Raw genomic sequence first — 57,134 nt, 5'->3', positions numbered from 1 at the left:
TGGCCAACCCCAGCAATTGCGCTGCCTTGGGGATCATTGTCCCATCATCTCCAGCCATTTTTCACGGAACGCGTCGTATTTTTCCTGGGTGATGGACATGTTCAGTGCGCGTTCCAGCACTTTTTTCCACTTGCCCGAAGCAAACGTGTCCGGCTTCAGACAGCTTTCCTGACGGCACACGTACGCCCCGCGCCCGGCTGCTTTGCCGGTCGGATCGATGATGATCTCTTCGTCCGGGGTCCGCACGACGCGCACCAGTTCTTTTTTGGGAAACATTTCCTGACACACGATGCATTTCCGCAAAGGAATTTTCTTTTGCTTCATGGCTATTCGATGTCAGCCCCCTCATCGCCCGCTTTCGGATAGGCGATGCCTTCCTGTTCAGCCTGCGTCTCGCTCTTGATGTCGATCTTCCAGCCGGTCAGCTTGGCCGCGAGACGGGCGTTTTGCCCGCGCTTGCCGATCGCCAGCGACAACTGGTAATCCGGCACGATGACGCGGGTCACTTTTTCCGGCGCGTTTACCTCCACGTGCAGCACCTTGGCCGGGCTGAGCGCGTTGGCCACGTATTCCGCGGGATCTTCCGACCAGCGCACAATGTCGATCTTTTCGCCCTTCAGCTCGTTGACGATGGTCTGCACGCGCATTCCCTTCGGCCCGACACAGGCGCCCACCGGGTCGACGTCGGGATTGATCGAATGGACGGCGATCTTGGAGCGGTCTCCGGCTTCGCGGGCGACGGATTTGATCTCCACCACGCCGTCGTAGATTTCCGGCACTTCCAGTTCAAACAGCCGTTTCAACAGGCCGGGATGCGTACGGGACACGACGATTTGCGGCCCTTTGGTCGTCTTTTCCACCTTGATGATGTAGGCTTTCACCCGATCCTGGGGCTTGAAGTCGTCGGTCGGCATCTTCTCCGTGATCGGCATGACCGCTTCCGCCTTGCCCAGGTCGATGTAGTAGTTGCGGGCATCCATCCGCTGGACCACGCCGGTGATGATGTCGTCCTCCCGCTCGATGAACTCGCTGTAGATGAGTCCGCGCTCCGCTTCGCGAATGCGCTGGGTCACCACCTGCTTCGCCGTCTGGGCGGCGATGCGGCCAAAGTCGCGGGGCGTCACTTCGATCTCGACGATGTCATCCAGCCGGAAATTGGGATCGATCTCCTGCGCCCCTTCCAGGGAAATCTCCAGACGCGGGTCGAGCACTTCTTCCACGACCGTCTTGCGGGCAAACACACGCACCTGGCCGGTGTGGCGATTCACGTCTACGCGGACGTTCTGCGCCGAATTGAAATTCCGTTTGTATCCGGAAATGAGGGCCGCTTCGATGGCCTCGATCAACACGTCTTTGGAGATTCCTTTTTCTCTCTCAATGGCTTCCAATGCCTCGATAAAATCGGCGTTCATGATTTTCGTTGCCTCCTCCTTTACAAGCACACCCCGCGGAATTAAAAGACGATGGCCATCCGGGCCGCGTCGATTTGGTCCAGGGAAATGACGTACGTTTTTTTCGCTTCCTTCACTGTCAGCCTGCCGTCCTCAAAGGATACCAGTTCGCCTTCGAACACGGTAGATCCTTCCAGCGGCTCCTTGGTCACGATATGTACGTGCCTGCCGACAGCCTTGCGAAAATCGCTTTCTTTGCGCAGCGGACGCTCCGCTCCCGGTGACGACACCTCCAGGAAGTACGCGGTGGGAATCGGGTCCACCTCGTCCAGCCGCTGGCTCAGCCGCTCGCTGACAAGGCCGCAGTCATCGATGTCGATGTTCCCGGTTTCATTGTCGATGAACACGCGGAGAAACCAGTTGCTGCCTTCTTTCTTGTACTCGATGTCAACCAGTTCCAGACCCAGTTCGTCGAGAATGGGCGTAACCAGGTCGGTGACAATGTCTGTTACCTTGCTCAAGCAAGTACCTCCTTGTCGTTTCAAGCATGGGGTTCGGCCAGAAAGAAAGAGTGGGTTTCCCCACTCTCGCTCTGCGTGCGTATAACCAGTATTTCCAAAAAAATTATAGCATAACAGCCTGTCGTTGACAACCGGATGTTGCCCGGAAACCCGACAGGCCGTCTCTGGTCCGCTCCTCGTCCGCCGTCGTCAGAACAGCGAGAGCTGATTGGATTCCGGCAGCCCCTGAAGGGCTCCCTGCTCCTCCAGGTATTCCAAGATGCTCTTGGAAATCCGGGCGCGGGTCAAGAGGTCTTCCTTGGAGAGGAACTCTCCTTCCTCCCGCGCCTTGACGATGCTGATCGCCGCGTTGGTTCCCAGACCGGGCAGGGCGTTGAACGGAGCGATCAGGCTGTTGCCGTCGATCAGGAATTTGGTCGCGTCCGAGCGGTAGAGGTCGACGTTGGCGAAGCGGAAGCCGCGCTCCACCATCTCCAGCGCCATTTCCAGCACGGTCAAAAGGGCCTTCTCCTTAGGCTGCGCCTCGTGTCCCTTTTCTTCGATCTCCTCGATTTTTTGCCGGATCGCCGACGAGCCCTTGACCATCAGCGGAATGTCGAAGTCGTCCGCCCGCACCGTGAAGTAGGTGGCGTAAAACTCCAGCGGATAATGCACCTTGAAGTAGGCGATCCGCACGGCCATCATCACGTAGGCGGTGGCGTGCGCCTTCGGGAACATGTACTTGATCTTCTGGCAGGACTCGATGTACCATTCCGGCACGTTGTTTCGGCGCATCTCCTCCTGGTCTTCCTCGGGAACGCCTTTTCCTTTCCGCACCGACTCCATGATCTTGAAGGCGCGGGACGGTTCCAGCCCCTTGTAGATCAGGTACACCATGATGTCGTCGCGGCACCCGATGACCTCGGACAGCTTGCACGTGCCGCTGCGGATCAAGTCCTGCGCGTTGTTCAGCCAGACGTCCGTTCCGTGGGAGAGACCGGAGATCTGCACCAGCTCGGCAAACGTGGTCGGCTTGGTGTCCTCCAGCATCTGCCGCACGAATTTGGTGCCGAACTCGGGAATGCCCAGCGTCCCCAGATTGGTGCGAATCTGCTCCGGCGTGACGCCCAGCGCCTCGGTCGAGCTGAAGATGGACATCGTCGCCTTGTCGTCCAGCGGGATCGTCTTCGGGTCGATGCCGGTCAAATCCTGCAGCATGCGGATCACGGTCGGGTCGTCGTGGCCGAGAATGTCCAGCTTCAACAGGTTGTCGTGGATGGAGTGGAAGTCGAAATGCGTGGTCCGCCACTCCGATTCGCTGTCGTCCGCCGGGTACTGGATCGGACAAAAATCCTCGATCTCCATGTAGTCAGGCACCACGATGATCCCGCCCGGGTGTTGGCCGGTGGTCCGCTTGACGCCCGTGCAGCCGTTTACCAGCCGGGCGATTTCCGCGTTTCGCAGCGTCAGGCCGCGCTCGTCCGCGTATTTGCGCACGTAGCCGTAGGCCGTCTTTTCCGCCACCGTGCCGATCGTCCCCGCGCGGTAGACGTTGTCCACGCCGAACAGCTCCTGGGTGTACTTGTGGGCGCGCGGCTGGTACTCGCCCGAGAAGTTCAGGTCGATATCGGGGACCTTGTCCCCTTTGAAGCCGAGGAACGTCTCGAAAGGAATGTCCTGCCCGTCTTTTGCCAGCTTGTGCCCGCAGACGGGGCAGTCCTTGTCCGGCAGGTCGAAACCGGAACCGATCGAGCCGTCCGTGATGAACTCGCTGTGCTTGCAGTTCGGACAGCGGTAGTGCGGCGGCAGCGGATTGACCTCGGTGATCTCGGCCATGGTGGCCACGAACGAGGACCCGACGGAACCGCGGGAGCCTACGAGATAGCCGTCCGCCAGCGACTTGGTCACCAGCCGCTGGGAGATCAGGTAAATCACGCCGAACCCGTGCGTGATGATGCTGTTCAGCTCTTTTTCCAGGCGCTTCTCCACGATCTCCGGCAGCGGATCGCCGTACAGCTTCTTCGCCTTGTCGTAGCACATCTGGCGCAGCTCGTCATCCGCCCCCTCGATGATCGGCGTGTACAGCCGGTCCGGAATCGGGCTGACGTCCTCGATCATGTCGGCGATCGCGTTGGGCGCGGTCACCACCACTTCGCGGGCGGTCTCTTCGCCGAGGTGGGCAAACGCCTCCAGCATCTCGTCCGTGGTGCGCAGATAGAGCGGCGGCTGGTTGCCCGCGTCGGGGGAGCCTTGCGACAGCAAAAAGACGTCGCGGAAGATGTCGTCCTGCGGGTTGAGAAAGTGGACGTCCCCCGTCGCCACCACCGGCTTGCCCAGTTCCTTTCCGATTTCGACGATCAACTGGTGGTAGCCCTTCATCGTCTCCAGCGAGGGAATCTCCTCGTTGCGCAGCAGCGGCGTGTAGTGATCCAGCGGCTGCAGTTCGAGAAAATCGTAGAAGGCGGCCACTTCTTTCAGCTCGTCCCGCGACTTCCCGCGCAGGATCGCCTGCATCAGCTCGCCCTCCTTGCAGGCCGTGCCGATCAAAAGCCCGTCGCGGTACTTGACGAGCTGGCTACGCTGGATGCGGGGGACGCGGAAAAACGTCTCCACGTGGGAGCGGCTGACCAGTTTGTACAGGTTTTTCAGTCCGGCCTTGGTCTTGACCAACAGCGTGGCGTGGAACGGGCGGCCGCTCTTGTAATCGGCCTCCGCGTTGCTCCGCTCGTTCAGATCCGCCAGGGTTTTGATCTCCGCCTCCCGGATGTCTTTCAGCATGTACTGGAAGACGTGGGCCAGCGCCACGGTGTCATCCAGCGCGCGGTGGGCGTTGATCAGCTCCACGTTGAACTTCTTCGCCAGCGTTCCCAGGCGGTAGTTGCGCATGCCCTTGTAGAGCAGGCGGGCCAGCGGCAGCGTGTCCAGGATGGGGTTGTTCCACGGCTCCATGCCGATCCGCTTGGCGCAGGCGTTGATGAACGCCTTGTCAAACTCTGCGTTGTGCGCCACGAGCACGGCGTCGCCGGTAAACTCCTTGAACCGGCGCAGGACCACGTCCAGCGTATCCTTGCCGCGCAGCATTTCGTTGGTAATCCCGGTAATTTCGGTCGTCTTGGGGCCGATCTCGATCTGTGGATCGATCAGCTCTGTCCACTTGTCGACGATCTCCGTGCCGCGCATCTTCACCGCCGCGATTTCGATAATCGTGTGCTCCGCCGCGTTGAGACCGGTCGTCTCCGTGTCGAATACGACGTACTCGGTGTTTTCGTCGATCGGCAGGTTGTTCTCCGTCGTCAGGTTGTAGACGATGTCCACGCCGTCTTCCACCACGTACGCCTCCATGCCGAGGATGCACTTGATGTTGTTCTTTTTAGCGACGCTGTACGCTTCCGGGAACGCCTGAACGACGCCGTGGTCAGTGATGGCAATTGCCTTGTGCCCCCACTTGGCCGCCGTGGTGATGAGCGACTTGACGGAGGCGACGGCATCGAGCGCGCTCATCGGCGTATGGCAGTGCAGCTCCACCCGCTTCTCCTCGGCCGTGTCTTTCCTCACGACCTGTTCGATCTGGTTGATGTCGTTTGCCACCATTACCAGTTCCCGCAGGAAGGTGTCATGCTGGACGCTGCCGCGCACTTTTACCCACATGCCGTCCTTTACGGCCTCCAGCATTTTGACGTCTTCCTTGTCGCGGGAGAAAATCTTGACCGTCAGCGAGTCGGTGTAGTCGGTGATGTTGAACGTCAACAAATGGCGGCCGCTGCGCAGTTCCTTCAGCTCCGCGCCGAACACCGTGCCCTGGATGGTGACGCGCCGCTCTTCGTCCTGGATCTCGCGGATCGGCAGCGGCTCATCCTTGATCTCGTACCCGATCATCAGCGTGGTCACCGCTTCTGTCTTGTCGCTCTCCTTGCTGTCCTTCTCCTGCTGGACCGCGCTCATGACCACTTCGATCAGCGCCCGCTCCTCTTCTTCTCGCTGTTCCATGAACGCCTTGTACGCCTCGTCGCTCTCTTCGGCCAAAAACGTAAAGCGCGGCACGCAGGCCGTCACTTTTTCAAATGCGGCCGCCAGTTCGCTGTCCGCTTTCTTCCGCTTGGCCATCTCGACCGCCATCTCCGTCGGCAGGTACACGGTTACGTTCTGCGCCTCCACCTGCCGCTTCGCCTGGCGCAGCGTGACCGCCAGCGAGTTGATCTTTTGCTCCAGATTCTCCAACAGCACGTCCCAGTACTGGTTGACGGCCTGCTCCACGCTCGGCTGTTCGCGGTAGCGGAATCGGGCGTCCACTGTCGCCAGATGGGAAAAGCTCTGGGTCAGCCGGTGCATAAAGGCCTGATACATCTCTGCCGGCAGCAGCCGGGGCAGCGTGAAGGTAAACACCCACTCCTTGTTCTGCCGGTAGAGTTCCAATTTATCGATGTGTCCATCAAGAAAAAATCGCTCCACCCACTCTGCCGGCAGATCCAACTGCTTCACCAACAGCGAGAAGCGATGTTTTTGCTCTTCCAACCGATTCACGGTTCTCCACCTCAATCATGCCATCAGTACAAACATGTCCGGAAAAAACAGGGGGTACTCCCACGGTTCAACGGGAGTACCCCGATTTGATTCGACAAAATCAGCCGAATCCCTGCTTTCTATTTACGTTTGGAACAGCTCCGCACCCGTCCGGTCGACGCGGGTCAGCAGATCTTTCACGAAGGCGACCAGTTCGTCGCGTTTGACCTCGTGCGTTTCTCCGGTACGGCGGACGCGCACTTCGACGACGCCCTCCTGCGCGGCCCGGTCGGAAACGGTGATGCGCAGCGGCAGGCCGATCAGGTCGGCGTCCTTGAACTTCACGCCGGCGCGCTCCGGCCGATCGTCGTACAGCACTTCGATGCCGGCTGCCATCAGCGCTTCCGTGATCTGTTCACTCGCTTGACGCTGCTCGTCCACTTTGGTGTTGACCGGAATGACGTGGACGTGGAACGGTGCCACCGACACAGGCCAGATGATGCCGTTTTCGTCGTTGTTTTGCTCAATTACGGCGGCCAGGGTACGGGAGATGCCGATGCCGTAGCAGCCCATGATCATCGGCTGGCTGCGCCCGTTCTCATCGAGGAAGGTGGCGCCCATCGCCTGCGAATACTTGGTGCCCAGTTTGAACACGTGGCCCACTTCCACGCCACGGGCAAACTTGATGACTCCGCCGCCGCGCGGGCACTCGTCTCCCTCCATGATGTTGCGCAGGTCGGCGTAACAGGAGACGGTAAAGTCCCGGCCCGGCTGCACATGGATGAGATGGTAGTCGGCTTCGTTGGCGCCCACGATTCCGTCGTAGACATCCTGCACGAAGTTGTCGGCGACGATTTCCGTTTTTTCGGCATCGAGGCCGACCGGCCCGACAAAGCCTGCCGGCGCGCCGCTGACGGCCAGCACCTCTTCTGCGGATGCAAGGCGGACCTGCGTCGCGTCGAACAGGTTTTTCAGCTTGACCTCGTTCAGCTCGTGGTCGCCGCGAACGAGCACCATCACCAGCTTGTCGTCGATCCGGTAGATCAGGCTCTTGATGATCCGGCTCGCGTCCACGCCGAGCGTTTCGGTCAGTTGGTCAATGGTTTTTACGCCGGGCGTGTGGATTTTCTCCATCGCGGGTGTTTCGCCGGTCGGTTTGGGGGCCGGCTTGTACACCACTTCCGCCTTTTCCAAATTGGCGGCGTAATCGCCCTCTTCCGAATAGGCGATCGTGTCTTCGCCGATGTCGCACAGCGCCATGAATTCGTAGGTGCCTTTTCCGCCAATCGCCCCCGCGTCCGCTTCCACGGCGCGGAAGTTCAGACCGACGCGGGTGAAAATGCGGGTGTAGGCGTCAAACATCGCCTGGAAGTTTTTGTCCAGACCTTCCGGCGTGGTGTCAAACGAGTAGGCGTCCTTCATGATGAACTCACGGCAGCGGATCAGACCGAAGCGCGGTCTGACCTCGTCGCGGAACTTCGTCTGAATCTGGTACAGGTTGATCGGCAGTTTCTTGTAGGAGTTGATTTCGTCCCGCACCAGACTGGTAATCACTTCTTCATGCGTCGGACCAAGCGCAAACGAACGTTCGTGGCGGTCCTGCAGGCGCACCAGCTCTGGGCCGTACACGTCCCAGCGGCCCGTCTGATGCCACAACTCCGCCGGCTGCATCGCCGGCATCAGCAGTTCCTGGGCCCCGGCGCGGTTCATCTCTTCGCGCACGATGGCCTGGATTTTCTGCAGGCTGCGGAGCGCCAGCGGCAGGTAGGTGTAAATCCCGGACGCCAACTGCCGGGCCATACCGGCCCGAAGCAGCAGTTTGTGGCTGGCAATCTCCGCATCCGCAGGCACTTCCCGCAGGGTGGGAATCAACATCTGACTTTGCTTCAACACACGCTTGTCCTCCTTCTTGCATGGCACGACTACGTCGACAATCTTTTTTCGGCAAACCAAACCCACGTGCCTGGGGAACCTCGCAGCGGGGGTGCTTCCTCCTCCCTCTTCGCGAGGAGCCGCCGCCATGCACGTGGGTTTGTCACCGGTTGCGGCTTGCTCTTATCCAACCGTGGTAGATTTCCGCTCTTCCACCAATTCGTGAATCTCTTTCATCAGCTCTTCGAACAGTTCCGTTTCCTTCACTTTCCGCACAATCTCCCCATTGCGGAAAATGAGCCCCTCGCCGTTACCGCCGGCGACGCCCACATCCGCTTCGCGCGCCTCGCCGGGACCGTTGACGGCGCATCCCATAACGGCGATTTTGAGCGGAACCTTCAGCGTGGAGACGGCATTCTCCACCTTCGTGGCCAGCCCGATCAGGTCAATCGCGCAGCGTCCACACGACGGGCAGGCAATGACCACCGGGTCGTTGTTGACAATGTCCAGGCTGCGGAGAATCTGCTTCGCCACCTTGATCTCCTCGACCGGGTCAGCCGTCAGCGAGACGCGAATCGTATCTCCGATGCCCATCGCCAGCACGGTGCCGATGCCGACCGCCGACTTGATGCTGCCGGAGAACTGGGTCCCCGCTTCCGTCACGCCGACGTGAAGCGGGTAGTTGCGCTTCTCGGCCATCAGCGAATAGGTCTGGATCATCGTCGGCACGTCGGACGACTTCAGGGAGATGACGATGTTGTCGTAGTTCAGGTCTTCCAGAATGTGGACGTGGTCCATGGCGCTCTCCACGATCGCTTCCGGCGACGGATACCCGTACTTCTCCAACAGCCGTTTTTCCACGGAACCGGAGTTGACGCCGATGCGAATCGGAACGTTGCGCTCCCGGCACGCCTCGACGACCGCTTTCGTTTTTTCCTTGGAGCCGATGTTGCCGGGGTTGATGCGGATCTTGTCGATGCCGCTTTCCAATGCGATCAGCGCCAGGCGGTAGTCAAAATGGATGTCGGCGACGAGCGGAAGCGGGGAGCGTTCCTTGATCGCCTTGATGGCGCGCGCCGCGTCTTCGTTGATCACCGCCAGGCGGACGATTTGGCAGCCGGCTTCATACAGCCGCTGGATCTGTGCCAGCGTGGCTTCCACGTCGCGGGTGTCCGCCGTCGTCATCGACTGGATTACGACGCTTTTTTGTCCGCCGATCTGTACGCCTCCCACAAAAACCGGTTTCGTCTCCTCGCGCTTGTACATAGAGCACCATCCTTTTGTTTGTGTCGGTGATTACGCGTCACTGCAAAAAAAAGCGTTGCAAATCGTTCCAGGTCACGACCAGGATCAACAGCATCAGGAAGGCGAAGCCGAGGAAATGCACCATGCCTTCCTTGTGCGGGTCGACCGGCCGGCCGCGCAGTGCTTCCACCAGCAAAAACGCCAGCCGTCCTCCGTCCAGAGCCGGCAGCGGCAGCAGGTTAAACAAGCCCAGGTTGATGGAGAGCACCGCCGCCCACTTCAACAGGACCGCCAATCCCTGCTGGGCGAATTCGCCCGTCATCTTGAAGATCCCCACCGGTCCGCTCAGATCGTTCAACCCGACGGCGCCGGTAAACAGCATGCCCAGGCTTTTCAGGATCATCGCGGTAAACTCGTACGTGGAGAGGGCTCCGTACTTCAGCACCTCGCCAGGCGCGTACGTCAGCGTCTGCGTAACCATGATCTTGCCGACATTGTTGTCGTTGAAAATCCGGACTTTCGCGCTTTTGCGCTGTCCGTTCCGCTCGATTTCAAAGACCAGTTCCTTGCCGGGAGACTGGCTGACGATCTGCACGATCTCCTTCCACGAAGAGACCGGCTGCCCCTGAATGGCGATCACCCTGTCCCCTTCCATCAGGCCGGCCTGGGCGGCGGGGCCGCCGGGCCTCACTTCGCCGAGGTACGGCACATTGCTGGGGACCCCGTAGGACAGTCCGATCACGACAAACAGGACGAAGGCGAGCAAAAAGTTGGCCGCCGGACCGGCAAAGATGGCCCAGAAGCGCTGCATGACCGTCTTTCCCTTGAACTGCCGGTTGTAGGGCGCAATCTGCACCTCCTGGCCGTCCTTGACCAGGTGGGCCTGCGGGTGTACGGAGAACGTCCGCTCCTCCCCGTCCACGTCCAGGGTGAGCGTCAGTTGGTGTTCCAGATCAAAGCGGACGATCGTTCCGGTCACGCTTCCTCTGCCACCGCTGTCCGTTCTGTCCAGCAGAATGCGCGTCACTTTTCCCACTGCATCGCGTTCCACGCTCACTTCCATGTGCGGCTTGAGGATATCCAGCTCCGGATCTTCACCGGCCATGCGCACCAATCCCCCGATCGGCAGCAAGCGCAGTGTGTATTCCGTTTCTCCCCGTTTTATGCTGAAGATTTTCGGCCCCATGCCCAACGCAAACTCCCGGCAGAGGATGCCGGCCCGCTTGGCCAGCAGGAAATGGCCCAATTCATGCACAAACACGAGTACGCCAAACACGATGATGATCGCGAGAATCGATTCGACTGAATCCAGGTTGGGAAAAGGCAAGGGAGAAGCCACCTTTCATTGCGTTATCGTCAAGCTCCATTATCGCGCAGACAGGGCTAGCGCCTGATTGCGTGCCCACTCGTCGGCAGCCATGATCTCCTCCAGGGACGGCTGGCTGATTCCTTGGTGGATTTCGCAGGTTTCCCGCACGATGCGTTCAATGTCCAGGAAGCCGATCTCGCCCTGGAGGAAGCGCGCAACGGCTACCTCGTTGGCCGCGTTCAGGACGGCGGGATGGGTACCGCCTTGTTTTCCGCATTCATATGCCAATTGTAACAGAGGATAACGGTCAAAATCCATCGGCGCAAAATGCAGGGTTCCGCACTTCACCAGATCAAGCGGCTCCGTCATCAGCGGCATGCGCTTCGGGTAGCTGAGCGCGTACTGAATCGGAACACGCATGTCCGGGGTGCCCAGTTGAGCCATGACAGCCCGGTCCTTATATTCTACCATAGAGTGAATGATGCTTTCATAGTGCAGGATGCAGTCGATCTGTTCGTACGGCATGTCGAACAGCCAATGGGCTTCGATCACTTCGAATCCTTTGTTCATCATGCTGGCGGAATCAATGGTGATCTTGGCGCCCATGCTCCAGTTGGGGTGGTTCAGTGCTTCGGCGACGGTCACGTGAGCCAGTTCCTCCCGGCTCAAGTGGCGGAACGAGCCGCCGGAAGCCGTCAGGATAATCCGGGCCACGTCCTCCCGGCGCTCCCCTTGGAGCGATTGAAACACGGCGGAGTGCTCGCTGTCCACCGGGATGATCGGCACTCCCCGTTCGCGCGCGGCTTTCATGACGAGGTGACCGGCGCTTACGAGCGTCTCCTTGTTGGCCAGTGCGATCGCTTTCCCCGCCTCGATGGCGGCCAGCGTAGGCGCGACTCCCACACTCCCGACCACCGCCGTCACGACGAAATCGGCGTTCGGATGGCGGGCGGCCAGCTCCAATCCGGCCGTTCCGCAGACGATCTCCGGACGATGGGCGCTGCCGAGGCGCTCCCGCAGTTCGCCCGCCGCTTTTTCACTGCCGACGGATACCAGCTCGGGCCGGAATTGCTTCACCTGCTCCGCAAGCCGTTCCATATTGTTCCCTGCCGCCAGGGCCACTATCGAAAACTCCTCCGGATGCTGGGCCACCACGTCCAACGTACTCATGCCGATCGACCCGGTAGAGCCCAAGAGCGATATGCGTTTCAATCGTTTCACCCTCTATATCTCTTTCTATATGGCGTTCGCATTTAGACGATACCCAGCAGATACAAGACGGGAAAGACCATGATCCAACTGTCGCAGCGGTCGAGGACTCCGCCGTGGCCGGGCAGGATGCGGCCGGAGTCCTTGACGCCAAAGTGGCGTTTGATCGCCGATTCCACCAGATCGCCCAACTGTCCGGCCACTGCCGCCACCAAGGCAATCGCCACAGCCTGTCCGAGGGGGAGATGCCCAAAAGCGGCGTTGACGCCCAGCACGACCGCCACCGCAGCGAGCAGTCCGCCAAACGATCCCTCTACGGTTTTATTTGGACTGATGGCCGGCCAGAGCTTTCGCCTGCCCACGGCCTTGCCGATGAAATAGGCACCGGAATCAGACGCCCAGATGCCCAGGATGACCAGCACCGTCAGCATCAAGCCGTCCGGGAGGTTGCGCACGGCCGCCATGTATGTAAAACCGTAGCCTATGTATAACGCCCCTATCAGCGTAAGGGCGGCGTGTTCAATGTGAAACTGATTTTTCCGCAGTACGGAATAAACCAGCAGCAGCAGCGTGACAGGCAGCACCAAATCCGGCATTACAACGCCGGTCCCGGCCGAAAAGGAGAGAGCCGGCCAGACGATGCTGACCATCAACGCGTAAGCGAGCACACCCGCCGCGCTGAACGGCCGCAGTCCCGCCATCCGCAAAAATTCAAAAAGGCCCATGACGGCCAAAAACAACACCAGTAATGAATACCACACGTTCCCCAGATAGACGAGGAACAGGAAGGTTGCCCCACCAATGAGGCCCGTGATTATCCGCTGCTTCAACTGATTCCACCTCTCGGCTTAAACCGCCCCGTAGCGTCGAGCTCGGCCCTGGTATTCCACAATCGCCTGATAAAAATGTTCCCGGGTAAAATCAGGCCACAGCACATCGGTAAACCACAATTCCGTGTAGGCCAACTGCCACAGCATGAAGTTGCTCAAGCGAATTTCTCCGCTGGTGCGTATCAACAGATCCGGGTCCGGGATTCCGCTCGTGTAGAGATGCCGGGAAATGACATCTTCATTCAATTGCTCCAGGTCGATTTCACCCGCCTGCAGACGGGCCGCAATGTCCTTTACCGCTTCGACGATTTCCTTGCGCGCTCCGTAGTTGAGCGCGAAGTTCAACTGGAGACCGGTGTTGTTGCGCGTCCTCTGCTCCGCCGTTTCCAGCGCCTGAATCGTATAGGACGGCAGCTGCTCCCGGCTGCCGACCATCCGGACCCGCACGTTCCGTTCGACCAATTCTTCCAATTCAGTCGACAAAAACTCCTGGGGAAGTTTCATGAGAAAATCCACTTCGTCCCGCGGCCGTTTCCAGTTCTCGGTGGAGAACGCGTACATCGTCAAATACTGCACGCCGATCTCGTCGGCTGCCTTGACGACTTCCTTTACCGTTTTCATCCCTGCCCGATGGCCGGCCATCCGGGGCAGATTGCGCTTCTTGGCCCACCGGCCGTTGCCGTCCATGATCACCGCCACGTGATGCGGAATCTGGCCGGACGGGTCCAGTTCAGCAGTCGTTGCCTGTTGTTCCTTGCGCGACCATTTGCGCGCCAGATGTTCTAACATAAAGTGTTCCCCCGCAATGAGAGATATAGACATACATCCCCCTCATCAGAGGGGGATTTCCTGGCTTACACTTCGAGAATGTCCTTCTCTTTTTCCTTGATGATCTTGTCCACTTCCGCGATAAACTTGTCCGTGGTTTTTTGCACGGTTTCCTGATGGCGGCGGGACTCGTCTTCGGAAATGGTGCCGCTCTTCTCCAGCTTCTTGATTTCTTCGTTGGCATCGCGGCGGATATTGCGGATGGCTACTTTCGCTTCCTCACCGCTCTTGTTTGCCACTTTCACCAGCTCTTTGCGGCGCTCTTCCGTCAGCGGCGGGATGACGATCCGGATGATGCTGCCGTCGTTGGAAGGCGTCAGCCCCAGATCAGACTGCTGAATCGCGCGATCGATCTCTTTCAGGGCCGATTTGTCCCACGGCTGGATCGTCAGCATGCGCGGCTCCGGTACGCTGATGTTGGCCAGTTGGCTGATCGGCGTCGGCGTGCCGTAGTAATCCACGGTGATTTTGTCCAGCATCGCCGGATTGGCACGGCCGGCACGCAGGCTGGCAAGGTCTTTTTTCAGTGTGGCAATCGCTTTGTTCATGCGTTCTTCCATGTCCTTCAGCACGGTTTGCGGCATTATGATTCCCCCTTAACCAGTGTACCGATCTTTTCGCCCATTACGGCACGGCGAATGTTGCCTTCTTCGGAAATGTTGAAGACAATCAACGGAATGTTGTTGTCCATGCACAGGCTGGACGCCGTCGAATCCATGACGCCCAATCCCTTGTTCAGCACGTCGAGGAATGTCAGCTTGTCATACTTGACCGCAGCAGGATCGACGCTGGGGTCGGCGGAGTAGACGCCGTCCACCTTGTTTTTCGCCATCAGGATCACTTCGGCCTCGATTTCCGCCGCACGCAGGGCTGCCGTTGTATCCGTGGAGAAATACGGATTGCCCGTGCCTGCCGCGAAAATCACGACCCGGTTTTTCTCCAGATGGCGGATCGCCCGGCGGCGTATGTACGGTTCCGCCACCTGTCTCATTTCGATCGACGTTTGTACACGAGTCGGGACGTTCACTTTTTCCAATCCATCCTGCAGGGCGAGCGAGTTCATGACCGTCGCCAGCATGCCCATGTAATCGGCAGTGGCCCGATCCATGCCTTTGGAGCTGCCGGAAAGTCCGCGCCAGATATTGCCTCCACCGACAACGACTGCGACTTGTACGCCCAATTCTACAATTTCCTTGATCTGAGTAGCGATGGAGAAAATCACTTTCGGGTCGATTCCGTACCCTAATTCCCCCGCCAGAGCTTCCCCACTCAACTTTAACACAACCCGTTTATAGGCAGGAAGTGGCATGTGAAACGGCCTCCATTCATGAATCATTCTCTGTCCGGAACCGGAATCCTTCCGGCACCCGCCGGCGGCTTGTTCTTTTTACGCGGATGAGAGTTTCACACAGGGATCGTGTGAAACTCTCTTTCGACAAGCCTCTTACAAAATAGGGAACACACAGGTGTTCCCCATTTCGGTTTTTATTGTTTATTCACTTGCGCCATTACTTCCGCAGCGAAGTCTTCCTGTTTTTTCTCGATGCCTTCGCCAACTTGGAAGCGGACAAATGCCTTCAGCGTAGCGCCTGCCTCTTTCAAGAGAGCGGACACTTTCTTGTCCGGATCTTTCACGAATGGTTGTTCGACCATGACGAACTCTTCGAAGAACTTGGAGAGGCGGCCTTCCACCATTTTCTCCACAATGTTGGCCGGTTTGCCTTCAGCCAGCGCCTGGTTCTTGAGTACCTCGCGCTCGCGTTCGATCTCTTCCTGGGATACTTCTTCACGGTTGGCATAACGCGGGTTGGACGCAGCCGCGTGCATGCCCAGATCTTTTGCCAGCACTTCGTCCTTGGTGCCTTCCAGCGCTACCAGAACACCGATTTTACCGCCCATGTGCAGGTAAGCGCCGAACACGCCGTTGTCGGATTTCTCCAGAACGGAGAAGCGGCGGAAGGAGATGTTTTCTCCGATGGTGGCGATTTTCTCGCTGATCACTTGGGAGAGAGGAGCGCCTTCGCCTTTGAACGGCTGTTCCAGAGCAGCTTCCAGGGTAGCCGGACGTTGTTTTACCACGTGCTCGGCAATGTCTTTCACCAGCGTTTGGAACTCGGGGTTTTTCGCCACGAAGTCGGTCTCGCAGTTCACTTCCACGATGGCTGCCACGTTGCCCTCGATCGCGTAGGAGGTGAGCCCTTCCGCAGCGATGCGGCCCGCTTTTTTCGCCGCTTTGGCGATGCCGCGCTCACGCAGCAGGTCAATCGCCTTTTCCATGTCGCCGTTGGTTTCTTCCAGGGCGCGTTTGCAGTCCATCATGCCTGCGCCGGTGCGTTCGCGCAGTTCTTTCACCGCTTGTGCACTGATTGCCATGAGTTGAACCTCCTTGAAAAATGACGAGCTGGGTATATAGTGGTGAATAAAGGGTGGACGGGGTTCTGAAACCCTCAGTCCACCCTCTTAACACTTGCTTACGCAGTTGTTGTGGTTTGTTGTTCTCCGCCTTGGCTGCCTTCCAGCAGGGCGTCAGCCATTTTGGAGGTGAGCAGTTTCACGGCGCGGATCGCGTCGTCGTTGCCCGGGATTACGTAGTCGATCTCGTCCGGATCGCAGTTGGTATCGACAATCGCCACGATCGGGATGCCCAGCTTGCGGGCTTCCGCTACAGCGATGCGCTCTTTGCGCGGGTCGATGACGAACAGGGCGTCCGGCAGTTCTTCCATGTTCGCGATACCGCCGAGGAATTTCTCCAGGCGCTCTTTTTCCTTGCGCAGCACGATTACTTCTTTCTTCGGCAGAACGTCGAAGGTGCCGTCTTCTTCCATGCGGTTCAGCTCAGCCAGGCGAGCCGTACGCTTTTTGATGGTTGCGAAGTTGGTCAGCGTGCCGCCCAGCCAACGTTGGTTGATGTAGTAGTGACCGGTGCGTTCCGCTTCTTCTTTCACGGATTCCTGCGCTTGCTTCTTCGTGCCCACGAAGAGCATTTTACCGCCGTTTGCAGCGAGTTCACGCACGAAGTTGTACGCTTCCTCTACTTTTTTTACGGTTTTTTGCAGGTCGATAATGTAGATACCATTGCGTTCGGTGAAGATATAGCGAGCCATTTTCGGGTTCCAGCGACGAGTTTGGTGACCGAAGTGAACACCAGCCTCGAGGAGCTGTTTCATCGAAATAACTGCCATATTTCACACCTCCTTCAGATTGGTTTTTAGTGATGCCTACCTCCGCCTCACCGCATCTTCCGGACAAGACTGCCGACGGGCAGCACCGTTGTCGGAATTGGTGGACGTGCGAATTCAACACCGTTAATGAATATATCACATGGCACATTCAAATGCAACAAACGATTCCATTGTTTTTTGCAAAATCGTTCCTCCCCTGTCCGAGGCGTCATCCGCCCGCCGGATGCCGGCCCGGACCGTGCGCGAACGGGATGGCGGACAGCGGCCTGCCCAAAAAAACACCGCCTTACTTCGCAGGCGGTGTGGTGATGATCCGGACGATCTCCGCTTCGCTCGCTCCTGCCGGGATCTGATAGGTCCCGACCCGGATCCGGTTCAGTTTATTCTGCGCGCGCAGCGTTTCCACCAGTGTGTTGTCGGCGTCGAGAACCCCTGCTTCCACCATCTTGCGGGCGACACCTTCGGCGGTCGCCTTGTACGGAACCTGAACCGTGACGGTCGCTGCCGGCGGTTTCGGTGCCGTTGGGGCGGAAATGCGGGTGTTCCCGTCCGGTTTGGACGGCTCGCCGGCAGCGGCAGGGACGGCTGCGGACGGAGGCTGCGGCGCGCGGTTGCCCTCGGGCGGTCGGGGCGTCTGCGTTTGGGGCTGCGTCGGCGCCGTGACAGCGGGTGCCTGCGGCTGCTTTGGCGGAGTCGGAGCAGGCGGAAGCGAGACGTTCTGCTCCTGGCGCAGGCGGTCGTACTCGGCTTTGGACAGGAGCACCATCTGCATAGCCTCGGCCGCCTGTTTCACCTGTTCCTTGGTCAGCGAGGCGGAAGAGGCCGGAGCGGCTTGATGCACCGCGCCCAGAACGGCCGCCGCCACCATCAGGCCGGCGCCGAATCCAACCAACAATTCACGCTTGCCCATCAGCCTTCCCTCTCTCTCCGGAACCGGCCAGCGAGAGGATCAATTCGATCTCGCCCTGCCCGGCTCCCAGCCTCTTGGCGATTTCATCGGGGGACAATCCCTCCTGCCGCAGTTCAAAGACGCGCCGATAGCGCTCCCGGAGGGCGAACGCGTCGGCCAATTCCTCTTCGCTCGCGCGCGGAGCCCCTGAAACCGCCGCTTGTCCTGCGGCTCGCCATGCGGCCCATTCGCTTTCCACACGGGCCATGCGCTGCTTCAGTTCCGCCACCTCTTCCGCAAGCGCCGCATTGGCTTGCGTCCATCTGACTTCCGCCGCCTTCTGTTCGTGTTTGATCTGGTTGAGGAACCGCTGCAGGCTTTTTTCCATGTCCGCCTTGTCCCATGGCCCTTGCGGCGTGGTTTCATCCGAACCGGCCGTCCGTTCCCGTTTGAACAGAAGCGCCGCCGTCATGATCAGCGCTCCCGCTCCGATCAGAATATAATAAGGAAGATCCATTGAAGTCACCTATGCTCCCATCTTGTCTCGGATGTTTACAAAGAGATGTCGATAAACCGCCCGCGCAGCGGATCGCGCATGGACACGCCGGCGGACGTCCTGCCTTCAGCCGACCCGTCCTTCGCTTCGTCCTGTTCCGCGCCGGAAGCGGTTTGTTTTTTTCGCTTTTGCGGATGTTCCCGTTCCCGAATCATGTTTTTCGCCGTCTCGTTGACGTTTGTGGGGCGCTGGCGCATCTGCAGATCCGCCAGTTTGCGGTCGTCCGTCTGCAACTGCTGCTCGTGCACGGCCCGCTGCTGATCATGTTCCTGGATGCGGCCGATCTCCGGGCTCCGCGGCAGGGACACCTGCCATTCAACCGCTTTCAAACTCATCCGGCCTCAACTCCTTCATCCCGTTTCCCACCAGGCCGCGTCAGATGAGGGTGGAGGTGGTGATTTCCCCCTCCAGCACGATAAACCGGGTGCGGGAGAACTCCTGTTTGATGAAGCGCACCAGCTTGCCAAACACCAGCTTGATGCCGGGGTACATCAGGTTGTACACTTCCACGGCAGCCGGCACATCCCCTTCCAATTCCTGTTCGATCTCTTTTTTTCGCGCCTCCAGTTTCTTTACCTCTTTCTCCAGCACGAGACGCGTATTGGTCAGCTTGATCTGCATCGTTCGTTTCTCCGGAGGCAGTTCGCCGGCGACCTGCAGCAGTTGGCTGAGCACGCCCAGCCCCTGATCCGTTTTGCGTAAATTTTCGTACACGTTTTGCAGTTCTTTGGTGATTGTCGACAATTCCTGCCTGAGTTCCGGCTTGACGCCCACTTCCAGCACGGTCGGGGTCGCGCTCGCATTGCCGATGACGCGGGCCGCGATCTTTTCCCCGGCCTGCAGCACGCCGCCGATGATGAACCCCTTGGCGCCGTTGCAGATGATCTGCTTCCCGGCCCGGACCTGGGAAAACATGATGCTCTGCGACACCAGCACCTGATTGCCGGCGGTGACGTTGGCGTTCTGGATATAGGATGTCTTTACATTGCAGCCGGCCACCACATGTCCCTTGTCCTGGGCGACGATGCCGCTTCGGATTTCGATCGAGCCCCCTGCCTCCAGTTCGGCTCCCTCCACGCTGCCGAGCACGCGGATGTCGCCGGACGCCTTGATCCTGAACCCGGTCGGGACGTTCCCGCGAATGACCACCGTTCCCACAAAGTCGATGTTGCCGACGCGAAAATCCACGTCTCCGTTCACTTCAAACACGGGGAAGACGTTCACCTTGTCGTTTTCCGTAAACGACACCTGGCCGTCGATGGCGGCGTAAAGCAGCGTGCGTTCCTGATTCATCACGACGTTTTTTCCCGGCTTGATCATGACTTCCCTGCCAGCCTTCGGAGCGATGGGCTCGCCCGTCACGGCCGTTCCCGGCGTCCCCGGTGTTGGCGGCGTCTTGGCGGCCAGAAGCTGCCCTTTGGCCACGTTGGGAATATTGGTGATGCTGTAATAATCCACCCGCCCGTCATCCAGCTCTTTGGGACGTTTGTCGTCATGCAGGAGCGTCAGAAACGGATACTCGATTTTTCCGTCGATCCCGGGAACCGGGGGTGTGCCGCAGGCGACGGTGACCGGAACGTTGGCGAATTTGGCCGGGTTGCCGACCAGTTCGCTGATGACGCTGTCCAAAATGCCGTGCGTCACGTTTTTCGCGCGCAGGGCATCACGCACGTCTTGTTCCGTAATGAGGATAGGGCCACCCCGCCCCTCGTCGGGGACGATCAGCGTGACCCTCGCTTCCAGCTTGTCCGGAGAGATGTTCACTTCCAGCCTGATGTTCCCTGTCTCTTCCATCTTTCTGCCCCCCTCAAAACCATGGATTGCTCTCGTTCTGCAATCACCGCTCCCGTCCGCTCCTACATCAACTGCGATTTCCAGCGCGACAGAGCGGAGCGCATGCGGAAAATCGCTTTGGAATGAAGCTGCGAGATGCGGGACGGAGAGAGATTCATCACCTCGGCAATTTCCGACAAGGACAGTTCTTCGAAGTAGAACAGCGAGACGACCAGCCGTTCTTTTTCCGGCAGCTTGTCGATGACGCTGACCAGCACTTCCTTCAAGCCGGCCGTTTCCGCCACGTATTCCGGACTGGGCGTCACGTCATCGACGATGTAGGAATGGCGCGCGGTCTTTTGTTCGTCTTCTTCGCCGACCGCTTCATCAATGGAGATCATCGATGCCAGGGAGGTCTCGTAGTGAACCTGCCGCAGTTCCTTCTCGGAGATGCCCAGATACTGGGACACTTCCCCTTCGGTGGGCGTGCGGAGCTTCTCTTGTTCCAGGTAGGAGTAGGCCTCTTCGATCTTCTTGGCCTTGTCGCGAATCGTCCGCGGGATCCAGTCGTTCTCCCGCAGTCCGTCAATCATCGCGCCGCGAATGCGCCACATCGCGTAGGTCTCGAACTGCAGCCCGCGGGTGTGGTCAAACTTGGCCAGCGCATCCAGCAGGCCAAAGCGGCCGTAACTGATCAGATCGTCCTTGTCCACGTTGGCCGGCAGGCTGCCAGCCAAGCGGCTGGCAACCTTGTCGACGAGGGGGAGGTACTGGGTCACCAGGTCCTCCTCCGCCTCGCGACTGCCTTCCTGCTTCCACATCACCCATTTATCGAACTGTCTTGCCTTCTCCTGATTGGTAAGCCGTGCCACGAATCAGTCACCAACCTTTACTCATCAGTTAACCGCCTGACAACATCCGCAACGACAGAGGGATCTTGAACCGGAGCAATTCGGTCGATTTGGTTTGTGTTCAGCGGCATAAACGGTTCATCGTCCGGAGCGGTCTGCTGCTCCCCGCTCTCCGGGGAGGCATCCGTTCCGTCCGCTGCTGCCTTGCCTGCGGCGGCCTCCGATGTATCCATGACCCTTGCCAGCAGCCAGCGCAGGGGAAACGCCGCGAGAAAAAAGAGAATGAAAGCCGTGAAGGCCCGCTCCAGAGAGACAAGCCAGATGTTTCCTGCCAAGGCCGTGGCCAGCGTCATGACGAAGCCGAGAAAGCCGATCCCTGTGTTCAGCCAAATGGTTCCCCACATACCTATACTTCCTTCACACCATGATTTACGGTCCGGATCTGGAGAATGCCCGTAGACGTGTCGAATTCGATCGTCCTTCCGCAATTGCCGCCGGTATCCTCAGCCACAATCCTGATCTGCGCGGATTGGAGCGCCTGCTTGCAGGCCTCCACGTTGCGCGGGCCAATCCGCATCGTATCGCTGTTGCCCAAAGACGCGAACATCTGCGCGCCGCCCGCCAGCTTGGCCACCATGTGGCGGATCGACGCGCCTGCCCGTTCCATCTCCTGAATCAATTGGGGAATCGCGGTGTCCGCGTATTTCCCCACCGTGAGCGGCCCGCCTTTTCCCAGGGACGATTCGGGCAGCATCACATGGGCCATCCCGCCCACCTTGTGCACGACGTCATACAAGACGACTCCGACGCACGACCCCAATCCGGTCGTGCGCAGCCGGTCCGGAGGTTTTGCCACGCCCAGGTCTGCCATGCCGATTTTAATGATCTCCATCGAACGGAACTCCTAATGAACCAAATAGTGTTTTCAACGAATCCGGGTCCGGGATCAGGAAAAAGTGGCCTTGCACCTGATCGTTTCCTTCAAAGAAGGCGGTGTCAATCGTCAGGGCGACGTCTCCCGAATGCCCGAGTTCGATCAGCCCGTGGCTGAGGATCGCTCCGGCCATGTCGATGGCCAGCGCCGGCACGGAAGGCTGCATGTTCAGATTGGTGAAATCCGCCAGCGACGACAGGTAAGACCCGGTCAAGATGTTGCCGATTTCGTGCAGGGCGGAATACTCGAAATCGGTCCATTCGTGCACGTCTTTGTCCGCCCCCGTCATCTGCCGCAGCAGGCTGCGGGCGGACTCCATGTCCAGGATGAAGAACATGTTGCCGGGGCAATCGCCTTCCACGCGAAGAAACACGGTCACGACGATCGCCTCGGAACCGCCGACGCAATCGGCCACCTGGTCAAACGGGATCACGCTGACCTTCGGCACATTCATGTCAATTTCTTTTTGAATGAGCTTGGAGAGTGCCGTAGCCGCATGGCCTGCGCCGATGTTGCCCACCTCGCGCAGCACGTCGAACTGGAAGTCTCCAAACTTGGCAAAGTACTCCATCGCACTTATCCCTCAAGCGCGTCCAATTGTTTGATTTCTTCGGTGCTCAGCACCTTGTCGAGGTTGAGCAGGATCAGGAGGCGTTTCTCCAGCTTGGCCACACCCCGCAGGTATGCCGCTTCCACTCCGCCGACCACTTCCGGCGGCGGCTCGATGGCGTCGACCGGAATATCGATGACGTCGTTGGCCGCGTCGACGATCAGCCCCACTTCCAGCTCGCCGACCCCCACGATGATGATCCGGGTCGATTCGCCGTAGGCCGTCTCTTCCAGGCCGAAACGGCTTCGCAGGTCAATGATCGGCGTTACCACACCGCGCAGGTTGATGACCCCTTTGACAAACTTGGGCGTGCGCGGAACGCGCGTGATATGCTCCAGCTTCTCAATCGACTTGACCTGGTTCACTTCCACGCCGTACTCTTCGTCTTTCAACCGAAAAACAATGACTTTCACTTCGCCTGTAATTTCTTTTTGCTCCAGCATGGGCTGCGCCTCCCTTTACTTGATCAGTGCGTTGCAATCGATAATCAGTGCGACCTGTCCGTCGCCAAGAATCGTCGCGCCGGAGATGGCAAAGACGTTCACCAGGTATTTGCCCAGTGATTTCAGAACGATTTCCTGCTGGCCGATGAAGGAATCGACCACCAGGCCGGCCATTTTCTCTCCCTTGCGGACGATCACGACGGCCACTTCGTCGTCACTGCCCACTCCGGCGTCAGGCACCTGGAAGATGTCCTGCAGCGAGACGAGGGGAACCACCCTGCCGCGGAAGTCGATCACCTGCTGCCGGTGCGCCATCATGATCTGATCTTTGCGGAAAACGGCTGTCTCGATGATCGAGCTGAGCGGCACGGCGTACTTCTCGTTCTGCACCTGCACCAGCATCGCCGAGATGATGGACAGGGTGAGCGGAAGCTGGATGAGGAACGTGGTACCCTGGCCGCGGACGGAGTCGACGCTGACGCTGCCGCCCAGGGACTCGATTTTGGACTTCACCACATCCAGGCCGACCCCCCGGCCGGAGATATCGGAGATGACCTCTGCCGTGCTCAGGCCGGATGCGAACAGCAGCTCGTAAATCTGCTTGTCCGTCATGCTGTCGGCATTGGCCGGATTGACGATTCCCCGTTCGATCGCTTTTTTCAGGACCTTCTCCTTGTTGATGCCGGCCCCGTCGTCCTTCACCTCAATAAAGACGTGGTTGCCGCTGTGGTACGCCCGAAGGAAGATGGTTCCCTCTTCCGGCTTGCCCGCCTTTTTCCGTTCCGCCGGAGATTCGATGCCGTGGTCCAGCGAGTTGCGCAGGAGGTGCACCAGCGGGTCTCCAATTTCGTCGATAACGGTGCGGTCCAGTTCGGTCTCGGCACCAAAAATCTCCAAATTTACTTTTTTGTTCAAGTCTTTTGCCAAATCGCGGATCATCCGCGGGAAGCGGTTGAACACCTGCTCGACCGGCACCATGCGCATGGTCAGAATGATGTTCTGCAGGTCGCCGCTGATCCGGCTCATGTGTTCGACGGTCTCCTGCAGCTCGCTCTTGCCGATCTCGCGCGCCAACTGCTCCAGCCGTCCCCTGTCAATCACCAGTTCGCTGAACAGGTTCATCAGCACATCCAGCCGCTCGATATCCACGCGGATCGTCTTGCCCGCGGTGGACACCTTTTTCAATCCGCCTGCCGGTGCCTCCGGCTTTTTCTCGACTGCCGGCGCTGCGCTGGCCGCCGCCTGTTCTTTCGCCTGCTTCACTTCCTGCTCTGCCTTGGCGGCCGGTTCCTTCAACTGCAGCGGCTCCAGCTCCACTTCCCTGATTTCCGAAATGTTGGCGATGGTCTGGCGGATCTTGTCGGCCGGCTGCATCGTGACGTACACCAGTTCAAACGATCGGTCAAACCGTTCGTTCTCGATCTCTTCCACCGCCGGTGTCGACTTGATCACGTCGCCCATCGACTCCAGCTGATCAAACACCATGTAGGCGCGGGCCGCCTTCAGCACGCATCCCTCGTCAAGCGTCACCTTGATCCAGAACAGATTGTGGCCCGCTTCCTTGGACTGTTTCAGAACGGTCAGGGCAAACTCATCCAGGTTGTGCTGCCGCTCCGATCCGGCGGCTTCCTTCCCGGCGGGTGCTTCCGCGGCTGCCTCGGCTGCCGCAGCGGTCTCCACGGCGGAAAAATCGCCCGCCACGATGGCGCGCAGCTTTTTCACCAGGGCGGAAACATCGGCGGAACCGTCGCCGCCTTCCACGATGTTCATCACCATGCCCTCGATCAAATCGACGCTCTGAAAGATGACGTCCATGATGTCGCCGGTAATCGTCAGCTTGTGGTTGCGGATCATGTCCAGCACGTTTTCCGTCTCGTGCGTGAGGCTTGCCATGTCCTCAAACCCCATGGTGGCCGACATCCCTTTCAGGGTATGGGCGGAACGGAAGATTTCGTTCACGATCTGGATGTTTTCCGGATCGTTCTCCAAGAGGAGCAGATTGGCGTTGATCGCCTGCAGGTGTTCCTTTGACTCTTCGATAAACATGTCCAGGTATTGATTCATGTCCACGGGTGATCCACCTCCCATAATCAATGCAACAGCTTACACAGCGTTTCGGCTATCCGGTCCAAAGGAACGACGTTGTCGGCAAGGCCCGCCTGAATGACAGCCCGCGGCATTCCGAAAACGACACATGTCGACTCGTCCTCGACAATGCTGGTCACGCGTCCCGTCTCTTTCATTCGTCCCAGGCCTTTTGCCCCATCATTTCCCATGCCTGTCATGATGATTGCCCATTTGTCTACATTTGTCAATCGGCTTGCCGACTCAAACAGGACGTCGACGGAAGGACGGTGTCCGCCCCTCGGTTCCTCTTGGTGCAGGCGTGTTTCCAGCCGCCCGCCGCTTGCCTGAACCACTTCCAGATGGAAGCCGCCCGGCGCGATATACGCCGTCCCCGGCTGGATCCATTCGCCGTCTTCCGCTTCCGTCACGCGGATGGCGCAAAGCGAATCCAGCCGCTGCGCGAGCGATTTGGTAAAACCGGCCGGCATGTGCTGGACGATGAGAATCGGCGCCGGAAAGTCGGCCGGGAGTGCGGTCAACACGGTTTGCAGCGCTTTCGGCCCCCCGGTGGACGTCCCCAGCACAACCAGTTTGGAGACGGCCGCCGTTCGCCGCGGGGCGGCAGCCGCCGGCGGGGTAACACCGGAATCAGCCGTCCCCGGTTGGATGGTGCCCGGAGCGGCACGATCCGGTGCACCCGTGCCCGGATGGGCCGGCTCCGGCTGCGTCCACACCGTCTTCCGCTTGAGCATGGCCGAAAGCCGGGCGACCGTCGTGCCGGGTCTGCCCGGCGGTTTTCGCAGACGGCCGCTCGCCTGTGCCGCCGCTTTGACCCGCTCGATCAGCCGTTCGGCCACTTTGTGAATATCGAGCGAGATGGGACCGGACGGCTTGGTCACGAAGTCTACCGCGCCCAGTTCCAGCGCGCGGATCGTCGCTTCCGCCCCTTCCCTGGTCAGGCTGCTGAGCATCACGACCGGAACGGGGTGCTCGGTCATCAGACGCTCCAGCGCATCCAGTCCGTTCATGACCGGCATTTCAATATCGAGCGTTACGACATCGGGATGGAGCTGCTTGACTTTTTCAAGACATTCGAGTCCGTTCTTGGCTCGGTCAACCACTTCGATGGCAGGATCGCTATGTAAGATGTCTGTGATGACTTTACGCATAAAGGCAGAGTCGTCGGTGACGAGAACTCGAATCTTGTTCATCCGCTGCCGCTCCTTCCTTCCTCCTGTTGCCTAACGAATGAAGCGTTTCAGCTTCTCCAGAAAACCTCCGAGCCCTGCCGGTGGAGACTGCCTTCCTCCCGCCTCGTTTCCCAGGTAGGCGGCCGCCAGATTCCGGATCCCTCTGGACGCCTGCGCCTGCGGATACGCGAGCAAAAAGGGCCGCTGCAGCTTCACCGCTTTGGAAACGTGAGGGTCGTCCAGCACAAATCCCAGCAGATGGACGTCCATGTTGAGAAACCGTTTGGCCACCATCGCCAGCTTTTCGGCGGTCATCGTCCCTTCACGGGCGGAGGTGACGCGATTGACCACCAGCCGGATCGTCGTCCGGGGATTGCGGGAGTGGAGCATCTTGATCACGGCATAGGCGTCGGTGATCGCCGGCGGCTCCGGGGTCGTGACGAGAATCACCTCGTCGGAAGACAGCATGAACCGCAGCGATTCGTTGGAGATGCCCGCACCGGTATCAAAGATGATCGTGTCCGCATAGCCCTGCAGCGGCTCCAGACGGGCAAACAGCAGGTCCAGCTTGGCGTCGTCCAACTGCAGCAGCTTGGTGAAGCCGGACCCGCCGGCGATAAATTCCAGCTCGCCCGGTCCCCTTTCCATGATGTCCCACACGGTCATGTCCGGCTCCAACAGATGCAGCAGATGCCGCTTGGGCGATATCCCCATCAGCACATCCAGGTTGGCCAGTCCCAGGTCGAGGTCGAACAGGATCGGCTTGTGCCCCTTTTCCTGCAGGCCCAGGGCAAAGTTGAGGCTGAAGTTGGACTTGCCGACGCCCCCTTTGCCGCTGGTGACCGTAATCAGCCGGGTCTGCCGGGAGACGTTGTTCTGTTGCATGCGTGCGCGCAGTCGTTCGGCTTGGTCTTGCATGTGCTTCAATCTCCCATGATCATGTTGGCTACCAGCGCAGGCGTGGCCGTCACGATGTCGTCCGGCACGTTTTGTCCTGTGGTGATGTACGAAAAGGGAAGGCCGGTCTCATATGCCACGTTCAGCATCGCCCCGTACGCTTCCGTCTCATCCGCCTTCGTAAAGATCACCCGGGAAACGGGCACATCGCCAAAGTTGCGGATGATCGCCTTCATGTCGCTGTACTTGGCGGTCAGGCTGAGCACCAGGAAATTGAGGCAGTCCGCATCGTCCCGCAGCAGGTCGCGAATCCCCTGCACGTATTCGTCGTTGCGGAAATTGCGCCCGGCCGTATCGACAAAGATCAGGTCGCATCCGCTCAACCGCTCCATCGCCTGGACGATCTCTTTCGGCGAAAAGATCACTTCCAGCGGCACGTTCAAGATGTTGGCGTACGTCTTCAACTGCTCGACGGCGGCGATCCGGTACGTGTCCGCCGTGATGAATCCGATCCGCCGCTTGTCTTTCAGCATGCTGTCTGCCGCCAGTTTGGCAATGGTGGTGGTTTTTCCCACCCCGGTCGGCCCAAAAAAGAAAGCGTACTTGATGCCGGGCTCGATCCGGGACGGCATGGGCGATGCCTTTTCCACCAGTTCGGCGATGATCCGCGCGGCGGCCTGCCTCGCTTCTTCCTCCGTCCACTGGGAGGACGGCTCGCCGTGCAGGAGCAGCTTGCGGATGATGTCCGCCGTCACCTCTTCCGCGACCTCCTGCTTTGCGAGATGCGCCTGAACCGCCTGGATGGCAGGCGGCAGTTGGCTGTTGAGACCGTTGATCAACAGCTTTTCAAAGATCTGCCGCATATCCCGCACTTCGTCCGCCAACTGCTTGCCGTCAGCGTCAAGTGCCGCGGCGACCGCCGCTGGCGCGGAAGGGGCTCTCTTTGCCGGCGGTCGATCGGGACGAGAATCCGCCTGGGGAGCGGCGGCGGCCGTCTCTTGGGGCGTCTGCCGGGTACCGGTGCCGGTCGGCTCTGTTTCTGCGGCCGGCTGCGCAGCAGCCGCCATCGCCGCTTTTTGATAGGCCTGCTGAGCGGCGTAGCTGCCTGTCTGCGGCCGGGCAGGAAGGTCCGGCCGACGGGCGGGAGAGGCACTCGGCGCCCGCTCGGCCCCCTTGTCGTCAACGGCGGCCACCACTTCGATCCGCTGCTTCCCGAACAATCCGAACAGTCCGCCGGTTCGGATCGGCTTGGAGTTGAGGATAATGGCGTCCTTTCCCAGGTCAATCCGGATTTTTTCCAGAGCGTCCGGCATGGAATCGACTACATAGCGTTTCACTCTCACGACAGGTTCACCATCCCTACGCTTTGCACTTCAACATGCGGCTCCAGCTCGCTGTACGACAAGACGGGAACATCCGGCATCATCCGCTCCATAAGCTGCCGCAGGTACATGCGAATCGCCGGAGAGGCGAGAATGATCGGCTGCTGGCCGGCATTGACCATTTTGCTCACTTCCGCCGACACGCTCTGGTAAATCCGCTGGGATGTCTCCGGATCCATGGCCAGATAGGTTCCCTGCTCAGACTGCTCGATCCGCTCGGAGATGGCTTTTTCCAGTCCGGGGCCGGCGGTGATCACCCGCAGCGGCTGTCCGGGTTCGGTGTATTGCAGCGTAATTTGACGGGACAGCGCCTGACGCACGTACTCCGTCAGCACGTCCGGATCCTTGGTGTAGACCGCGTGATCGGCCAGCGCTTCCAGAATGACAGGCAGGTTGCGGATCGAGACCTTTTCCCGGAGCAGTTTTTGCAGCACCTTCTGAACGTCGCCGATCGACAGCGTGCCCGGAATCAGTTCGTCCACCAGCACAGGCGCCGTCTCCCGCACGTTGTCGATCAGGGCCCGCGTCTCCTGGCGGCCGAGCAGTTCGTGGGCGTGCCGCTTGATCACTTCCGTCAGATGGGTGGCGACAACGGACGGCGGATCGACCACCGTATAGCCGGACAGTTCGGCAATCTCCTTATTCTCTTCTGTTACCCACAATGCGGGCAGTCCAAACGCCGGTTCGACCGTTTCGATGCCGACGACCGCATCGTCTTCGAAGCCGGGACTCATCGCCAGATAGTGATCCAAGAGGATCTCTCCCTTGGCGACCTGGTTTCCTTTGATTTTGATTATGTACTCGTTGGGACGCAGTTGGATATTGTCGCGAATGCGGATCACCGGCACGACGATCCCCAATTCCAGGGCGATCTGCCGGCGGATCATGATGACGCGATCCAGAAGGTCGCCACCCTGTTTGGCGTCGGCAAGCGGGATCAGGCCGTAGCCAAACTCGAACTCGATCGGATCCACCTGCAGCAGGTTGACCACACTCTCGGGGCTGCGCACTTCTTCGATCTGCTGTTCCTCTTCCTGTTGGGCCGACTCTTCCTGCTCCACTTTCTGCTTCTTGTTCATCTTCCATCCGGCGAACCCGAGCAGCCCCGCAACCGGCACGACGGGCAGCAGGCCGATTGGCGTCAGCAGGCCCAACAGCATGATGCCGCCGGCCACGATCAGCAGCAGGCGGGGATAGCTGAACAACTGGTTGCTGATGTCCTCGCCCAGCCCTTCGCCGGAAGTGGCGCGGGTGACGATGATACCAGTCGCCGTCGAAATCAAGAGTGCCGGAATCTGGCTGACCAGCGCGTCGCCGACGGACATGGTGGTGAATCGGGAAGCCGATTCGGTAAAGCTCAAATCGTGAATCACCATCCCGATGATGAAGCCGCCGATGATGTTGACGATGAAAATAATGATGCCGGCGATCGCGTCCCCTTTGACGAATTTGCTGGCACCGTCCATGGCGCCGTAAAAGTCGGCTTCGTCCTCGATCTTTTTGCGGCGGGCGCGCGCTTCCGCCTCCGTAATCATCCCCGCGTTCAGGTCGGCGTCGATGCTCATCTGTTTCCCCGGCATCGCGTCCAGCGTAAAGCGGGCGGCCACTTCCGCCACGCGCTCCGATCCTTTGGTGATCACGATGAACTGGATGACGACGAGAATCAGGAAGACGACAAAGCCCACCACCTGGTTGCCGCCGACGACGAAGCTGCCGAACGCTTCGATGACCTTGCCGCCCTCGGCGTGCGAGAGAATGTTCCGCGTCGTCGACACGTTCAGCGCCAGGCGGAAGAGCGTGGTGATCAGGAGCACCGTGGGAAAGATGGAAAATTGCAGGGCTTCCTTTGTGTACATCGAGACGAGCAGAATCGTCAATGCAAGGGAGATGTTGAGTATCAAGAGCAAGTCCAAAAGTTCAGACGGCAGTGGGATCACCATCATGACGACAATGCTGATGACGAACAGAACGGTACCCAGCTCCTTGAATTTGAATCCCACCGTGCATCCTCCTTTCTTCTGCTTATTTCACTTTCCCTTGCAGCTTGTACACGTACGCGAGAACTTCCGCGACCGCTTTGAACAACTCTTCGGGAATCTGTTGGCCGATCTCGACCTGACTATAGAGAGCCCTGGCCAAGGGCTTGTTTTCCATGGTGACGATCCGGTGTTTTTGGGCGATCTCCTTGATTTTCAGCGCGAGGTAGTCCTGCCCTTTGGCAATGACCGTGGGGGCGCTCATCTCGCGGGCGTCGTACCGGATGGCAACGGCGAAGTGCGTCGGGTTGGTGATCACCACGTCCGCTTTCGGCAGTTCCTGCATCATCCGGCGAATGGCCATGCTGCGCTGACGCTCGCGGATTTTCCCCTTGATCAAGGGATCCCCCTCCGCCTGTTTGAATTCATCCTTGATGTCCTGTTTGGACATGCGCAGGCTCTTTTCATGCTCGTAGCGCTGGTACGCGTAATCCAGGACAGCCAGGACCACCAGTGTGAGGCCGATGTACAGCCCCAATTTGGACGCTTCCGCCGCCGTCAGCGAGAGCGCGGCTTCCAGCGGTTTCAGCGAGAGCTGCACCAGATCGTGCTTGGTGTCCCACAAGATCATGAACGCAACGAGAATACCCGCGCTGATTTTCAACAGCGATTTGAACAGTTCCACCACGGAGCGCAGGCTGAACAGGCGTTTCATCCCCTGCACGGGATTCAGCTTGTCCAGTTTGATCCGCAGGGGTTCGGTTGTAAACAGCCAGCCCACCTGCATGTAATTGACGAAGACGGCGACGATGAACACCACGGCCAGAACCGGTCCGACGATTTTGACCGCTTCGAAGGAAAGCTGGTAGAGGATGACCCGCAGATTCTCCTCGTTTACCTGCCAGCTCGTGTAGGTGACGAGCGACTCCCGCATCACGTTCTGGAACGTGTGAAACATCGACGATCCCAGCAGGATCAACATGAGAAACGCCGCGGTCAGGCTGACGGCCGGAGACAGGTCCGCGCTTTTGGCCACCTGTCCTTTCTTTCTCGCATCTTCCCGCTTTTTCGGCGTCGCCTTTTCCGTCTTTTCGCCGTTAAAATACTGCAGATCGACCGGATACAAAAAGGCAAGTCGTTTCATGCTGCGCCTCCGAGCCACTTCATCATTTCCGCAAGCGCCCGAAACATCTTTTCAAACAAGCCGTTCAGCGTCAGCAAAAATGCGGGCATGACCACGATCAGCATCAGAAAGCTGGCAAGCAATTTGATGGGCAGTCCCACCACAAAGATATTAAATTGCGGAACCGATTTGGCGATAATTCCAAGAGAGAGGTCGACCAGAAAGAGGGCGACCACGATCGGCGCCGCGATCAGAAAGGCGCTGAGAAACATGTCGCGAAACACCTTGACGGCCATCCACATCACGTGTTCGCTGCCGAACGCGGCCCACATCCTGTCGAGCGGAATCGCCTGGTAGCTGGCGAGAATCCCTTGGATCAGCACGTGATGGCCGTTGATGCTCAACAAATAGAGCATCGCCAGGATGTTCTTGAAGTTGCCCGTCAGCGGCACGTAGGCGCCGGTACGCGGGTCGATCACGTTGGCCATCGCCAGCCCCATCTGCATGTCCATCAATCCGCCGGCAACCTGGACGGTGACGTACATCAGCTCGCAGATCACGCCGAGAATCAGGCCGACCAGCGCTTCCTTGACCGCGTACAGCACAAAGGTGAGATCCAGCGGAATCTGCCCCTGGACCGGCACGTAGCTGAAACTGATCAGGGCCAGGACAAAGGCCAGGCCGATCTTGTACGGATTGGGCACGCCGCGCACCGAGAAAAAGGGAGCCGAGACGAAAAACGCGGTCATCCGGACAAACACCAGCAGCAAAACAGGTAGATGAAGCATGATCGCAGCTATCATTGTTATCTATCCCACAAAGCGGTGCAGATTGCCGAAGATCCCCATCGTGAACTCCAGCATCACCCGCAGCATCCACGGCCCGACGGCCAAAATCGTGACAAAGATGGCGACAATTTTCGGGATGAATGCCAGCGTCTGTTCCTGAATTTGCGTGGTTGCCTGAAAAATGCTGACGAGCAAGCCGACCAGCATGCCGACGCCCAGCGCCGGAGCCGTCACCAGCAGGATGGTGTACACGGAGCTTTGGGCGATTTGCATCAAAAATTCTTGTGTCATGCTCTCCCTCCTAGGCTGGCTTGTCGGCCGGATGTCAGAAACTGGCCAAGAGCGATTTCACGACCAGATACCATCCGTCCACCATGATGAACAGCAAAATCTTGAACGGCAGCGAAATCATCACGGGGGGGAGCATCATCATCCCCATACCCATCAAAATGCTGGAAATGATCATGTCGATGACGAGAAACGGAATGAAGATCATGAAGCCGATTTGAAATGCGGTCTTCAATTCGCTGATGGCATACGCCGGCACGAGCGCGCTCAGCGGAATGTCCTGAATCGTCTTGGGCCTCTCCGCTTTCGTGTACGCCAAAAAGAGCGCCAAGTCTTTTTCCCGCGTCTGCTTAGTCATAAACTCCTTGAACGGGATCACCGCCGCTTCCAGCGCCTGCTGTTGGGTCAATTTGCCCTGCATGAACGGCTGTACCGCGGTCTCGTTTACCTTGGCCAGCGTGGGCGCCATGATGAAAAACGTCATGAACAGCGCCAGCGAAACCAGCACCTGATTGGGCGGCATCTGCTGCGTAGCCAGCGCGTTGCGGACGAAGGACAGCACAACCACGATCCGCGTGAAGCTGGTCATCAACAGCAGGATGGCAGGCGCTACGGACAAGACCGTCAACATCAGCAGAATCTGTACGGCCGAGGAGGTTTCCTGCGGCGTTCCGCTGCCGCCGCCAATTTTCAGATCGATGGTAGGTACGAGCGGCGCGTTGGCAGGCGCTGCGGCCGCCCATTCCGGTATCGCCAGCAGCACCGCGGCGATCGCCAGGAGCTGGAGTAGTGATTTCATCCTCGATCCCCTCTGTCATGACCTTGCTTCTCCATCCAGGTTCCCGTCTGGTCGGATCGCTTGTCGAGATCGTTCCACTGCTTGTGCAGCAGTTCTTCAAACGTGCGCCCGTCCGCAGCGGACAGGTGTATCTCCTCGTCTTCCGTCTGCCGCTTCCGGCCAAACGGCAGCCAATCGAGCGAAAATCCGGCAATCGGCTTGATCTCCGCTTCCGCCAGGATGAGGTCTGCCTCTTCCCCCGGTGGAATGTGCTTGAGCAGTTGAACGTTTTCCCCCACACCGAGCAGGTACAGCGATTCCCCGATCATCACCAGTTGGATCGTCTTGCCGTTGCCCAGCGGAGCCGCACTGATCACTTTGATCGGACCATGCGCCTGTCCCATCTGCCGCCGGCCGAGAAAACGAAGCAGCAGATAGATCAGGACGACGATCACCCCAAGTGAAAAGATCACCTGAAGCAGATATCCCCACATGCTGCCCGTTTCACTGCCGGGAATGGCCGCCGGCTGTTGGCCGCCGGCAGGCGCACCGGGAGAGAGTGTTCCTTTGCGCAGGGCGTCGGCTACGGAGTCTTCCTCCGCCAGTGCGGAAGCCGGAAGGGAAGCGACAATCGCGGCGATGATGCTGCACACCCAGATGAGACGCGCCCCTGTTTTCCGGAAGCCCTTCATCATTAGCCCAGCGTCTTCTTGATCGCTTCCAGCACGCGATCAGCCTGGAACGGCTTGACGATAAAATCTTTGGCGCCCGCCTGAATCGCATCGATGACCATCGCCTGCTGCCCCATCGCCGAGCACATGATGACGCGGGCGTTCGGGTCGATTTTCTTGATCTCCTTCAGGGCAGTGATGCCGTCCATCTCCGGCATGGTAATGTCCATCGTCACCAGATCCGGCCCCAGCTCTTTGTACTTCTCCACCGCCTGCGCGCCGTCGCTCGCTTCCCCTACGACGGTGTATCCGTTTTTGGACAGGATTTCCTTGATCATCATGCGCATGAACGCTGCGTCGTCTACAACGAGTACTTTGTTGGACATAGGTAAGCTCCTCCTTGTTTATCCGATGATTTGATGAATTTATTGTAATTTTTGTACGCGGTCCCACTGGCTGATGATGTCGGTCACGCGCACGCCAAAATTTTCATCGATCACGACGACTTCCCCTTTGGCGATCAGCTTGTTGTTGACCAGGATGTCGACGTGTTCGCCTGCCAGCTTGTCCAGTTGGATGATCGATCCGGCCGACAGGTCGAGAATTTCCTTGATCAGTTTTTTCGTCCGCCCCAGTTCAACGGTCACCTGCAGAGGAATGTCCAGCAGCAGGTTGAGATTTTGTCCGTCAGCGGAAATCATCGGGCCACCTCCAAACGGCGCAAATTGGGCCGGTTTCACGTTCGCCTGGTTGTTCGGCTGTCCGCCCAGATGCTGCGGTGCGGGCGGCACCTGCTGCTGCTGCGCATACTGAGGTGGATACGGCGGATAGCCTGCGGGCATTCCCTGCGGGTAGGCGTTCGGGTACATGGGCTGTCCCGGGTATCCCGGATACCCCATCGGCGGCGCATATCCGGCCGGAGGAGCTTGCGGCGGTTGAACCGGCTGCTGCGGCGGTTGCACCGACTGCATCGGCTGCTGCGGCGAAGTCTCCTGCGCAGCGGGAGCGTTCTGCTGTACCTCCGGCTGTGGAGCCGACGCGCTCAATGCGGCCATTTCCGGCACCTCCGTCGTAGCCGCCGCCGCTTCCAGCTCGCTCGCGGAACCGCCGGTCAGCCGGTTGATCATTTCCCGGGCGAAGGAAAGCGGCAGAAGCTGCATGATGTTGGAGTCGATCAGCTCGCCATGTTCCCCCACTTTCAACCGGAAAGACACCTTGACAAGCGGTGTGTCATCCTCGGTGAAGCTGTGCCCTTCTTTTCCCTTGGCCAAATCCATGATGTCGATGCCGGGCGGAGAGATGTTCACCAACTGGTTGAAGATGGTGGACATCGACGTGGCGGCAGACCCCATCATCTGGTTCATCGCTTCCTGTACCGCGCTGATGTGCAGCTCCGACAGCTCCGTCGATTCCGGCCGGCCGGAACCGCCCATCATCAGGTCGGCGATCACCGCCGCGTCTTCCATCCGCACGACCAGCAGATTGATTCCCTTGAATCCGTCCGTGTACTCGACGTGAACCGCGACATGCGGGATGGGAAATTCCTTTTCCAGATCGTCGACCTGAACCATCGAGACCGTCGGCGTGGTGATGTCCACTTTTTGGTTCAACAGCGTGGAAAGAGCCGTTGCAGCGCTGCCGAAGGAGATGTTGCCGATTTCCCCGAGCGCGTCCTGCTCAAACTCGGTCAGGTAGTCGGCGACGTTGGGAGCGCTCGAAGCTTCTTCCTCTTCCTCCTCAACCAGATTGTTCGCGCGGAGCAGCGCGTCAATCTCTTCCTGAGAAAGCATGTCTCTACTCATTGTTTTCCTCCCCTTCCTCGAGGACTTCTTCGATCTGCACGGCTACACGCCCTTTTTGCGTACCGGGCTGTCCGAGGAACTTCAGGCGGTTGCCCACCCGGATTTTCAGCTTGTTCTCGATGAGCTGGTCGAGCTGGATCACATCACCCGGCTGTAACTGCAGGAACTCGCCCACCGTGATGGTGGCCGTGCCCAGCTCGGCGATCACCGGCAGCTTGGCCGTCTTCACCCGCTCCTCCACGCGCAGCCGCTCTTCTTCGTCCCTGTTCTTCTTCTGCTTGGAAAACCAATACTGCCCGGACAGCTTCGGCATGATCGGCTCCAGCACGACATGGGGCAGGCAGAGGTTGATCATGCCCGTGGTGTCTCCGATCTTCGTGCTGAACGAGATGACCGCAACAATTTCGTTGGGGGAAACGATCTGCATGAACTGCGGATTCATTTCCAGTCCTTCCAGATACGGATCAAGCTCGATAATCTGCTTCCATGCCTCATGAAACGTGTCCAGCGCCTTGCTGAACACCCGTTCCATGACTGTTGTTTCAATTTCCGTCAACGCCCCCATCTTGTCCGGAATCGTTCCCTGTCCGCCGAGAAGCCGATCCAGCATGGTGTATGCGATGTTCGGATTCACTTCCAATACCATGCGCCCTTCCAGCGGTGGCGCCTCAAAAATGTTGAGAATGGTCATTTTGGGAATGGAGCGAATAAACTCGTCATACGGCAATTGGTCGACGGAGGCAACCGTAATTTGCACGAAGGTACGAAGCTGAGCGGAAAAATACGTCGTCAACAGCCGCGCATAGTTTTCGTGAATGCGCGTCAGGCCGCGGATCTGGTCTTTGGAAAAACGCAAGGCCCGTTTAAAGTCGTATACTTTTACCTTTCGCTCAGTCTCTTCTTTTTTCAGCTCGTTGGCATCCATCTCTCCCGACGAGAGTGCGGCCAACAACGCGTCAATCTCACTTTGTGAGAGAACCTCGGCCATGTGTCGTCACCTCCCAGCTATGTATACATCCATCGCGGCTTACGACAAGACGCGCTTCGTCGTCAGCACCTGCACGATTTTTCCTTCCTGCATGAGCGAACTGATTTCGTTCATGATCTTGGCTTCCAGTTTGTTGACGCCTTCCGTTCCCTTGATGTCCTCGGGGGAGAGGCCGGCCAGCGTCTTGATGATGATCTGGTTGACCTGGGGCAGGCGCTGCTCCAGTTCTTCCTTGGCATCCGCACTGTCCGCCGTAATCGTGAAGCGGACAATGATGTAGTTGTTGGAGAGCAGATTGGTGGTGATTTCTCCGGTATCGACGGAGTATTCCTCCAGTTCCTTAGCCGTGAGAGCCTTTACCTCCTTTTCTTCTCCATGGCCTGCGGTTTGTGCTGCTGGGGACAGGTACGTCTGCCAGAGAACGAAGGAAACGACGCCCAGAAGCGAAATCGCGATGATGATGATAAGTGCCATGTTAAACAACCGGTTTTGAAACATCACACGTGCCTCCCGCTATTCAATGAAATCGTCCGGAACGCGCGGCGCCGCGCTTGCCGGGAACGTCTGCCTGTAAAAGTCCACTATCCGCGAAGCCACTACCTCAGCGCTTTCCCTGACGATGTACTTCTTGCCGGTAAACAGCGTGATGACCGTGTCGGGAGTGGATTCCACCATTTCGACATGGGTAGCGTTGAGGTAAAACGCCCCGCCGTTAAATCGCGTCAGTCTGATCATCGGCTGCTCCTTTCGGGATGGGGGGCGGCGGGACGACCGCCTCCCCCTCACTCATCCGCTAGGCGTTATCGTTTCAGGTTGACCAGTTCTTCCAGCACGGTGTCAGACGTGGTGATGATGCGGGAGTTGGCCTGGAACCCGCGCTGAGCCACGATCATCTCGGTAAACTCTTCGGACAGGTCCACGTTGGACATCTCCAACTGGCCGGAGATGATGTTCACTTTGGCGGTTGTGGCATCAAGCGGCGTGTTGGGATCGTCTCCGTACGCCCCTGCGTTGACGGTATATTCGTACAGGGAGCTGCCGATTTTCTTGAGACCGCCCGGATTCTCAAACGTCATCAGCCCGATCTGGTAGGGGGTATCCAGCGCTCCCGTTTCATCCACCGTGGTGATGACCCCGTCTTTGCCGATGGAGTAGGAGACGATACCATCGTTCCGCGAGATTTGAATCGGATCGCCATTCACGTCTACCAGTTTCAAACCTTGCGGGTTTACCAAATAGCCAAGCGCGTCGCGGGTAAAGTTGCCGGCACGAGTGTAGTAGAACGTCTGGCCGTCATCCGGCGTGACCATGAAAAACGCTTCCCCTTCGATCGACAAATCCGTCGGCACGTTGGTGGTCATCGGGCTGCCCGCCGTAAACACGGTGTCGATGGAGCCGATCTGCGTTCCCAGTCCGACCTGCATCGGGTTGGATCCGCCTTTCCCACCGTCGGTTGGAGCGGTGGCACCGGCAATGTTTTGGCTGAGAATGTCCTGAAACATCGCACGGCCCTTCTTGAATCCCACCGTGTTCACGTTGGCGATGTTGTTGCCGATTACGTCCAGTTTGGTTTGAAAACCGCGCAGACCGGAAATGCCGGAGTACATGGAACGAAGCATAACGCAATTCCTCCTTCACAAATGGGTATCGGGTGTTTTGTCGACTGCCTCGGTCAGTCGGCAGCCGGCGGGCTCCCTCCGAGAGGTCCAGCCCTGTGATCCTGTCATGCAAAGACCGCGCTGTCGATGTTGGTAAACACGTTTTCCTTCATGCTGACGACGTCGACGGCGGTGATCACTTTTCGATTGATGATGCTGACGACGTAGGCGACGTTGTCCATCATGATCAGCGATTCTTTCGCCCCTTTGTCAGCCGCTTTTTGCACGGCCGACTGCAGTCGGTTCAGCTCGGCTTCGTTGAGCGAAATCCCCCGTTCGCGCAGACGCGTCAGCGCGTGCTGGCTGAACGTGAGGGACTTGGGGCCTTCCGCTTGGCCAACGGACTCGGCGAGGTAGTGGCGAAACGGTTTGCCGGCCGGTTCCGCGCCGGTTTGGCTGACAGCGGCTGGCCGCTTTGGCTTGTTGGGAAAGTAGGTCTGCCCCACGTAAAACGTGTGCATGGCGGGTCCCCCTTTCACGAACAGCTAGACCGGATAGCGGATGCCGTTCATGGCAGCGCGGCCAAACTCCCGCCCAACCGCGGCAACATCACTTTCCTCCAGCAGGGCGTCCAGCGAAAATTCCGCCTGATCTTCCTGCTGTTCCTGTCGCTGGCGTCCATCGCCTTGCTGACGTGCCTGTTCCCGCTGCTGCTGGAAGGCAAACGAACTCGCCTGCTGCTGATTCACTTCCAGGCGGTCCACCTGCAGGCCTTGCTGGGTCAACGCCGCGCGAAGCTGCGGAAGCTGGTTGTCCAGCAATTCCTTGCCGGCCGCCGTTTCCGCGGAAAACTGAGCCGTAATCACCCCGTCACGGGCTGTGATGATCACGTCCACTTGTCCCAGCGACTGCGGGTGGAGAATCAGTTTGGCCTCGTGCACGCCGTTCCCCTGCGTGATTTTCATCTGCTGGACAAACAGCTGCGTGACTTGCTGCGCAAATTGATGCGCGTGTACCGGATGGGATGTCACCGGCTGCTGCGAAATCCGGCCATGACTGGCCACCTGGTGGAACGGAAGGACAGCCGCCTGCTCAGGCAGAAGGGCTGAATCCGATTCCGCCAGCGGCGAAGCCTGCACATTCAGCGTCTGCCGCGCTGGTGTGCCGCTGCCCCGCACCTGTACGGCGGCTTCCGCCTGGTAGCTGGACAGGGCCTGCGTGACGCGAAGGGACTGCATGTTGAGTTCCTTCTCCGCGTGCCGGACCGGAACGACAGACGGTTCAGCGCTCCGAATACCGCCCTTTCCATGGATCAAGACGAGCGGCAGCTTCCTGGCGTCACCCGCCTGTTTGCCGGCCGCTTCCCGCAGCTCCTCGCCAAACTGCTTCAGCAGAGCCGCCACCTGCTTGTCCACCTGCTGCCATTCCGGCACCTTCGCGCCTCCTTCGGCACGTGCGAACGATACGAGCACATCGGCCAGTTTTTCTGCCGTTGCCTGCGGGATTCCCCGCTGAGTGAACGTAGCGGTTACCTCTTCGGGATCCTGCGTGTGAAGCGTGGGGAAAAGCTGTTGGATCAGCGCCAGCAGATCTGCCAGCAGCGCCATGTCTTCGGCGCCTGCTTCTCCCGGCAGGGTCTGGGGCAGTTCCCCCGCCTGCACATTCTGCAGCGCGTTTCCGATCTGTGCAGCAAACAGATCGCCGCCGCCGTCCGGTTTCTGCTGTGCCGAAACGCCGGATGTGGTGGCGGACGCCGCCGGGGCCCCCTTCACATTGGCTACATTCATCTCATTCACCTCCTCGGGTTGTATTGTTGCTTATGAGAACGACAGACGCGGTTCTTGTATTGCCGTCGCCTATCGAAGCAACTCGCTTGTGATGCGGGCAGCCACGTTCTCATTCCTCTGGCTGTCCTGCTGGGCGATCGCCGCCAGGATTTGCGCCCGTTTGTCATGAGACAGGCCGGCCATGATGGAGATGGCCCGGTTGCGGTTGGTGCCCATCAGCGAGCGGATGACGGCGGCGGCATCCTCAGCCGGCATCTGCGAGAAGGTCTGGATCAGCGAATCGATGCTGGTCGTATCCTTCCGCGTCTCGCTCAGCGCCTTGGTCAAGATCTGTACCCGTTCCTGCAGCGCGGCGATGTCATCGTCCTTGTTCACCACCGTATCCTTCAATTGAATGGAGATGTCGGCCGCTTTTTTCGGATCCATCTTGGCCAGGATGTTCGCCTGCTGCTCCGGTTTCATCTTCGTCATGACCGAAACCGCTTCGCTCAGGCTGAGGTTTTCGACGATGGCCGCCGCGTTTTTGGGCGACATCGTCGCGTACAATTTGGCCAGGTCCTGATACTGCTTCTGCCGCTCCTCCTCGCTGGTGCGCTTGTCCTCGAGCATCTTTTGCAAATCCTGCACCTGTTTTTCCAACGCCTGAATGGTGGCGTCCTTTTTCGCCGTTTCGCTCTGCAGGCTGGCGATTGTCTGTTTGTTTTTCGCCTGCTCCTCCTGCAAGCTGCTCACCTGTTTGCCAAGGTCGACTGACTTTTCTTCCGCATCGGCCGTCGCGTACTGGTCAGGCACGATTTTTTCCACGTAGGGAATCGTGTTGGCCCAACTGAGCACGCTGCCCAACACGTTGTATCCCAACAGGCTGAGTAGCACGCCTCCGAGGAGAGTGGCAAACAGAGCGGGGATCGCAATCATGTAGAAAAACCATTCCCACCTGCTGTACTCCCGTTCTTCTTGGATCTCTTCCATCGTGAACCTCCCTCAGTTGCTCCTGCGAAGATAGAGCTGCGTGCCAATCTCGTCCAATTCCTTCTGCTCCCTGAGCCTTTCCGCGTAGAGAAACTGCCCGAGCGCCTTTTCCCGCAGCCGCTGCCACAGTTGCGTCTCCCGCATCCGCTCCGCCAGCCTGCGCTGGCAGCGCTCCACTTCCTGCTCACACCCGTACAGCGTCCGCCGCTGGTTGGCGATGGATTGTTCGACGGCCTGGCGGTACCGCGTGAGTTCGATCAACTGGGCCGCGCTGCAGGTTTGGCTCTGCGCCTCGTGCAGCATGTTGGTCACCGCCTCGTGGCGCTCCGTCAGTCGAAACAGCTTGAGCTCCTCTTCGTTCTTTCGCTGCACGGATTTGCCAAACGCCCACTCCGCCTGCTCTTTTTCCTTTTCTTTTACATCCAGCACTTTTTGGAGTTGAAACCGGAACACGTTCACGCTAGTTCACCCCTCCGAAATGGGCGGTTAACGCCTGAATCGTGGTGTCCAGATCGGACGGTTCGTGCGTTCCCTGCGCCGTAAAATCGCGGATGATGTCCTTGTAGCGAATCGCCGCGTCAATCTCCCGGTTGGTTCCCGGCTTGTAGGCGCCGATGTTGATCAGGTCTTCCGCTTCCCGGAATGTGGCGAGATGCCGCTTTACCTGGCGGGCCGCTTCGAGATGACGTTCAGTGCAGATCTCGTTCATCACCCGGCTGACGCTGGCAAGCACGTCAATCGCCGGAAAGTGTCCCTTTTGCGCGATTTTTCGGTCGAGGACGATATGCCCGTCCAAGATCCCGCGCACCGCGTCCGCGATCGGATCGTTCATGTCGTCGGAATCGACCAGAACGGTGTAAAAACCGGTGATGCTGCCTTTGTCCGCCGTGCCGGCCCGCTCCAACAGCTTGGGCAGCAGAGCAAACACGGACGGGGTGTAGCCGCGCGTCGCCGGCGGTTCGCCGATCGCCAGGCCGATTTCCCGCTGCGCCATGGCAAAACGGGTGACCGAATCCATCATCAGCATGACGTTCAGGCCGCGGTCGCGAAAATACTCGGCGATCGAGGTGGCGATCATTGCCCCTTTGATCCGGATCATGGCCGGCTGGTCGGAGGTGGCGACAACGACAACCGACCTCTTCAGTCCTTCTTCCCCGAGATCCCGCTCGATAAACTCCATCACCTCGCGGCCGCGCTCCCCGATCAGGGCGATGACGTTGATGTCCGCCGTCGTGTTGCGGGCGATCATTCCCAGCAGCGTGCTCTTTCCGACGCCGGAACCGGCGAAGATCCCCACACGCTGTCCTTTTCCGACCGTCAAGAGCCCGTCGATGGCCCGCACGCCGACGCTGAGCGGTTCTGTGATGCGCGGCCGCAGCAGCGGATTGGGCGGCGCATTGTTGGTCGGATAGGTGGCAAGGCCGGGCGGGATGCTTCCCTTCAGCGGGCGTCCCAATCCGTCCAGCACCTTGCCGAGGATTTCCGGTCCCACTTTGACGGACAGCGAACTGCCGGTCGCCACGACGTCACTGCCCGGCCCGATGGAGGTCAGCTCCCCCAGCGGCATCAGCAGGACCTTGTTGTCCCGAAAGCCGACCACTTCGGCGATGATGGGCTCGCCGCTTTGCGGGAAGATCTGGCAGATTTCTCCCAGCTTCACTTCCGGCCCCTGCGACTCGATCGTCAGGCCCACCACCTGCGTAACCTTTCCGTTGACCCGCACCGGGTCGATACTCTCCAGCGCCTGTCTGTATTTCGCCAGGTCGAGGATCGTCATATCCCTTCACTCCCCCTGGCGATGTCCAGCAAACACTGTTTGATTTCATGTAATTGCGTGTCGATTCGTGCATCGACGCTTCCCAGCGGAGTCCGAATCACGCAGCCGTCGTCCTGTACGGTGTGATCCGGGTAAATGGAGAGCTCCGCCTGCCCGTCCAGGAGGGCGAGCAGTTGGGCGCGCTGCTCCTGTACAAACGCGTAGTGGCGGTGATTGACGCAGACGGAGATGTGGCCGTGCACGCGTGAGCGGCGCAGCAATTTCTTCACCATCTCCAGCACCGTCTCCGGCGAGCCGTGCAGCTCCGTCCCGATCACCTTTTTCGCTACGTCCACGCTCAGCTCCACCAGGAACGGTTCCGCTTCGGCAATGATCCGTTCCTTTTCGGCGTACGCCTGCTCCAAAAGGGAACGGGCCTGTTCCACACAGCCGGCCTCTTCTTCCAGCGCCTGCCGCTTTCCGTCCGCGTAACCGGCGTCAAATCCTTCCCGGCTCGCCTGTTCCCGCGTTTCCTGAAACAGCGCCTCCGCTTCGCGCCGTTTTTCCTCCCACCAGCGTTCCACTTCCGCGAGCGCCTGCCGCTTGATTTCCTCCGCCTGCTCCATGGCCTCGCGAAGCACGCTCTGCGCGGTTTCCTCCGCATCCTGGAGGATGATTTTCGCTTCGTCCTCAGCATTTTTTACCATTTGATGATTTTCTTGCAACCTTTCGGAAGATTGCACCGTCTGTAATGGTGAAGTCCTCAACGAGAGGAGAACCGACTCGTCCGAAGCCTGGTAGTGGGACAGCTTGATGATTCTAGACAATGATATCATCCCCTCCACCGCGGGCGATGATGATCTCACCCGCCTCTTCTAAGCGGCGAATGATCGCGACGATGCGGGACTGGGCTTCTTCGACGTCGCGCAGACGAACGGGACCCATAAACTCCATTTCTTCCTTGAAGGTGTCCGCCATCCGTTTGGACATGTTCCGGAAGATGACTTCGCGGACTTCCTCGCTGGCCACCTTGAGCGCGAGCTGAAGATCGGTATTTTCCACGTCGCGGATAACCCGTTGGATGGAACGGTTGTCCAGCGTGGCGATATCTTCGAAGACAAACATGCGCTTCTTGATCTCTTCCGCCAGTTCGGGGTCCTGGATCTCCAGCGAGTCCAAAATGGTCCGCTCGGTTCCGCGGTCCACGCCGTTGAGAACGGCGACGATCGCTTCGATACCGCCGGCCTGGGTGTAATCCTGGGTGACGGTTGCGGACAGTTTTTGCTCCAGAACCTGCTCCACCTGGGCGATGACCTCCGGTGACGTGCTGTCCATCAGCGCGATCCGCTTGGCCACGTCAGCCTGCCGGTCCTGCGGCAGCGCGGAGAGAATCATCGCCGCCTGCTGCGGCTCCAGATAGGAGAGCACCAGGGCAATCGTTTGCGGATGTTCGTTCTGGATAAAGTTCAGGATCTGGCCCGGGTCCGCTTTGCGGGCAAAGTCGAACGGGCGTACCTGCAGATTGGCGGTCAGACGGTTGATGATATCCATCGCTTTCGATTCGCCCAACGCTTTTTGCAGAATTTCCTTCGCGTATGTAATCCCGCCTTGGGCGATCACTTCCTTGGCGACCGCTATCTGGTGAAACTCGGCAAGAATCTTGTCTTTTTCATCGGAATCAACCTTCCGGACGTTGGCAATTTCCAACGTAAGCTGCTCAATCTCATCTTCGCGCAAGTGCTTGAACACCTGGGCGGAGATTTCCGGCCCGAGCGAGATGAGAAGGATCGCAGCCTTCTGTCGTCCGGTCAACTCTTTGGCGCCGCGAGCCATACTGCTTTCACTCCTTAGTCTTCAGCTAACCACGTGCGAAGCAAGACAACGAATTCGTCCGGCTTGCTGCGCGCTAGTTTTTCCAGTTGCTTGCGCACCACCACTTGATCCGTGTCTTCCTGGTAGGTCAAATCCGGAATCTCCATCGGCTGCGGCGGCATCAGGTCCGGAACCTCTTCTTCTTGCAGCTTCGCTTGGCGGCGGCGGCGATAGATAAGGAATGCGACCGCACCAAGAGCCAACAGGGCGACTGCACCTGCCCCGTACAAATACGGTGTCAAGTCGGTGGAGCTGTCAACGGCCACCTTGCCGGAGAATTGACGCGGCAAGACGGAGATGTGCTGGTCCAGTTCCTCCTGGGTCAACTGCACGCCTCTGTCGCTTAACGTGACCCGCACCACGTTGCGGAGCACCTGTTTGATGCTTTCGATGGTCTGTGCATCCAACTGCCCGCCTTCCGGAGGCTCCACGCCGACGTTGATCGTGATGTCCTCGATCTTGTACGGGCTCATCGTGATGTTGCGGGTGATTCGGTTTACTTCGCGGTTGATCGTATCGTTCAGTTCCTCGTACTGGCTGTTGCTTCCCTGCGGCGTGCTTCCCGGATAGCCGGGGACGGCGTTTCCGCCCGTTCCCGCCGTTCCGCCCGGAGGGGCACCCTGCCCGGAGAACGTTTTGGATGATTTTTGGGATGAGATGATAAGTCCTTCGTTGTTTTCCTTATCCGGCGCTTCGACCAGGTTTTCCACGCGGTTTTCCTTGTCGAAATTCATCTTGATAAACGTATGGACGATGACCTTATCCCTGCCCATCATCGTACCCAACAGTTGATACAGGTTTTGCTGGATCTCCCGCTCGACGTTGGCCCTGATTTTTTCCTGCTGCTCGAACCCGGTCAGCGAGCCTTCCGCTTCGCTGCCGTCCTTCCACTCCAGCAGGTTGGAGTACTGGTCGGAAATCGTGATGTTTTCCGGCGGCAGCTTGGGCACGCTGCGGGATACCAGCAGGTACAGCGCGTTGATCTGCTTTTGGTCCAACCGGGTACCCGGTTCCACGTCGACGATGACGGAGGCTGTCGCCGTTTCGGGCTTCTCCGTGATCCAGACGCTTTCCTCCGGCAGGTTGATCATCACCTGAGCGCTTCTGACGCCGTTTACCCGCTCCAGCATTTTGCGCAGTTCCTGCTGCAGCGCCTCTTTTTTCATCACGTCAAACTGACGGTCTGTGACGCCCAGCGTGTTGGAGAAGATCTCCGTATTGATGCCCGCCTGGCTGGGGATTCCTTGTGCGGCCAAATCGACGATGACATCTTGGGCCAGCTTTTGCGGAACCTCGATGTTGGTCCCGTTATCCGTGATCCGGTAGGGAATTTTCTTGCTTTCCAGTTCCTGCTTGATCAATCCGATTTCCTGTTCACTCAGCCTCTGGTTGTAGAGGGGCGTGTAGACCGGCTGTGAGGCAATGTATATGTATAGGCCGAGAGAGATGAGCAAAAACAGCACGATCCCGGAAATCATCCACCTTCGCTTGGGCGAAAGCTGATTCCATTTCGCCAAGACTTGCTCTTTATACTGTGATAGACGTTCGTTCATGGTTCACCTCACCAAGAATACCGACAACGTTAAATAGGCATGCGCATGATTTCCTGGTAGGATTCAATCACCTTGTTGCGCACCTGCAAGGCCATTTGCAGAATGATCGCGGATTTCTGACCGGCGATCATGACCTGATGCACGTCCTGGACTTGTCCGGCTGCGAACCGGTCCGCCAGTACGGCTGATTCCACCTGCGCCTGATTGACCTGATCGAGCGCATCCGAGAGATAGGACGAAAAGGACTTCGTGACCTCGGCAGGCGTATACGTCTTCGTCAGGGGTTTTGGCTGTATCGCGTCCGTTCGGGAAAGCGCGCTAATGTCCATTCCTTACGCCTCCTTTTACTTGATCTCCAGTGCTTTCATCATCATGCTTTTGGCTGCGTTCAAGACGGTGACGTTGGCTTCGTAGGAACGCGAGGCAGAGATCATGTCCACCATTTCCTTCATCACGTCGACGTTCGGCAGCAGCACGTATCCTTCTGCGTCGGCATCCGGATGCGTCGGATCGTACATCCGTTTGAACGGTGCGTTGTCTTCGCGGATTGCCGTCACACGGACGCCTTGTTCCGTCTGGCCGGTCACCGTGCCGATCGCCGCCTGCAGCAGGTTGTCAAACGACTGGCCGGTTACCGGCGTCAGTTCCACCATTTTGCGCTTGTACGGCTGCCAGGCCCCGTTCACGAATGTGGCGCGGGTCGTATTGGCGTTGGCGATGTTCGCCGCGATCGTATCCAACCGCAGGCGGTTGGCCGTCAGCGCAGACGCGCTTGTGTCCATTCCCTGAAACAGGCTCATCTACTATCTCCCTCCACCCTCGATCACGCTGCGCAGCTTCTGGAAGTATCCGGCGGTGAGCTGCGTCAGACCATTGTACCAGATCTGGTTTTTGGCCAACTCGTTCATCTCAAACTCCAGATCGACGTCGTTGCCGTTGTGCTGCATCATGTTGTCGGCATTCGAGACGATTTGCGGCATCGGCAGCGTCCCCGTGCCGGTAAACGGAATGTGCCGCTCATTCGTCCGGTACGCCTCCAGCTTCGGCTGTCCCGAAGTCCCCGCCAGTTCCTGCTGCAGCAGTTCCTCAAACACGACATGCTTGCTTTTGAACTGAGGGGTATCCACGTTGGCGATATTGTTTGCTATTGTTCGTTGTCGAAGCATAGCGGTGTCCAGCGACCGCTCCAGGACCTGCAAATGAAAGCTATCCAGCATCTTCCCACTCCCCTCATTCCGCTCTTTTTCCGCATAAATTTCGGAATTTCTCGCTTATTCGACACAAGAATACGACTCCATCATAGCAAAACTGGTATAACGAAAAAAGCCCTATTGTGGCAACTTTTCTCAAAATGATTCAATGGGACTAAATCCCTTATCCTTCCTGATATTACTAAGTTTTTGGCACGATCCTTGTTGCAATTCTATAATTTTACAGAGATACGAGTATTTTTGGCTCGAAAAACTTGATTCTGCACAACAAAAAATAGGACTATGTGCCCAGGAAAAAAGGTGTAGCTTTTACCATCGCTACACCTTTTCTTTACAGGATTTTCACACTCCGGAGACGTTCTCCCCCTGCCTCCAGGGGCTCCAAGTGTCAAGAAGTTTTCAGTTTTTCCAGTTCCGGCAGCAGTTTTTCGTTCAGCACCTTGATGAAGGTACCTTTCATCCCCAGCGAACGGGATTCGATCACGCCGGCGCTCTCCAGCTTGCGGAGGGCGTTGACAATGACGGAACGGGTAATGCCCACGCGGTCGGCGATTTTGGATGCGACCAGCAGGCCCTCTTTGCCTTCCAGCTCTTCAAAGATGTGTTCCACCGCTTCCAGTTCGCTGTAGGAGAGGGAGCCGATGGCCATCTGCACCACCGCTTTGCTGCGCGCTTCCTCCTCGATCGCTTCGGAGCGTTCCCGCAGGATTTCCATGCCGACAACGGTCGCGCCCACTTCGGCCAGGATCAGGTCATCGTCGACAAACTGGTTGTTGACGCGGCCGAGAATCAGCGTGCCCAGCCGGTCGCCGCCGCCGATGATCGGCACGATGGTGGTCCAACCGGTGCGGAATACTTCTTTCATCTCCACCGGGAAAATGGTGTACGGGCTGTCTACGTCCAGGTTGGCGGACGTCTCTTCCACTTTCAGAAGGCCGAGGCTGTACTCTTCCGGGAAACGGCGCTCTTCCAGCATTTTGCGGATGCGATCGTTGTCCACTTCCTGATGAATCGAAAAGCCGAGCAGTTTGCCCTTGCGGCTGACGACAAAGATGTTGGCTTCAATGACATCACTCAGCACTTGCGCCATCTCGTTGAAGTTGACGGCATGCCCTGCCGATTTTTGCAGCAGGCGGTTAATTCTTCTGGTTTTCGATAACAGATCCATTGTTACGTTCCTCCCAATAATAGTGATCGATTGGTTTTACAGAATGTACTGGCTTAAATCCTTGTTGCCGGCAATCGATCCGAGCTTGTCGCGGACGTACTCCGGCGTGATTTGCACCACATCCAAATGAATGTCCGGAGCCTCGAAGGAGAGGTCTTCCAGCAGTTTTTCCAGCATCGTGTGCAGACGCCGCGCGCCGATGTTGTCGGTCGCCTGGTTCACCTCCGCTGCCAGACGGGCGATTTCCTGGATCGCCTCCGGTGTAAATTCCACCCGGACGCCTTCCGTCTCCAAAAGCGCACTGTACTGCTTCAGCAGCGCATTTTTGGGCTCTGTCAAAATCCGGACAAAGTCTTCCGCCCGCAAGCTGGTCAGCTCCACACGGATGGGGAAGCGCCCCTGCAGTTCCGGAATCAGATCGGACGGTTTGGCCATGTGAAACGCACCGGCGGCAATGAACAGGATGTGGTCGGTCTTGACCGGTCCGTACTTGGTCATCACCGTCGAACCTTCCACGATCGGCAGGATGTCGCGCTGAACGCCTTCCCGCGAGACGTCGGGACCCCGGCCGTCCTTACCGGCGATTTTGTCGATCTCGTCAATAAAGATGATGCCGTGGTTTTCGGCACGGCGAATCGACTCCTGCGTGACTTCGTCCATATCCACCAGTTTTTGCGCTTCTTGTTGAATTAATACCTTTCGCGCATCTTTAATTCGCAATTTTCGCTTCTTCGTCCTCTTGGGGAGCAGGCTGCCCAACATGTCCTGCATCTGCATCCCCATCTGTTCCGTACCCGGAACCTGAAACAGGTCAAACATGGACGGGGATTGATCCTCCACGTCGATCTCGATCATCTGGTCCTCCAGTTGGCCGGCCGCGAGCTGCCAGGCCACCTGCCGGCGCTGCTGTTCCAGCGACGCGTCCTCCGTGTCGGACGAATGGGTCTGCTGCTGACCGCCGAACAGCATCTCCAGCGGATTCTTGAACGAATGCTGCTGTTTGCGCGAAGGGACGAGGATATTGACGATGGCGTCGTTGGCCAGCTTCTCCGCCTTCTCCCTGACGGCCTCCATTTTTTCCTGCTTTACGGTGCGGATGGCCGCTTCGACCAGGTCGCGAACCATCGACTCCACGTCGCGGCCCACATAGCCCACTTCCGTAAACTTGGTGGCCTCCACTTTGACAAACGGCGCCCCCGTCAGTTTGGCGATCCTGCGGGCGATCTCCGTTTTCCCCACACCGGTAGGCCCGATCATCAGGATGTTTTTCGGCACCACTTCATCCCTCAGGTGTTCCGGCAGCCGGCTGCGCCGGTACCTGTTGCGAAGCGCCACCGCGATGGCTTTTTTCGCCTGGGCCTGCCCGACGATGTATACGTCCAGATGTTCCACGATCTTGCGCGGGGTTAACTGCTCAAGGTTCAGCACAGGGAGTCCTCCCTTCCTTTCATTTCATCTCATCCACAACCAGATGGTCGTTGGTGAACACGCAGATCTCAGCAGCCGTCCGCAGCGCGGCTTCGGCAATCTCTTTGGCGCTCAGATGGGGCGCGTACCGTTTCAGCGCCCTGCCAGCGGCCAATGCGAAACTGCCTCCCGAGCCGATCGCGAGAATGCCGTCATCCGGTTCGATGATTTCGCCGTTGCCGGAAATGAGCAGCAGGTGCTCCTTGTTCATCACGATCATCATCGCTTCCAGCCGGCGCAGGATCTTATCCATGCGCCATTCTTTCGCCAGCTCCACAGCCGCCCGCTGCAGGTTGCCGTGGAACTCTTCCAGTTTGGCTTCAAACTTTTCAAAAAGGGTGATCGCATCCGCGACAGAGCCGGCAAACCCCGCCAGCACCTCGCCGCGGTACAGACGGCGCACTTTTTTTGCCCCGTGCTTCATCACCATGCTGTTGCCGAACGTGACCTGTCCGTCGCCGGCCATGGCCGCTTCGCCGTTGTGATGTATGGCAAAAATCGTTGTTGCATGAAACTGTTCCATTGCAGATTCCTCCCGCTTATGTACTTCCGGCGGACCCGGGATGGCTTGCGTTCGCGCGCGGATGGGCCGCGTCATAGACATGGCGCAGCCGTTCCTTGGTCACATGCGTATACACCTGCGTCGTCGAAACGTTGACGTGGCCCAACAGCTCCTGTACGGTCCGCAGATCGGCTCCCGCGTTCAGCAGATGGGTGGCAAAGGTGTGGCGGAACGTGTGCGGCGACACGCGCAGGTTCAGGGCGTGCTGCTCCACGTATTTGTCGACGATGCGGCGGACGCTCCGGTCGGACAGCGGTTCTCCCCGGTAGTTGAGAAGCAGATAGCCGTGGTCGCTGTTGCCGGCGAGCAGCTTCGGCCTTCCATATTCTAGGTATTTCCGAAGAATGTCGCAAGCATAAGTGCCAATCGGCACATATCGCTCCTTGGCCCCTTTTCCGTACACCAGGGCGATTCCCATGGAAACATTGACCGCATCCAGCGTCAGCGTCACCAGCTCCGACACGCGAATCCCGCTCGCATACAGCAGCTCGAAAATGAGCCGGTCGCGCATGCCGAGCGGGGTCTGTGTGTCAGGCAGGTCAAAAAATGGTTGCAGTTCATGCGGGTACAGGAAAGAGGGCAGCTTTTTTTCCACCTTGGGCGTGGACACCAGTTGAAACGGATTTTGCTCCAACCGGCCTTCCCTCAGCAAAAAACGGTACAGACTCCGCAAACTGGAGAGCTTGCGGGCGATGCTGCGCCGTGACAGCCCCCTTTTGGCCAAATGGGCGAGAAAAGAGCGGCCGTGTAAATAAGAAACAGCAGCAAATACGGGGATTTGGTGCTGTTCCATAAAGGCGACGAATTCGTTAATATCTGCCACGTACTGCTTCACCGTATGAGGAGAGGCATTTTTTTCGACGCGCAAGTAACGGGTGAACAGCTCCACGTCTATGGATATCGGCTGCGATTTGTCCATCTGGCATGCACCCTCCTCAAAGGCACCTATATAGTAACACAGCCGAAATTCGGATATCAACTCAATTTGTGTCTTTTTTGTGTAAAATTCTGAATTGTGTCTAGCGCTCGCTCAGCGAGTTTTTCGTTCTTCTCCCGCTTGTTGCGAATGCGTTTCGGCAGCTCGGGGACAAGCCCGAAATTGGCATTCATCGGTTGGAAGTTGTTCGGATCGGCGGTGGTGATGTAGCGAGCCATGCTGCCCATTACCGTCTCCGGTGGGAGGACAAGCAGTTCCTCTCCCTTGGCAAGCCGGGCCGCGTTCAAGCCCGCCAGCAGTCCCGATGCGGCCGACTCCACGTATCCCTCCACGCCGGTCATCTGTCCGGCGAAAAACAGCGTGTCCCGCTCCTTGTACTGATAGGTGGGACGAAGCAGCTTGGGCGAGTTGATGAACGTGTTGCGGTGCATCACGCCATAGCGGACGATTTCGCAGTTTTCCAAGCCGGGGATGAGCGAAAAGACCCGTTTCTGTTCCGGCCACTTGAGATGCGTCTGGAAGCCGACCATGTTGTACAGGGTGGCCGCGCTGTTGTCCTGGCGCAGTTGAACGACGGCAAACGGCTGCTTGCCGGTGCGCGGATCGATCAAGCCCACCGGCTTCAGCGGACCGAACAGCATCGTCTGACGTCCCCGTTTGGCCATCACTTCAATCGGCATGCAGCCCTCGAAGTAGATCTCCTTCTCAAACTCCTTGAGTGGGACCTCCTCCGCCGTAATCAGCGCTTCGTAAAAGCGGTTGAACTCCTCTTCCGTCATCGGGCAGTTGAGGTAGGCCGCTTCTCCCTTGTCGTAGCGGGACGCGACAAACACCTTGTCCATGTCGATGGAGTCCCTTTCGATGATCGGCGCAGCCGCGTCGTAGAAGTACAGGTACTCTTCACCGGTCAGCCCCTTCAGCTTCTCCGACAGCGCCGGCGAGGTGAGCGGGCCGGTGGCGATCACCACGATGCCTTCGGGAATCTCCGTCACTTCCTCGTTCACCACTTCGACCAGCGGGTGGTTGCGAACGGCGTCCGTCACATACTGGGCAAATTCGTGCCGATCCACGGCCAGCGCACCGCCGGCCGGAACGGCGCACCTGTCCGCCGCGCCGATGATGACCGAGTCAAAGCGGCGCATTTCTTCCTTTAATACGCCCACCGCGTTGGTCAGCGAATTGGCCCGCAGCGAATTGCTGCAGACCAGCTCCGCAAATTTGTCGGTATGGTGAGCGGGCGTCTGCGTTTTCGGCCGCATTTCATACAGTTTTACGCGGACGCCGGATTGGGCGATCTGCCAGGCCGCTTCACTGCCCGCCAACCCGGCACCCACCACGGTTACGTACGGTTGTTCATTCATGCTGGTATCCTCCACACGTCCTCAGGAATCGGCTTCTTCCTGGTAATCGCATCTGGTGCAGGCAATGCTGACGCCCTGCTTTTTCCGCTTCTTTTCGACGAGCATCCCGCCGCATTTCGGACAAGGACGCGCAATTGGTTTGTCCCACGAGACGAAATCGCATTCCGGATATCGGTTGCAGCCGTAAAAAATACGGCTCTTCTTTGATTTACGTTCAATGATCGATCCGGTTTCACACTGCGGGCAGGCGATGCCGATTTCCTTGACGATCGGCTTGGTGTTGCGGCATTCGGGGAATCCGGAGCAGGCGAGAAACTTCCCAAAGCGCCCCAGTTTGTACACCATCACCCGGCCGCACAGTTCGCACGTCTCGTCGGATTCTTCATCCTTCAGCTCCACTTGTTCCATCTGCTCCTCGGCGACGGTGACCCGCTTGGCAAAATCCTGGTAAAAGGCGTCGAGCACCTTCACCCAGTCGGCGATCCCTTCCTCGATGTTGTCCAGGTCGGATTCCATGTGGGCGGTAAACTCCACGTCCAGGATTTCGGGGAAGAACTCTTCGATCAGGGAAATGACGATCTCCCCCAGTTCGGTCGGGACAAACCGCTTCTCCTCCAGCGCCACGTAGCCCCGTTTTTGGATCGTCTCCAGGGTCGGCGCGTAGGTGGAGGGGCGTCCAATCCCCAGTTCTTCCAGGGTCTTGACCAGCCGTGCCTCGGTGTAGCGGGGCGGCGGCTGCGTAAAGTGCTGGGCCGGTTCGATTGCCTTCAATTCCAGCGTCTGCCCCTCTTCAATCGGCGGCAGGAACGTTTCCTCTTCCTTGCCGTCGTCGCTTCCTTCAATATATACCTTCATGAAGCCGGGAAACTTTACCTTGGAACCGGTCGCCCGGAACGTCACTCCGCCCGCCTCGATGTCCACGCTCATCGTGTCCAGCACCGCCGACGCCATCTGGCTGGCGAGGAAGCGCTCCCAGATCAGCCGGTACAAGCGAAGCTGGTCGCGGCTCAGCACATCCTTGAGCTGGTCCGGCGTGCGCATCACCGAGGTCGGCCGAATTGCTTCGTGGGCATCCTGGGCATTCTCCTTTTTCACCTGGGCACGCGGCTCGGCCGGGACGTAATCGGCTCCGAAGTGCTCCAAGATGTACGCTTTGGCTTCCTCTTGCGCCGTCACCGAAACGCGCGTGGAGTCGGTACGCATGTAGGTGATCAGACCGACCGTACCTTCCTTGCCGCCGAGATCGATCCCTTCGTACAGCTCCTGCGCGATCCGCATCGTCTTGGCCGTCCGGAAGTTCAGCTTGCGGGCCGCCTCCTGCTGCAGCGAGCTGGTGATGAACGGCGGCGCGGGATTGCGCTTGCGCTCCCGTTTGGTCACCTTCTGCACCACGTACGGCTGCCCCTGAATGCGGTCCATCACCGCTTTGACGTCCGCCTCCGACTTCAGCTCCATTTTTTCGTCGCCGTATCCGTAGAATTTGGCTTCAAACGGCTTGCCGTTGCTCAGGAGCGTGCTGCTGATCGTCCAGTACTCCTCCGGCACGAACCGCTGGATTTCCCGCTCGCGGTCGATGATCAGCTTGACCGTCACCGACTGGACGCGCCCGGCGCTCAGCCCCTTGCGCACCTTTTTCCACAAGATCGGACTGATGTTGTAGCCGACCAGCCGGTCCAGGATCCGCCGCGCCTGCTGGGCGTTCACCAGGTCCATGTTGATGTGACGGGGGTGTTTAAACGCCTCCTTGATGGCGTCTTTGGTAATCTCGTTGAACACCACGCGCAGCGGCTGGCTCATGTCCAGCCCGAGGTACTGCGCCAAGTGCCAGGCAATCGCCTCCCCTTCGCGGTCCGGGTCCGCCGCCAGGTATACCTTTTTTACTTTCTTGGCGGCGTCCTTGAGGGTTTTGAGCACGTCCCCCTTGCCGCGAATGGTTATGTATTTCGGTTCAAATCCTTTCGATACGTCAACACCCATCTGGCTCTTTGGGAGGTCGCGCACATGGCCCATGGACGCTTTCACCATATATTTGCTTCCCAGATATTTTCCGATCGTTTTCGCTTTCGCTGGGGATTCGACAATCACAAGCGTGTCAGCCATTTATTTCCTCCCCTTTCAGTAAGGAATCTCCCCTATTATTAAATATGCTTATCCGATTTGTCAAACACCTGCAAGGCCTGATGCTGCGGGAGGAAATCGGCCGGGGTCACCTTCTGGCGAAATAGCCTCCGGGCAAGCTGACAATGAAGCCGCCTGTTTCCAGCGTAAGCAAGGTCTGATGAAGCCGCTGCCGTTCCGGCGGCGCGAGCGCATCGGCCAGCTCGTCGGCGTGGACGGGCTCGCAGCCGATCAGCGCGAACACGTTGCGTTCCTCTTCTCCCAGCTTGGCACTCCCTTCTCCGGCAGGCTGACGGTCCGTGACAGGCTGCGCCTCCGGCCATGCACCCAATTCCTCCAGCACATCGGCCGCGTTTGTTACTAGCTTTGCACCTTGTTTCAGCAAGTTATGCGGACCCGCGCTCACCTCGGAAAAAATCGGCCCGGGGACGGCAAACACCTCCCGCCCCTGCTCCAGCGCACAATCGGCCGTAATCAGCGATCCGCTGCGTTCCGCCGCTTCCACGACCAGCACGCCGAGGCTCAGCCCGCTGATGATCCGGTTTCGCTCGGGAAACAGGCCCGGCTTCGCCGGAGTCCCCGGCGGATACTCCGAAAGAAGCAGGCCGCAAGACCCAATCTCCGCGTAGAGCGGCCGGTGAAACGCGGGATACACCTGATCGATGCCGCAGCCCATCACCCCGACGGTCGGAGCCCCGGCGCCGAGTGCCGCCTGATGCGCTTCGGCGTCAATCCCGTACGCCAGGCCGGAGACGATCACCATGCCGGCTTCGGCCAACTGTTTGACCAGGTGGCGGCACGCCGCCCGTCCGTACGCGGTCGGTTTGCGGGCGCCCACGACACCGATGGCCGGCCGCTTGAGCAGCGACACATCCCCTTTGTAAAACAAGGCCAGCGGCGGGTCCGGAATGTGCCTGAGCAGCGGGGGAAACTCGTCTTCCCAGAAACATACGAACGAGATGCCGCCGCGGATTCGTTCCCGCTTCGCCGCCAGCACGGCGGCCGGCGCAAGCGCATCGGCCCATGTCTGCGCCTGCCTGGCACGGACGCCGCTCTCCTCAGACACCGTCTCCCAGTTGACCGCCGCTTGCGCGAACGATCCCCAGCGCCGGTACAGCTCCCGCAGCTTTTTTCGCCCCAGTCCGTTCAGCCTGATCATCGCGTACAGCCAATCCCGCTCTTCCAGTCGATCACTTCCGCCCTTCACCCGACCGCCTCCCGTCTTTTCCTGTTTGTCCGGCTGCATCTGCCGAGACGTTTCGCCTGCTATTGTACACGGAGACAGCGGCGGGCACAAAAAAGAAAGAGGGCAAGCGTCCATGCTTGTCCTCTTTCGGCACCTGAAAACCGGCCGGATTGACTTACTTGTTCATGACTTTTTCCAGCAGGCCGCGCTCTTTCAGCACTTCCACCAGCGTTTCGCCGATGACCGCCGGCGTTTTCGCCACGCGCACGCCGCACGCTTCCAGCTTGGCGATCTTCTCGGCTGCCGTTCCTTTGCCGCCGGAGATGATCGCACCGGCGTGGCCCATGCGTTTTCCCGGAGGAGCGGTTTGACCGCCGATAAAGCCTACAACCGGTTTCTTCATGTTGGCCGCGATCCATTCAGCCGCTTCTTCCTCGGCGGTACCGCCGATTTCCCCGATCATGATGACCGCTTCGGTATCCGGGTCTTCGTTGAACAGTTTCAGCACGTCGATGAACTCCATGCCTTTTACCGGGTCTCCACCGATACCGACGGCCGTGGACTGACCGATACCGCGGGTCGTGGTTTGATGTACCGCTTCATAGGTCAGGGTACCGGAGCGGGATACGATGCCCACTTTACCCGGGGTGTGGATGTAGCCCGGCATGATGCCGATTTTGCACTCGCCCGGCGTGATGATGCCAGGGCAGTTGGGGC

Annotated in this window: 59 protein-coding genes (2 of these 59 running past the window's edge); all 59 read right to left on the bottom strand. The window is 58.7% G+C overall.

The genetic code is table 11. The features are described from left to right. Positions 1-37 carry the beginning of a YlxQ family RNA-binding protein gene (locus A6764_RS10975; protein WP_029098992.1) on the bottom strand. 263 nt of this gene lie to the left of the window's left edge, so 37 of the gene's 300 nt are visible here — the first part of the coding sequence; the start codon lies at positions 35-37; its stop codon lies beyond the left edge, outside the window. After that, positions 34-324, bottom strand: a complete 291-nt coding sequence (gene rnpM / locus A6764_RS10970; protein ID WP_029098991.1) for an RNase P modulator RnpM — start codon at positions 322-324, stop codon at positions 34-36. The genes A6764_RS10975 and rnpM overlap by 4 nt, the downstream gene beginning before the upstream one ends. A gap of 2 nt (positions 325-326) precedes the next feature. Then, positions 327-1,412: a transcription termination factor NusA gene (nusA, locus tag A6764_RS10965; protein WP_029098990.1), complete on the bottom strand. Its 1,086-nt coding sequence runs from the start codon at positions 1,410-1,412 to the stop codon at positions 327-329. Between the two features lie 41 nt (positions 1,413-1,453). Beyond that, positions 1,454-1,912, bottom strand: a complete 459-nt coding sequence (gene rimP, locus A6764_RS10960; protein WP_029098989.1) for a ribosome maturation factor RimP — start codon at positions 1,910-1,912, stop codon at positions 1,454-1,456. A 189-nt stretch (positions 1,913-2,101) separates the two neighbouring features. Beyond that, positions 2,102-6,412 (bottom strand): PolC-type DNA polymerase III, encoded by a 4,311-nt coding sequence (locus A6764_RS10955; RefSeq protein WP_065066518.1) that lies wholly within the window; start codon positions 6,410-6,412, stop codon positions 2,102-2,104. Between the two features lie 123 nt (positions 6,413-6,535). Further along, positions 6,536-8,281, bottom strand: a complete 1,746-nt coding sequence (locus A6764_RS10950; RefSeq protein WP_176703224.1) for a proline--tRNA ligase — start codon at positions 8,279-8,281, stop codon at positions 6,536-6,538. Between the two features lie 165 nt (positions 8,282-8,446). Further along, positions 8,447-9,529 (bottom strand): flavodoxin-dependent (E)-4-hydroxy-3-methylbut-2-enyl-diphosphate synthase, encoded by a 1,083-nt coding sequence (gene ispG / locus A6764_RS10945; protein WP_035297346.1) that lies wholly within the window; start codon positions 9,527-9,529, stop codon positions 8,447-8,449. 37 nt (positions 9,530-9,566) lie between these two features. After that, positions 9,567-10,835, bottom strand: a complete 1,269-nt coding sequence (rseP, locus tag A6764_RS10940; RefSeq protein WP_065066520.1) for an RIP metalloprotease RseP — start codon at positions 10,833-10,835, stop codon at positions 9,567-9,569. Between the two features lie 39 nt (positions 10,836-10,874). Further along, entirely contained in the window at positions 10,875-12,029 is a 1,155-nt protein-coding gene (locus A6764_RS10935; protein WP_065066524.1) for a 1-deoxy-D-xylulose-5-phosphate reductoisomerase, read from the bottom strand. Between the two features lie 41 nt (positions 12,030-12,070). Next, entirely contained in the window at positions 12,071-12,856 is a 786-nt protein-coding gene (locus tag A6764_RS10930; RefSeq protein WP_065066521.1) for a phosphatidate cytidylyltransferase, read from the bottom strand. Between the two features lie 18 nt (positions 12,857-12,874). Then, positions 12,875-13,645: an undecaprenyl pyrophosphate synthase gene (locus A6764_RS10925; RefSeq protein ID WP_029098982.1), complete on the bottom strand. Its 771-nt coding sequence runs from the start codon at positions 13,643-13,645 to the stop codon at positions 12,875-12,877. A 65-nt stretch (positions 13,646-13,710) separates the two neighbouring features. Further along, a complete protein-coding gene (gene frr / locus A6764_RS10920) occupies positions 13,711-14,268 on the bottom strand; it encodes a ribosome recycling factor (protein ID WP_029098981.1) in 558 nt (185 codons plus the stop codon). Beyond that, positions 14,268-14,993, bottom strand: coding sequence for a UMP kinase (gene pyrH, locus A6764_RS10915; RefSeq protein ID WP_029098980.1), 726 nt, complete (start codon positions 14,991-14,993; stop codon positions 14,268-14,270). The genes frr and pyrH overlap by 1 nt, the downstream gene beginning before the upstream one ends. 176 nt (positions 14,994-15,169) lie before the next feature. Continuing rightward, positions 15,170-16,057 (bottom strand): translation elongation factor Ts, encoded by an 888-nt coding sequence (gene tsf / locus A6764_RS10910; protein ID WP_035297343.1) that lies wholly within the window; start codon positions 16,055-16,057, stop codon positions 15,170-15,172. A 98-nt stretch (positions 16,058-16,155) separates the two neighbouring features. Next, complete coding sequence (rpsB, locus tag A6764_RS10905) at positions 16,156-16,866, bottom strand: 30S ribosomal protein S2 (RefSeq protein WP_029098978.1); 711 nt, start codon at positions 16,864-16,866, stop codon at positions 16,156-16,158. Between the two features lie 286 nt (positions 16,867-17,152). Continuing rightward, complete coding sequence (locus A6764_RS10900; RefSeq protein WP_264622499.1) at positions 17,153-17,776, bottom strand: DNA polymerase III subunit gamma/tau; 624 nt, start codon at positions 17,774-17,776, stop codon at positions 17,153-17,155. Then, entirely contained in the window at positions 17,763-18,272 is a 510-nt protein-coding gene (locus tag A6764_RS10895; RefSeq protein ID WP_065066525.1) for a sigma-70 RNA polymerase sigma factor region 4 domain-containing protein, read from the bottom strand. Before A6764_RS10895 ends, A6764_RS10900 begins: the two co-directional genes overlap by 14 nt. Positions 18,273-18,307: 35 nt before the next feature. Further along, positions 18,308-18,646 (bottom strand): hypothetical protein, encoded by a 339-nt coding sequence (locus tag A6764_RS10890; protein WP_065066526.1) that lies wholly within the window; start codon positions 18,644-18,646, stop codon positions 18,308-18,310. A 40-nt stretch (positions 18,647-18,686) separates the two neighbouring features. Next, positions 18,687-20,105 carry a flagellar assembly protein A gene (locus A6764_RS10885; RefSeq protein WP_035297340.1) on the bottom strand — a complete coding sequence of 473 codons (1,419 nt, stop codon included), beginning with the start codon at positions 20,103-20,105 and terminating at the stop codon, positions 18,687-18,689. A gap of 62 nt (positions 20,106-20,167) precedes the next feature. After that, complete coding sequence (locus A6764_RS10880) at positions 20,168-20,956, bottom strand: FliA/WhiG family RNA polymerase sigma factor (protein WP_035297338.1); 789 nt, start codon at positions 20,954-20,956, stop codon at positions 20,168-20,170. 17 nt (positions 20,957-20,973) lie between these two features. Then, complete coding sequence (locus tag A6764_RS10875) at positions 20,974-21,339, bottom strand: hypothetical protein (RefSeq protein ID WP_029098972.1); 366 nt, start codon at positions 21,337-21,339, stop codon at positions 20,974-20,976. A 2-nt stretch (positions 21,340-21,341) separates the two neighbouring features. Further along, complete coding sequence (locus tag A6764_RS10870) at positions 21,342-21,827, bottom strand: chemotaxis protein CheD (RefSeq protein WP_065066527.1); 486 nt, start codon at positions 21,825-21,827, stop codon at positions 21,342-21,344. After that, positions 21,814-22,440 (bottom strand): chemotaxis protein CheC, encoded by a 627-nt coding sequence (locus A6764_RS10865; RefSeq protein ID WP_029098970.1) that lies wholly within the window; start codon positions 22,438-22,440, stop codon positions 21,814-21,816. Before A6764_RS10865 ends, A6764_RS10870 begins: the two co-directional genes overlap by 14 nt. A 5-nt stretch (positions 22,441-22,445) precedes the next feature. Then, positions 22,446-22,922, bottom strand: coding sequence for a chemotaxis protein CheW (locus A6764_RS10860; protein WP_029098969.1), 477 nt, complete (start codon positions 22,920-22,922; stop codon positions 22,446-22,448). A 15-nt stretch (positions 22,923-22,937) separates the two neighbouring features. After that, positions 22,938-24,992 carry a chemotaxis protein CheA gene (locus tag A6764_RS10855; RefSeq protein ID WP_029098968.1) on the bottom strand — a complete coding sequence of 685 codons (2,055 nt, stop codon included), beginning with the start codon at positions 24,990-24,992 and terminating at the stop codon, positions 22,938-22,940. Positions 24,993-25,012: 20 nt separating this feature from the next. Next, complete coding sequence (locus A6764_RS10850; RefSeq protein WP_029098967.1) at positions 25,013-26,200, bottom strand: protein-glutamate methylesterase/protein-glutamine glutaminase; 1,188 nt, start codon at positions 26,198-26,200, stop codon at positions 25,013-25,015. A 30-nt stretch (positions 26,201-26,230) separates the two neighbouring features. Beyond that, a complete protein-coding gene (locus A6764_RS10845) occupies positions 26,231-27,097 on the bottom strand; it encodes a MinD/ParA family protein (RefSeq protein ID WP_029098966.1) in 867 nt (288 codons plus the stop codon). 5 nt (positions 27,098-27,102) lie between these two features. Further along, positions 27,103-28,419, bottom strand: a complete 1,317-nt coding sequence (gene flhF, locus A6764_RS10840) for a flagellar biosynthesis GTPase FlhF (RefSeq protein WP_264622498.1) — start codon at positions 28,417-28,419, stop codon at positions 27,103-27,105. Then, entirely contained in the window at positions 28,416-30,458 is a 2,043-nt protein-coding gene (gene flhA / locus A6764_RS10835; protein WP_029098964.1) for a flagellar biosynthesis protein FlhA, read from the bottom strand. The genes flhF and flhA overlap by 4 nt, the downstream gene beginning before the upstream one ends. A 22-nt stretch (positions 30,459-30,480) precedes the next feature. Continuing rightward, positions 30,481-31,578 (bottom strand): flagellar biosynthesis protein FlhB, encoded by a 1,098-nt coding sequence (gene flhB, locus A6764_RS10830; RefSeq protein WP_065066528.1) that lies wholly within the window; start codon positions 31,576-31,578, stop codon positions 30,481-30,483. Beyond that, entirely contained in the window at positions 31,575-32,360 is a 786-nt protein-coding gene (fliR, locus tag A6764_RS10825) for a flagellar biosynthetic protein FliR (protein WP_065066529.1), read from the bottom strand. The genes flhB and fliR overlap by 4 nt, the downstream gene beginning before the upstream one ends. A 6-nt stretch (positions 32,361-32,366) precedes the next feature. Next, complete coding sequence (gene fliQ / locus A6764_RS10820; RefSeq protein WP_029098961.1) at positions 32,367-32,636, bottom strand: flagellar biosynthesis protein FliQ; 270 nt, start codon at positions 32,634-32,636, stop codon at positions 32,367-32,369. 34 nt (positions 32,637-32,670) lie between these two features. Continuing rightward, positions 32,671-33,432, bottom strand: coding sequence for a flagellar type III secretion system pore protein FliP (gene fliP, locus A6764_RS10815; RefSeq protein ID WP_065066530.1), 762 nt, complete (start codon positions 33,430-33,432; stop codon positions 32,671-32,673). Beyond that, a complete protein-coding gene (locus A6764_RS10810) occupies positions 33,429-34,106 on the bottom strand; it encodes a flagellar biosynthetic protein FliO (protein ID WP_141669599.1) in 678 nt (225 codons plus the stop codon). The genes fliP and A6764_RS10810 overlap by 4 nt, the downstream gene beginning before the upstream one ends. Continuing rightward, positions 34,106-34,468, bottom strand: a complete 363-nt coding sequence (locus tag A6764_RS10805; RefSeq protein ID WP_029098958.1) for a response regulator — start codon at positions 34,466-34,468, stop codon at positions 34,106-34,108. Before A6764_RS10805 ends, A6764_RS10810 begins: the two co-directional genes overlap by 1 nt. A 39-nt stretch (positions 34,469-34,507) precedes the next feature. Further along, positions 34,508-35,884, bottom strand: coding sequence for a flagellar motor switch phosphatase FliY (fliY, locus tag A6764_RS10800; protein WP_065066531.1), 1,377 nt, complete (start codon positions 35,882-35,884; stop codon positions 34,508-34,510). Continuing rightward, positions 35,877-36,872: a flagellar motor switch protein FliM gene (gene fliM, locus A6764_RS10795; protein WP_029098956.1), complete on the bottom strand. Its 996-nt coding sequence runs from the start codon at positions 36,870-36,872 to the stop codon at positions 35,877-35,879. The genes fliY and fliM overlap by 8 nt, the downstream gene beginning before the upstream one ends. Positions 36,873-36,911: 39 nt before the next feature. Continuing rightward, positions 36,912-37,370, bottom strand: a complete 459-nt coding sequence (locus tag A6764_RS10790; RefSeq protein ID WP_029098955.1) for a flagellar basal body-associated FliL family protein — start codon at positions 37,368-37,370, stop codon at positions 36,912-36,914. Positions 37,371-37,385: 15 nt separating this feature from the next. Continuing rightward, positions 37,386-37,607 (bottom strand): flagellar FlbD family protein, encoded by a 222-nt coding sequence (locus tag A6764_RS10785; protein WP_065066532.1) that lies wholly within the window; start codon positions 37,605-37,607, stop codon positions 37,386-37,388. Positions 37,608-37,672: 65 nt separating this feature from the next. Next, positions 37,673-38,491, bottom strand: coding sequence for a flagellar basal body rod protein FlgG (gene flgG, locus A6764_RS10780; protein WP_065066533.1), 819 nt, complete (start codon positions 38,489-38,491; stop codon positions 37,673-37,675). Between the two features lie 104 nt (positions 38,492-38,595). After that, positions 38,596-38,991, bottom strand: coding sequence for a TIGR02530 family flagellar biosynthesis protein (locus tag A6764_RS10775; RefSeq protein WP_029098952.1), 396 nt, complete (start codon positions 38,989-38,991; stop codon positions 38,596-38,598). A 24-nt stretch (positions 38,992-39,015) separates the two neighbouring features. After that, complete coding sequence (locus tag A6764_RS10770) at positions 39,016-40,257, bottom strand: flagellar hook-length control protein FliK (protein WP_065066534.1); 1,242 nt, start codon at positions 40,255-40,257, stop codon at positions 39,016-39,018. Positions 40,258-40,326: 69 nt separating this feature from the next. Next, positions 40,327-41,226 carry a magnesium transporter MgtE N-terminal domain-containing protein gene (locus A6764_RS10765; protein WP_029098951.1) on the bottom strand — a complete coding sequence of 300 codons (900 nt, stop codon included), beginning with the start codon at positions 41,224-41,226 and terminating at the stop codon, positions 40,327-40,329. Positions 41,227-41,238: 12 nt separating this feature from the next. Then, on the bottom strand, positions 41,239-41,685 hold the full coding sequence (fliJ, locus tag A6764_RS10760) for a flagellar export protein FliJ (RefSeq protein ID WP_035297325.1): 447 nt from the start codon (positions 41,683-41,685) through the stop codon (positions 41,239-41,241). A 1-nt stretch (position 41,686) separates the two neighbouring features. Next, the gene (gene fliI, locus A6764_RS10755) at positions 41,687-43,003 is read right to left on the bottom strand and encodes a flagellar protein export ATPase FliI (RefSeq protein WP_029098949.1); all 1,317 of its coding nucleotides are present in this window, start codon (positions 43,001-43,003) and stop codon (positions 41,687-41,689) included. Continuing rightward, a complete protein-coding gene (fliH, locus tag A6764_RS10750; RefSeq protein ID WP_065066535.1) occupies positions 43,000-43,818 on the bottom strand; it encodes a flagellar assembly protein FliH in 819 nt (272 codons plus the stop codon). Before fliH ends, fliI begins: the two co-directional genes overlap by 4 nt. Further along, positions 43,802-44,815, bottom strand: coding sequence for a flagellar motor switch protein FliG (fliG, locus tag A6764_RS10745; RefSeq protein WP_065066536.1), 1,014 nt, complete (start codon positions 44,813-44,815; stop codon positions 43,802-43,804). The genes fliH and fliG overlap by 17 nt, the downstream gene beginning before the upstream one ends. Before the next feature lie 14 nt (positions 44,816-44,829). Then, positions 44,830-46,407: a flagellar basal-body MS-ring/collar protein FliF gene (fliF, locus tag A6764_RS10740; protein WP_029098946.1), complete on the bottom strand. Its 1,578-nt coding sequence runs from the start codon at positions 46,405-46,407 to the stop codon at positions 44,830-44,832. Between the two features lie 29 nt (positions 46,408-46,436). Continuing rightward, on the bottom strand, positions 46,437-46,736 hold the full coding sequence (fliE, locus tag A6764_RS10735) for a flagellar hook-basal body complex protein FliE (RefSeq protein WP_065066537.1): 300 nt from the start codon (positions 46,734-46,736) through the stop codon (positions 46,437-46,439). A gap of 15 nt (positions 46,737-46,751) precedes the next feature. Then, entirely contained in the window at positions 46,752-47,207 is a 456-nt protein-coding gene (flgC, locus tag A6764_RS10730; RefSeq protein ID WP_065066538.1) for a flagellar basal body rod protein FlgC, read from the bottom strand. A 3-nt stretch (positions 47,208-47,210) separates the two neighbouring features. After that, positions 47,211-47,624: a flagellar basal body rod protein FlgB gene (gene flgB, locus A6764_RS10725; protein ID WP_029098943.1), complete on the bottom strand. Its 414-nt coding sequence runs from the start codon at positions 47,622-47,624 to the stop codon at positions 47,211-47,213. A 382-nt stretch (positions 47,625-48,006) separates the two neighbouring features. Beyond that, on the bottom strand, positions 48,007-48,786 hold the full coding sequence (gene codY, locus A6764_RS10720; RefSeq protein ID WP_029098942.1) for a GTP-sensing pleiotropic transcriptional regulator CodY: 780 nt from the start codon (positions 48,784-48,786) through the stop codon (positions 48,007-48,009). Between the two features lie 36 nt (positions 48,787-48,822). Beyond that, positions 48,823-50,214, bottom strand: coding sequence for an ATP-dependent protease ATPase subunit HslU (gene hslU / locus A6764_RS10715; protein ID WP_065066539.1), 1,392 nt, complete (start codon positions 50,212-50,214; stop codon positions 48,823-48,825). Between the two features lie 19 nt (positions 50,215-50,233). Further along, positions 50,234-50,776, bottom strand: a complete 543-nt coding sequence (gene hslV / locus A6764_RS10710; RefSeq protein WP_065066540.1) for an ATP-dependent protease subunit HslV — start codon at positions 50,774-50,776, stop codon at positions 50,234-50,236. Positions 50,777-50,792: 16 nt separating this feature from the next. After that, positions 50,793-51,734, bottom strand: a complete 942-nt coding sequence (xerC, locus tag A6764_RS10705; protein ID WP_065066541.1) for a tyrosine recombinase XerC — start codon at positions 51,732-51,734, stop codon at positions 50,793-50,795. Positions 51,735-51,790: 56 nt separating this feature from the next. Further along, positions 51,791-53,113, bottom strand: a complete 1,323-nt coding sequence (trmFO, locus tag A6764_RS10700; RefSeq protein WP_065066542.1) for an FADH(2)-oxidizing methylenetetrahydrofolate--tRNA-(uracil(54)-C(5))-methyltransferase TrmFO — start codon at positions 53,111-53,113, stop codon at positions 51,791-51,793. 21 nt (positions 53,114-53,134) lie between these two features. Then, positions 53,135-55,213: a type I DNA topoisomerase gene (gene topA / locus A6764_RS10695; RefSeq protein WP_029098937.1), complete on the bottom strand. Its 2,079-nt coding sequence runs from the start codon at positions 55,211-55,213 to the stop codon at positions 53,135-53,137. Positions 55,214-55,319: 106 nt separating this feature from the next. Next, positions 55,320-56,438, bottom strand: a complete 1,119-nt coding sequence (gene dprA / locus A6764_RS10690; protein WP_255309606.1) for a DNA-processing protein DprA — start codon at positions 56,436-56,438, stop codon at positions 55,320-55,322. Positions 56,439-56,592: 154 nt separating this feature from the next. Further along, positions 56,593-57,134 carry the 3' portion of a succinate--CoA ligase subunit alpha gene (gene sucD / locus A6764_RS10685; protein ID WP_029098935.1) on the bottom strand. Its footprint extends 388 nt past the window's final position, so only the last 542 of its 930 coding nucleotides appear in the window; its start codon lies beyond the right edge, outside the window — the gene reads right to left on this strand; the stop codon is at positions 56,593-56,595.

It is taken from the genome of Brevibacillus sp. WF146 (assembly GCF_001673705.2).
Taxonomy (GTDB): Bacteria; Bacillota; Bacilli; order Brevibacillales; family Brevibacillaceae; genus Brevibacillus; species Brevibacillus thermoruber.
This window is presented reverse-complemented; position numbering and strand designations above follow the sequence as displayed.

Bases quoted from the DNA above. Each gene is read 5' to 3' on its own strand.
- rnpM (WP_029098991.1), bottom strand. From the start codon at position 324: ATGAAGCAAAAGAAAATTCCTTTGCGGAAATGCATCGTGTGTCAGGAA.
- A6764_RS10865 (WP_029098970.1), bottom strand. From the start codon at position 22,440: ATGGAGTACTTTGCCAAGTTTGGAGACTTCCAGTTCGACGTGCTGCGC.
- fliF (WP_029098946.1), bottom strand. From the start codon at position 46,407: ATGAACGAACGTCTATCACAGTATAAAGAGCAAGTCTTGGCGAAATGG.
- A6764_RS10805 (WP_029098958.1), bottom strand. From the start codon at position 34,468: ATGTCCAACAAAGTACTCGTTGTAGACGACGCAGCGTTCATGCGCATG.
- topA (WP_029098937.1), bottom strand. From the start codon at position 55,213: ATGGCTGACACGCTTGTGATTGTCGAATCCCCAGCGAAAGCGAAAACG.
- A6764_RS10900 (WP_264622499.1), bottom strand. From the start codon at position 17,776: ATGGGCAAGCGTGAATTGTTGGTTGGATTCGGCGCCGGCCTGATGGTG.
- fliY (WP_065066531.1), bottom strand. From the start codon at position 35,884: ATGAGTAGAGACATGCTTTCTCAGGAAGAGATTGACGCGCTGCTCCGC.
- fliR (WP_065066529.1), bottom strand. From the start codon at position 32,360: ATGATAGCTGCGATCATGCTTCATCTACCTGTTTTGCTGCTGGTGTTT.
- A6764_RS10790 (WP_029098955.1), bottom strand. From the start codon at position 37,370: ATGTTTCAAAACCGGTTGTTTAACATGGCACTTATCATCATCATCGCG.
- fliP (WP_065066530.1), bottom strand. From the start codon at position 33,432: ATGAAATCACTACTCCAGCTCCTGGCGATCGCCGCGGTGCTGCTGGCG.
- flgG (WP_065066533.1), bottom strand. From the start codon at position 38,491: ATGCTTCGTTCCATGTACTCCGGCATTTCCGGTCTGCGCGGTTTTCAA.
- A6764_RS10870 (WP_065066527.1), bottom strand. From the start codon at position 21,827: ATGGAGATCATTAAAATCGGCATGGCAGACCTGGGCGTGGCAAAACCT.
- codY (WP_029098942.1), bottom strand. From the start codon at position 48,786: ATGGATCTGTTATCGAAAACCAGAAGAATTAACCGCCTGCTGCAAAAA.
- flhB (WP_065066528.1), bottom strand. From the start codon at position 31,578: ATGAAACGACTTGCCTTTTTGTATCCGGTCGATCTGCAGTATTTTAAC.
- tsf (WP_035297343.1), bottom strand. From the start codon at position 16,057: ATGGCAATCAGTGCACAAGCGGTGAAAGAACTGCGCGAACGCACCGGC.
- A6764_RS10770 (WP_065066534.1), bottom strand. From the start codon at position 40,257: ATGAATGTAGCCAATGTGAAGGGGGCCCCGGCGGCGTCCGCCACCACA.
- A6764_RS10785 (WP_065066532.1), bottom strand. From the start codon at position 37,607: ATGATCAGACTGACGCGATTTAACGGCGGGGCGTTTTACCTCAACGCT.
- A6764_RS10875 (WP_029098972.1), bottom strand. From the start codon at position 21,339: ATGTGGGGAACCATTTGGCTGAACACAGGGATCGGCTTTCTCGGCTTC.
- A6764_RS10925 (WP_029098982.1), bottom strand. From the start codon at position 13,645: ATGTTAGAACATCTGGCGCGCAAATGGTCGCGCAAGGAACAACAGGCA.
- A6764_RS10775 (WP_029098952.1), bottom strand. From the start codon at position 38,991: ATGCACACGTTTTACGTGGGGCAGACCTACTTTCCCAACAAGCCAAAG.
- fliQ (WP_029098961.1), bottom strand. From the start codon at position 32,636: ATGACACAAGAATTTTTGATGCAAATCGCCCAAAGCTCCGTGTACACC.
- xerC (WP_065066541.1), bottom strand. From the start codon at position 51,734: ATGGACAAATCGCAGCCGATATCCATAGACGTGGAGCTGTTCACCCGT.
- A6764_RS10860 (WP_029098969.1), bottom strand. From the start codon at position 22,922: ATGCTGGAGCAAAAAGAAATTACAGGCGAAGTGAAAGTCATTGTTTTT.
- flgB (WP_029098943.1), bottom strand. From the start codon at position 47,624: ATGCTGGATAGCTTTCATTTGCAGGTCCTGGAGCGGTCGCTGGACACC.
- A6764_RS10845 (WP_029098966.1), bottom strand. From the start codon at position 27,097: ATGCAAGACCAAGCCGAACGACTGCGCGCACGCATGCAACAGAACAAC.
- A6764_RS10810 (WP_141669599.1), bottom strand. From the start codon at position 34,106: ATGATGAAGGGCTTCCGGAAAACAGGGGCGCGTCTCATCTGGGTGTGC.
- ispG (WP_035297346.1), bottom strand. From the start codon at position 9,529: ATGTACAAGCGCGAGGAGACGAAACCGGTTTTTGTGGGAGGCGTACAG.
- fliE (WP_065066537.1), bottom strand. From the start codon at position 46,736: ATGGACATTAGCGCGCTTTCCCGAACGGACGCGATACAGCCAAAACCC.
- fliG (WP_065066536.1), bottom strand. From the start codon at position 44,815: ATGGCTCGCGGCGCCAAAGAGTTGACCGGACGACAGAAGGCTGCGATC.
- trmFO (WP_065066542.1), bottom strand. From the start codon at position 53,113: ATGAATGAACAACCGTACGTAACCGTGGTGGGTGCCGGGTTGGCGGGC.
- flgC (WP_065066538.1), bottom strand. From the start codon at position 47,207: ATGAGCCTGTTTCAGGGAATGGACACAAGCGCGTCTGCGCTGACGGCC.
- A6764_RS10765 (WP_029098951.1), bottom strand. From the start codon at position 41,226: ATGGAAGAGATCCAAGAAGAACGGGAGTACAGCAGGTGGGAATGGTTT.
- nusA (WP_029098990.1), bottom strand. From the start codon at position 1,412: ATGAACGCCGATTTTATCGAGGCATTGGAAGCCATTGAGAGAGAAAAA.
- rpsB (WP_029098978.1), bottom strand. From the start codon at position 16,866: ATGGCAGTTATTTCGATGAAACAGCTCCTCGAGGCTGGTGTTCACTTC.
- hslV (WP_065066540.1), bottom strand. From the start codon at position 50,776: ATGGAACAGTTTCATGCAACAACGATTTTTGCCATACATCACAACGGC.
- A6764_RS10890 (WP_065066526.1), bottom strand. From the start codon at position 18,646: ATGAGTTTGAAAGCGGTTGAATGGCAGGTGTCCCTGCCGCGGAGCCCG.
- A6764_RS10885 (WP_035297340.1), bottom strand. From the start codon at position 20,105: ATGGAAGAGACAGGGAACATCAGGCTGGAAGTGAACATCTCTCCGGAC.
- A6764_RS10850 (WP_029098967.1), bottom strand. From the start codon at position 26,200: ATGAACAAGATTCGAGTTCTCGTCACCGACGACTCTGCCTTTATGCGT.
- frr (WP_029098981.1), bottom strand. From the start codon at position 14,268: ATGCCGCAAACCGTGCTGAAGGACATGGAAGAACGCATGAACAAAGCG.
- fliM (WP_029098956.1), bottom strand. From the start codon at position 36,872: ATGGCCGAGGTTCTCTCACAAAGTGAGATTGACGCGTTGTTGGCCGCA.
- fliI (WP_029098949.1), bottom strand. From the start codon at position 43,003: ATGACGATCCTCGACCTGGCGAAATACAGACAGGCGCTGGAGAGTATC.
- A6764_RS10895 (WP_065066525.1), bottom strand. From the start codon at position 18,272: ATGGATCTTCCTTATTATATTCTGATCGGAGCGGGAGCGCTGATCATG.
- pyrH (WP_029098980.1), bottom strand. From the start codon at position 14,993: ATGCCACTTCCTGCCTATAAACGGGTTGTGTTAAAGTTGAGTGGGGAA.
- fliH (WP_065066535.1), bottom strand. From the start codon at position 43,818: ATGATATCATTGTCTAGAATCATCAAGCTGTCCCACTACCAGGCTTCG.